Origin of the sequence: Limnohabitans sp. DM1 (genome assembly GCF_001269385.1) — a bacterium.
In the GTDB taxonomy this organism is placed as follows: Bacteria; Pseudomonadota; Gammaproteobacteria; order Burkholderiales; family Burkholderiaceae_C; genus Limnohabitans_A.
In genome coordinates, this window is record NZ_CXOO01000038.1 from 1 (window position 1) to 54,824 (window position 54,824).

Annotated in this window: 55 protein-coding genes and 1 pseudogene (1 of these 56 running past the window's edge); 35 read left to right on the forward strand and 21 right to left on the reverse strand. The window is 59.6% G+C overall.

The genetic code is table 11. The features are described from left to right. Window positions 1-595 (forward strand): transposase (locus AMM33_RS15090; RefSeq protein ID WP_194945485.1); only part of this gene is annotated, 595 nt, incomplete at its 5' end. 6 nt (window positions 596-601) lie between these two features. Here AMM33_RS15090 and AMM33_RS15095 read toward each other — a convergent pair. From AMM33_RS15095 to AMM33_RS15110, 4 genes are all read right to left on the reverse strand, one after another. Further along, window positions 602-1,258, reverse strand: coding sequence for a hypothetical protein (locus tag AMM33_RS15095; RefSeq protein WP_194945486.1), 657 nt, complete (start codon window positions 1,256-1,258; stop codon window positions 602-604). A gap of 2 nt (window positions 1,259-1,260) precedes the next feature. Continuing rightward, window positions 1,261-2,913, reverse strand: a complete 1,653-nt coding sequence (locus AMM33_RS15100) for a DUF2345 domain-containing protein (protein WP_090142136.1) — start codon at window positions 2,911-2,913, stop codon at window positions 1,261-1,263. Between the two features lie 297 nt (window positions 2,914-3,210). Then, window positions 3,211-4,161 carry an IS30 family transposase gene (locus AMM33_RS15105; RefSeq protein WP_090142137.1) on the reverse strand — a complete coding sequence of 317 codons (951 nt, stop codon included), beginning with the start codon at window positions 4,159-4,161 and terminating at the stop codon, window positions 3,211-3,213. Between the two features lie 49 nt (window positions 4,162-4,210). Next, window positions 4,211-5,761: a glycosyltransferase gene (locus AMM33_RS15110; protein ID WP_090142138.1), complete on the reverse strand. Its 1,551-nt coding sequence runs from the start codon at window positions 5,759-5,761 to the stop codon at window positions 4,211-4,213. 137 nt (window positions 5,762-5,898) lie between these two features. On the opposite strand from AMM33_RS15110, the pseudogene AMM33_RS15115 reads away from it, so the two are divergent. From AMM33_RS15115 to AMM33_RS15130, 4 genes and pseudogenes are all read left to right on the forward strand, one after another. Then, window positions 5,899-6,234, forward strand: a pseudogene (locus AMM33_RS15115) (aconitase family protein); the annotation flags it as partial. Between the two features lie 478 nt (window positions 6,235-6,712). Continuing rightward, a complete protein-coding gene (locus AMM33_RS15120; RefSeq protein WP_194945487.1) occupies window positions 6,713-7,492 on the forward strand; it encodes a dienelactone hydrolase family protein in 780 nt (259 codons plus the stop codon). 243 nt (window positions 7,493-7,735) lie between these two features. Next, window positions 7,736-8,647 carry an MBL fold metallo-hydrolase gene (locus AMM33_RS15125; RefSeq protein ID WP_369802451.1) on the forward strand — a complete coding sequence of 304 codons (912 nt, stop codon included), beginning with the start codon at window positions 7,736-7,738 and terminating at the stop codon, window positions 8,645-8,647. Window positions 8,648-8,812: 165 nt separating this feature from the next. After that, complete coding sequence (locus AMM33_RS15130) at window positions 8,813-9,808, forward strand: aldo/keto reductase (RefSeq protein ID WP_090142141.1); 996 nt, start codon at window positions 8,813-8,815, stop codon at window positions 9,806-9,808. Here AMM33_RS15130 and AMM33_RS15135 read toward each other — a convergent pair. Then, window positions 9,787-10,146, reverse strand: a complete 360-nt coding sequence (locus tag AMM33_RS15135) for a DUF2917 domain-containing protein (protein ID WP_090142142.1) — start codon at window positions 10,144-10,146, stop codon at window positions 9,787-9,789. The genes AMM33_RS15130 and AMM33_RS15135 overlap by 22 nt on opposite strands. Before the next feature lie 189 nt (window positions 10,147-10,335). On the opposite strand from AMM33_RS15135, the gene AMM33_RS15140 reads away from it, so the two are divergent. From AMM33_RS15140 to AMM33_RS15175, 8 genes are all read left to right on the forward strand, one after another. Continuing rightward, entirely contained in the window at window positions 10,336-11,802 is a 1,467-nt protein-coding gene (locus tag AMM33_RS15140) for an aminotransferase-like domain-containing protein (protein ID WP_228768169.1), read from the forward strand. 134 nt (window positions 11,803-11,936) lie between these two features. Further along, on the forward strand, window positions 11,937-12,200 hold the full coding sequence (locus tag AMM33_RS15145) for a type II toxin-antitoxin system prevent-host-death family antitoxin (protein WP_090142144.1): 264 nt from the start codon (window positions 11,937-11,939) through the stop codon (window positions 12,198-12,200). A 6-nt stretch (window positions 12,201-12,206) separates the two neighbouring features. Next, window positions 12,207-12,653 carry a type II toxin-antitoxin system VapC family toxin gene (locus tag AMM33_RS15150; protein ID WP_194945488.1) on the forward strand — a complete coding sequence of 149 codons (447 nt, stop codon included), beginning with the start codon at window positions 12,207-12,209 and terminating at the stop codon, window positions 12,651-12,653. Window positions 12,654-12,714: 61 nt separating this feature from the next. Continuing rightward, window positions 12,715-13,899 (forward strand): FAD-dependent monooxygenase, encoded by a 1,185-nt coding sequence (locus AMM33_RS15155; RefSeq protein WP_090142146.1) that lies wholly within the window; start codon window positions 12,715-12,717, stop codon window positions 13,897-13,899. A 136-nt stretch (window positions 13,900-14,035) separates the two neighbouring features. Then, window positions 14,036-15,145, forward strand: coding sequence for a DEAD/DEAH box helicase (locus tag AMM33_RS15160; RefSeq protein WP_090142147.1), 1,110 nt, complete (start codon window positions 14,036-14,038; stop codon window positions 15,143-15,145). Continuing rightward, on the forward strand, window positions 15,142-16,788 hold the full coding sequence (locus tag AMM33_RS15165) for an ATP-binding protein (RefSeq protein ID WP_090142148.1): 1,647 nt from the start codon (window positions 15,142-15,144) through the stop codon (window positions 16,786-16,788). Before AMM33_RS15160 ends, AMM33_RS15165 begins: the two co-directional genes overlap by 4 nt. Before the next feature lie 157 nt (window positions 16,789-16,945). Then, window positions 16,946-17,728, forward strand: coding sequence for an HNH endonuclease (locus AMM33_RS15170; RefSeq protein WP_090142149.1), 783 nt, complete (start codon window positions 16,946-16,948; stop codon window positions 17,726-17,728). Between the two features lie 120 nt (window positions 17,729-17,848). Beyond that, window positions 17,849-19,078 carry a lytic murein transglycosylase gene (locus AMM33_RS15175; protein ID WP_090142150.1) on the forward strand — a complete coding sequence of 410 codons (1,230 nt, stop codon included), beginning with the start codon at window positions 17,849-17,851 and terminating at the stop codon, window positions 19,076-19,078. 18 nt (window positions 19,079-19,096) lie between these two features. Here AMM33_RS15175 and AMM33_RS15180 read toward each other — a convergent pair whose 3' ends face one another. From AMM33_RS15180 to AMM33_RS15220, 9 genes are all read right to left on the reverse strand, one after another. Further along, a complete protein-coding gene (locus AMM33_RS15180; protein ID WP_090142151.1) occupies window positions 19,097-21,370 on the reverse strand; it encodes a xanthine dehydrogenase family protein molybdopterin-binding subunit in 2,274 nt (757 codons plus the stop codon). Beyond that, a complete protein-coding gene (locus tag AMM33_RS15185; protein WP_090142152.1) occupies window positions 21,367-21,834 on the reverse strand; it encodes a (2Fe-2S)-binding protein in 468 nt (155 codons plus the stop codon). Before AMM33_RS15185 ends, AMM33_RS15180 begins: the two co-directional genes overlap by 4 nt. 203 nt (window positions 21,835-22,037) lie before the next feature. Next, a complete protein-coding gene (gene kynA / locus AMM33_RS15190; RefSeq protein WP_090142153.1) occupies window positions 22,038-22,937 on the reverse strand; it encodes a tryptophan 2,3-dioxygenase in 900 nt (299 codons plus the stop codon). 10 nt (window positions 22,938-22,947) lie between these two features. After that, the gene (gene kynU / locus AMM33_RS15195) at window positions 22,948-24,231 is read right to left on the reverse strand and encodes a kynureninase (protein WP_090142202.1); all 1,284 of its coding nucleotides are present in this window, start codon (window positions 24,229-24,231) and stop codon (window positions 22,948-22,950) included. Between the two features lie 26 nt (window positions 24,232-24,257). Then, window positions 24,258-24,884, reverse strand: a complete 627-nt coding sequence (gene kynB / locus AMM33_RS15200) for an arylformamidase (protein ID WP_090142203.1) — start codon at window positions 24,882-24,884, stop codon at window positions 24,258-24,260. 68 nt (window positions 24,885-24,952) lie between these two features. Further along, window positions 24,953-25,261 carry a YkgJ family cysteine cluster protein gene (locus AMM33_RS15205; RefSeq protein WP_090142154.1) on the reverse strand — a complete coding sequence of 103 codons (309 nt, stop codon included), beginning with the start codon at window positions 25,259-25,261 and terminating at the stop codon, window positions 24,953-24,955. Window positions 25,262-25,264: 3 nt separating this feature from the next. Further along, window positions 25,265-25,678, reverse strand: coding sequence for a VOC family protein (locus AMM33_RS15210; protein ID WP_090142155.1), 414 nt, complete (start codon window positions 25,676-25,678; stop codon window positions 25,265-25,267). A gap of 15 nt (window positions 25,679-25,693) precedes the next feature. Continuing rightward, window positions 25,694-26,662, reverse strand: coding sequence for an ornithine carbamoyltransferase (gene argF / locus AMM33_RS15215; protein ID WP_090142156.1), 969 nt, complete (start codon window positions 26,660-26,662; stop codon window positions 25,694-25,696). Further along, window positions 26,659-27,861 (reverse strand): aspartate aminotransferase family protein, encoded by a 1,203-nt coding sequence (locus tag AMM33_RS15220; protein ID WP_090142157.1) that lies wholly within the window; start codon window positions 27,859-27,861, stop codon window positions 26,659-26,661. Before AMM33_RS15220 ends, argF begins: the two co-directional genes overlap by 4 nt. A gap of 210 nt (window positions 27,862-28,071) precedes the next feature. Here AMM33_RS15220 and AMM33_RS15225 point away from each other — a divergent pair, with 210 nt between their 5' ends. Then, a complete protein-coding gene (locus AMM33_RS15225; RefSeq protein WP_090142158.1) occupies window positions 28,072-28,392 on the forward strand; it encodes a DUF3579 domain-containing protein in 321 nt (106 codons plus the stop codon). Between the two features lie 106 nt (window positions 28,393-28,498). Here the strand turns inward: AMM33_RS15225 and rpsT are convergent, their stop codons facing one another. Then, entirely contained in the window at window positions 28,499-28,801 is a 303-nt protein-coding gene (rpsT, locus tag AMM33_RS15230; RefSeq protein WP_090142159.1) for a 30S ribosomal protein S20, read from the reverse strand. 182 nt (window positions 28,802-28,983) lie between these two features. Here rpsT and murJ point away from each other — a divergent pair, with 182 nt between their 5' ends. Both murJ and AMM33_RS15240 read left to right on the forward strand, forming a co-directional pair. Continuing rightward, window positions 28,984-30,549 carry a murein biosynthesis integral membrane protein MurJ gene (gene murJ, locus AMM33_RS15235; RefSeq protein ID WP_090142160.1) on the forward strand — a complete coding sequence of 522 codons (1,566 nt, stop codon included), beginning with the start codon at window positions 28,984-28,986 and terminating at the stop codon, window positions 30,547-30,549. Window positions 30,550-30,567: 18 nt separating this feature from the next. After that, the gene (locus AMM33_RS15240; RefSeq protein WP_090142161.1) at window positions 30,568-31,428 is read left to right on the forward strand and encodes a SirB1 family protein; all 861 of its coding nucleotides are present in this window, start codon (window positions 30,568-30,570) and stop codon (window positions 31,426-31,428) included. A 36-nt stretch (window positions 31,429-31,464) separates the two neighbouring features. On the opposite strand, the gene purM is transcribed toward AMM33_RS15240, so the two are convergent. Further along, the gene (gene purM, locus AMM33_RS15245; RefSeq protein WP_090142162.1) at window positions 31,465-32,496 is read right to left on the reverse strand and encodes a phosphoribosylformylglycinamidine cyclo-ligase; all 1,032 of its coding nucleotides are present in this window, start codon (window positions 32,494-32,496) and stop codon (window positions 31,465-31,467) included. A 158-nt stretch (window positions 32,497-32,654) separates the two neighbouring features. On the opposite strand from purM, the gene AMM33_RS15250 reads away from it, so the two are divergent. The 7 genes from AMM33_RS15250 to AMM33_RS15280 all read left to right on the forward strand — a co-directional run bounded on the left by AMM33_RS15250 (window position 32,655) and on the right by AMM33_RS15280 (window position 39,094). Beyond that, entirely contained in the window at window positions 32,655-33,746 is a 1,092-nt protein-coding gene (locus AMM33_RS15250) for an AI-2E family transporter (RefSeq protein WP_090142163.1), read from the forward strand. Then, the gene (hda, locus tag AMM33_RS15255) at window positions 33,743-34,429 is read left to right on the forward strand and encodes a DnaA regulatory inactivator Hda (protein ID WP_090142164.1); all 687 of its coding nucleotides are present in this window, start codon (window positions 33,743-33,745) and stop codon (window positions 34,427-34,429) included. Before AMM33_RS15250 ends, hda begins: the two co-directional genes overlap by 4 nt. Next, window positions 34,426-35,094, forward strand: a complete 669-nt coding sequence (locus tag AMM33_RS15260) for a histidinol-phosphatase (RefSeq protein WP_090142165.1) — start codon at window positions 34,426-34,428, stop codon at window positions 35,092-35,094. The genes hda and AMM33_RS15260 overlap by 4 nt, the downstream gene beginning before the upstream one ends. Next, entirely contained in the window at window positions 35,091-36,647 is a 1,557-nt protein-coding gene (pcnB, locus tag AMM33_RS15265) for a polynucleotide adenylyltransferase PcnB (RefSeq protein WP_090142166.1), read from the forward strand. The genes AMM33_RS15260 and pcnB overlap by 4 nt, the downstream gene beginning before the upstream one ends. A gap of 5 nt (window positions 36,648-36,652) precedes the next feature. Continuing rightward, the gene (folK, locus tag AMM33_RS15270; protein WP_090142167.1) at window positions 36,653-37,144 is read left to right on the forward strand and encodes a 2-amino-4-hydroxy-6-hydroxymethyldihydropteridine diphosphokinase; all 492 of its coding nucleotides are present in this window, start codon (window positions 36,653-36,655) and stop codon (window positions 37,142-37,144) included. A 267-nt stretch (window positions 37,145-37,411) separates the two neighbouring features. After that, window positions 37,412-38,059: a DUF47 domain-containing protein gene (locus AMM33_RS15275; RefSeq protein ID WP_090142204.1), complete on the forward strand. Its 648-nt coding sequence runs from the start codon at window positions 37,412-37,414 to the stop codon at window positions 38,057-38,059. A 21-nt stretch (window positions 38,060-38,080) separates the two neighbouring features. Beyond that, a complete protein-coding gene (locus AMM33_RS15280; protein WP_090142168.1) occupies window positions 38,081-39,094 on the forward strand; it encodes an inorganic phosphate transporter in 1,014 nt (337 codons plus the stop codon). Window positions 39,095-39,175: 81 nt separating this feature from the next. On the opposite strand, the gene AMM33_RS15285 is transcribed toward AMM33_RS15280, so the two are convergent. Both AMM33_RS15285 and AMM33_RS15290 read right to left on the reverse strand, forming a co-directional pair. Further along, the gene (locus AMM33_RS15285) at window positions 39,176-39,622 is read right to left on the reverse strand and encodes a TM2 domain-containing protein (RefSeq protein WP_090142169.1); all 447 of its coding nucleotides are present in this window, start codon (window positions 39,620-39,622) and stop codon (window positions 39,176-39,178) included. A 7-nt stretch (window positions 39,623-39,629) separates the two neighbouring features. Further along, window positions 39,630-40,151: a GNAT family N-acetyltransferase gene (locus AMM33_RS15290; RefSeq protein ID WP_090142170.1), complete on the reverse strand. Its 522-nt coding sequence runs from the start codon at window positions 40,149-40,151 to the stop codon at window positions 39,630-39,632. A 137-nt stretch (window positions 40,152-40,288) separates the two neighbouring features. Between AMM33_RS15290 and rpsP the strand changes: the two genes are divergently transcribed. From rpsP to rplS, 4 genes are all read left to right on the forward strand, one after another. Continuing rightward, a complete protein-coding gene (gene rpsP, locus AMM33_RS15295; RefSeq protein WP_090045429.1) occupies window positions 40,289-40,540 on the forward strand; it encodes a 30S ribosomal protein S16 in 252 nt (83 codons plus the stop codon). A gap of 16 nt (window positions 40,541-40,556) precedes the next feature. Further along, entirely contained in the window at window positions 40,557-41,168 is a 612-nt protein-coding gene (gene rimM / locus AMM33_RS15300; RefSeq protein WP_090142171.1) for a ribosome maturation factor RimM, read from the forward strand. 28 nt (window positions 41,169-41,196) lie between these two features. Further along, window positions 41,197-41,994, forward strand: a complete 798-nt coding sequence (gene trmD, locus AMM33_RS15305) for a tRNA (guanosine(37)-N1)-methyltransferase TrmD (protein WP_090142172.1) — start codon at window positions 41,197-41,199, stop codon at window positions 41,992-41,994. A gap of 117 nt (window positions 41,995-42,111) precedes the next feature. Further along, window positions 42,112-42,495: a 50S ribosomal protein L19 gene (gene rplS, locus AMM33_RS15310; protein ID WP_053174072.1), complete on the forward strand. Its 384-nt coding sequence runs from the start codon at window positions 42,112-42,114 to the stop codon at window positions 42,493-42,495. Between the two features lie 70 nt (window positions 42,496-42,565). Here rplS and AMM33_RS15315 read toward each other — a convergent pair whose 3' ends face one another. Genes AMM33_RS15315 through AMM33_RS15325 form a run of 3 tightly spaced genes read right to left on the reverse strand, consistent with a single transcriptional unit; the run spans window position 42,566 to window position 45,467 of the window. After that, window positions 42,566-43,423 (reverse strand): sulfurtransferase, encoded by an 858-nt coding sequence (locus tag AMM33_RS15315; protein ID WP_090142173.1) that lies wholly within the window; start codon window positions 43,421-43,423, stop codon window positions 42,566-42,568. Between the two features lie 15 nt (window positions 43,424-43,438). Beyond that, complete coding sequence (locus AMM33_RS15320; RefSeq protein WP_090142174.1) at window positions 43,439-44,326, reverse strand: DMT family transporter; 888 nt, start codon at window positions 44,324-44,326, stop codon at window positions 43,439-43,441. A gap of 13 nt (window positions 44,327-44,339) precedes the next feature. Continuing rightward, the gene (locus tag AMM33_RS15325; protein WP_090142175.1) at window positions 44,340-45,467 is read right to left on the reverse strand and encodes an aromatic ring-hydroxylating oxygenase subunit alpha; all 1,128 of its coding nucleotides are present in this window, start codon (window positions 45,465-45,467) and stop codon (window positions 44,340-44,342) included. Between the two features lie 273 nt (window positions 45,468-45,740). Here AMM33_RS15325 and xseB point away from each other — a divergent pair, with 273 nt between their 5' ends. The 8 genes from xseB to AMM33_RS15365 form a co-directional block, all read left to right on the forward strand. Continuing rightward, window positions 45,741-45,992 carry an exodeoxyribonuclease VII small subunit gene (xseB, locus tag AMM33_RS15330; RefSeq protein WP_090142176.1) on the forward strand — a complete coding sequence of 84 codons (252 nt, stop codon included), beginning with the start codon at window positions 45,741-45,743 and terminating at the stop codon, window positions 45,990-45,992. Continuing rightward, window positions 45,989-46,897 (forward strand): polyprenyl synthetase family protein, encoded by a 909-nt coding sequence (locus AMM33_RS15335; RefSeq protein WP_090142177.1) that lies wholly within the window; start codon window positions 45,989-45,991, stop codon window positions 46,895-46,897. The genes xseB and AMM33_RS15335 overlap by 4 nt, the downstream gene beginning before the upstream one ends. A 3-nt stretch (window positions 46,898-46,900) precedes the next feature. Next, on the forward strand, window positions 46,901-48,745 hold the full coding sequence (gene dxs, locus AMM33_RS15340) for a 1-deoxy-D-xylulose-5-phosphate synthase (protein WP_090142178.1): 1,845 nt from the start codon (window positions 46,901-46,903) through the stop codon (window positions 48,743-48,745). A gap of 182 nt (window positions 48,746-48,927) precedes the next feature. Beyond that, the gene (locus AMM33_RS15345; RefSeq protein ID WP_090142179.1) at window positions 48,928-50,007 is read left to right on the forward strand and encodes a TRAP transporter substrate-binding protein; all 1,080 of its coding nucleotides are present in this window, start codon (window positions 48,928-48,930) and stop codon (window positions 50,005-50,007) included. Between the two features lie 111 nt (window positions 50,008-50,118). Next, complete coding sequence (locus AMM33_RS15350) at window positions 50,119-51,426, forward strand: IS4 family transposase (RefSeq protein WP_090142180.1); 1,308 nt, start codon at window positions 50,119-50,121, stop codon at window positions 51,424-51,426. 76 nt (window positions 51,427-51,502) lie between these two features. After that, window positions 51,503-52,627 (forward strand): substrate-binding domain-containing protein, encoded by a 1,125-nt coding sequence (locus AMM33_RS15355; protein WP_090142181.1) that lies wholly within the window; start codon window positions 51,503-51,505, stop codon window positions 52,625-52,627. Between the two features lie 130 nt (window positions 52,628-52,757). Further along, on the forward strand, window positions 52,758-53,357 hold the full coding sequence (locus tag AMM33_RS15360; protein WP_090142182.1) for a TRAP transporter small permease subunit: 600 nt from the start codon (window positions 52,758-52,760) through the stop codon (window positions 53,355-53,357). Beyond that, window positions 53,357-54,824, forward strand: the 5' portion of a protein-coding gene (locus AMM33_RS15365; protein ID WP_090142183.1) for a TRAP transporter large permease. Its footprint extends 332 nt past the window's final position; 1,468 of the gene's 1,800 nt are visible here — the first part of the coding sequence; its start codon is at window positions 53,357-53,359; the stop codon falls past the right edge of the window. Before AMM33_RS15360 ends, AMM33_RS15365 begins: the two co-directional genes overlap by 1 nt.

Here is a 54,824-nt window from a genome sequence, read left to right on the forward strand (position 1 = left end):
CGACATGTCGCCCGCCTTCATCTCGGGGGTTACCCAGCATTTGCCCAACGCCCGGATCACGTTTGACAAGTTTCACATCATCGGTCACGCAAGCACTGCAGTGGACAAGATGCGCCGGATCGAGCAGAAGACCGACAAGTCTCTCAAGGGCATGCGCTGGACTTTGCTCAAAGACACAGCCAAGCTCAAACCGGAGGCGGCAGCTGAACTGGATGCGTTGATGGCMAAGATGACCGTCAAACGCACGGCCAGGGCGTGGTCCTACAAAGAGCAGTTGCGTGAGATCCTTGATCGAAAGCAGATCAACGTTGTGCGAACCATGCTGGATCACTGGTGCACATGCGTGATGCGCTCCAAGGTCGAACCGATGAAGGACGTTGCCAAGATGATCCGCGCTCATATGGAAGGCATCGTGGCCTGGGCGCAGACACGCCAGACCAACGGATTCCTCGAAGCCATCAACGGTTTGTTCCAGGCATCCAAGCGTCGTGCGCGTGGGTTTACGCGAATCACAACGATCAAGACTGTCATCTTCTTGATCGCCGGGAGACTCGACTTCCACGCTATCAATCCTCATGCTGGGCAACCCACTTGAAATTCATCAGAGCCCCATGAATTGAACACGCAAGCTCGCAGCCACGTTCGTGCCTGAAGCGGGGACATGGATTTGCAATGCAGAATTCGTCAGCGGGGTATAGATGCTGCGCACAGCAGCTGCAACTTCTGGCCTTGTGCCCGCCGGTAACAGCGCGGCAACTTCTGACGCCATGTAGGCGTGAGAGATGCGCATCCAGATATTGCCTGTCAACACCGCCTTGTACACATCCAGCGTACTCGGTCCACCTAGGAGCGACTGCAGCACCGGTGTGTCGGTGTCGTCAGGGTACGGACCTGTTTTTTCTTGAACGCGAACCTCGATGTTTTTGCTGCCAACGGTGACCGCATACACCGGGGTTTTTCGGTAATCGGGGTGGGCGTCGCTGTTGAGGTACAGCGCCACTTTGGCTCCTGCCGGGGCTTTGGCCTTGATCTCTGCAACACCATTGCAGACCACCCGGCCAGGCTTGCTTTTGTAGCTGCTGTGCACCACGCCGTTGATTTCAACAGCATAGGGCATAGCCACATCTCTGGATGTCGTGATGCTGAACTTGTAGGTTACCGTGTACAGCAAAGGGACCGGTACATTAGTGACCTTGCCCAGGTTGTTGGGCAATGTTTGGCTCGAAACGGCCGCGTGGGTAGAAGTATGGGTTGCCATAGTTAACAGCCTTGATCCTTGATGTCTTCGTTCGCTTCAGGGTCGGTTTGAGGTCCGCCCCAGAACAGCTGGATGGCGTTCGGTTCGTTGGTGGCAATCACCGCTGTTTTTCCATCAGAATCCGTTTTTCCTGCAAATTTTTTTCCATCTTCCAGAACCACCTGATACGAGAGTCCAGCAACGGCTTGCCCTGTCCCGGGGTCAACTGCCCGGAACTGTTGATGGAAACGGTTTTGACTGACGCGCGGCATAGCCGGCATCACCACCGGCAAACTCTTGCCCTTGGGCGTCGCATGATTGGCTGCATGATTCGTCCACCCCCCGCTGGTGCCGTCCTCGATGCCCGAGGCTTTGAAGGTGGTGAAGCTACCCCCGCCATTGATCACGATCTCTTCTTTGGCGGTGAAGGTGATCCGGTTGGCCGTTTGTGTGATCTTCACTTTGGCCAGGAAGCGGATGGATTTGTCCAGCGCTTGCATGTCCACGTTGGCCATGGCGCTGACGATCTTGATGCCGGCTTTGTAAGAGAAAAGGCGCAGGGCTTGTTCTGCACTGACCAGCAAGCTCTTGCCCGCGCTCACACTGGTGTGCCCGCCACTGGTGATGGCGTGGTGCTGGCCGCTGTGCTGGTGTGTGCTTTGCGGTGTGGTGCTCTCGATGCCCGCAGGGCTGGCCAGGACCAGGTGCGGTTCGCTCAGTTCAGGGAATTTGCCTTCTGTTTTTCCGTCCCCAGCAATGGCCTTGTTTTGCGCTTCAATGGCTTTGGCTACGTCGCCTTGGTCGCTGGCTTCCTGCGCCTGGTGTTGCAGCGCCAAGTCGCCCAAACTGTCGTGCTGGCTGTGGGCGTTTTGTAGTCGGGCTGCGGTCTCGCTCAGGTGGGTGATGTGGCCATTGGCGTTGGGTCGGCCCTCGGTGCTGATGAGCAGGCCGTCTTTGGCTCTGACTGCGCCGTGTCCGTCGGTGCGCAGCTCAAAACCTTCGCCACGGTGGTCTTTTCTTCCCGCGTTGTCTTCGATGCGCGTGATGTGCCCCAGGCTCAGCTGGCTGTGCTGGTGGTCGCTCTTGATTTGCGCCTGGATCTTTTGGTCGGTGTCGTCCAGCACCAAGTGGTTGCTTCGGCCCGCTGCGCTGTTGCCTCCGCCGGGTTTGAGCTCTCGGCTTCTGAAGCCGCTTAAGGCTTGCTGTGCAGGCAAGGCCCAGGGCGGCGTGTTCATCTGGTTGTAGACCCGGCCGGTGCAGATGGGCTGGTCTGGGTCTCCACCCAGAAAGTCCACGATCACTTCTTGCCCGATGCGCGGCACGTGCATGGCACCCAGTTGGTTACCCGCCCACGCGGCAGACACCCGCACCCAGCAGCTGCTGTTGTGGTTCTTGGCGCCATAGCGGTCCCAGGGGAACTGCACTTTGATGCGCCCTAAAGGATCGGTGTAGATGTCGCTTTGTGCGGTGTCAGCGTCTGGCCCGCAGACCAGGGCGGTCTCAGGGCCGTGGGTGTGGGGTTTGGGCTGAATGCCTTCGGGGTGCAGTAGTTCGGTGGTGGGCTGCACTTCAAAGCGCACCTCGATGCGCCATTGGCCGGACAGGCGTTGGGCGTCGGACAGGGCTTTGATCTTTTTAGCTTTTCGACATCCAACAAAAATGAAATCTCCATTCACTTCACATCCCGCGTGCTAGGTTTTACATCAGGTAAAAACTCAATGCTTTGAATGATCTTGAGCGCGATAGGTGTCAAGTCGCCGCGTTTACCATCGTTCAGATAGGCGACATCACCACGTCCACAAAGAACCTTGGATGACTCGAATAAACAAAAACCAAACTTCGCTTGCGAAACCTCTCGTCACCCGTCAGATCTTCAAATGTTTCGACCCAGCCGTGCGAATTAACAGCGCGAATGTCATAGATATTTGTAGTGGCAATTATTCGATCAGCCAGATTTCTTTCATATGGCGGATTCAAGTACGAGGTGCAACACGGTTTAACGAGGCGTGAAACACCTCGTGGGGTGTCTTGAATCCCAGCCGCTTTCTGGGGCGGTGATTCAATCTGTTTTCAATCATAGTCAACTCCTCATCGGTGACAGTTTCCATGCGCCGCTTCTTGGGAATGTATTGGCGCAGCAAACCATTGAAGTTCTCGTTGCTGCCGCGCTGCCAACTGCAATACGGATCGGCAAAGTAGGTCTGGATGCCAAGGGTCTGATCGATGGCCTGGTGATCCGCAAACTCCTTGCCGTTGTCCACCGTCAAAGTCTTCACCCGTGAGATCAGGGGCTTGAGTTTGGCTTCAATGGCCCGACCCACCAAATCAGCAGACTTGTTGGGCACTTTGGCCAGCACAGCAAAGCCACTCTTGCGTTCTACCAGTGTCACGATGGCTTGTTTGTGAGCCGCGCCAATGACGGTATCTCCCTCCCAGTGGCCAACTTGCTTGCGATCTTCAATGTGGCTTGGCCTCTCGCTGATAGGGCGGCGATTGGGGATCTGGCCACGTCTGTCACGCCCGCACAGGTGGCGTTTGCGCCGGGGCTTTTGGCTGCGCAGGTTTTTGTGTAAATCACCGCCAGCGGCTTTGTTGGCATACACATGCAAATAGACGCTCTCATGGCTGACAGCCACCTTGCCTGCAATCTGCTCGGGGCTCCATTGAATGCCCAGGTAGAAATCCACATCGGACCAGACTTTGGAATCTACACGGCGGGCATTACGGCTTTGCTGTGCCCGCTCAGTCGCCTTGGCGCAGGCTTGTTCGGCGCGATAGCCACGCTGGCCACGACCACGGCTGAGTTCGCGGCTGATGGTGCTGCGGCTCCTGCCCAATGATCGGGCGATCTCGGTGATGGTCTGTTTGGCTTTCAAGAGGCTGTGAATTTGATATCGTTCTTCTCGGCTGAGGTGCTTGTACATCTGGCAACTTGGACTTGGCGGTTTGAGTGGCCATGATGCCTTGACATCCTCAGCCACCCATCACCGGGTTCATCTTTGTTGCACCTCGTACTTGAATCCGCCTTTGCAAAAACGGTTCGCCCTCGGGCGCAAAGGGGATCAGTGCCTCCTCGGCTCGCAGCAATTGGCTGGGGTGATGCCCGTGCTGCGGCTGCCATTGGGGCGTGGGTTGTTCCAACCATGCTTCGATAGGGGCGTGGTGTGCCGCAGCCGTGTTGGTGGTGATGGTGATGTCGGTGGGGCTGCTGGTGTGTTCTGGGCTGGTTGTGGCGGCGGTGCTAGGCGATAGGTCTGGGCGCTGCCAGCCCAGTGCTTGAATCAAACTGTCGGCGCAGGCTGGCCAGGTGTAGTCACGCAACAGCGTTTCTCTAAGCTGGTGGGCTTTGCGCTGGTATTCGGCGGGGTCTCTTGCGATTTGAATCAGCGCATCAGCCAGTGATTTTTTGTCTCTCTCGGAAAAAAATGGATGCTGGAGCTCGCCTTGGACATCCAGAGCGTGAACCAAGTGCAACAAGTCCTTGCCTTTGAGTAGGTGGTAAACCCCGCTTTTCTGACTCAGGACCAAGGGCACACCCGCGGCGATGGCCTCCCAGGCCACCAGGCCGAAACCCTCGTGCCAAGAAGGCACCATGCACACGCTGGATTGGCGCAATTCCGCAAACAAGGCTGGGCGGTCTTGCGTGAAGGGCAGGGCTTTTATGTTGATCACGCGACCTGCTTGGGTGTGCGCAAAGGCTTGGAGTTCTTGCTCGGCATTGGCGTAGTTCGGGCCGGGTTGGTCCTCTAAGGCTATGCCACGCAGGGTTATTTTGGGTTCGGATGCACCTTGTAAAAGCGCAGGCAGCCCGGGGTCGTTGTCGCAGCGGTGAACAGCATGCGCAAACCCGGCAACGCCCAGGTGGGCTTGCTTGATTTTTTGTGCTCCAGCGTCCAGCCGCCCGCTGATAAAGGCGGTAAATTGGTGGCGGTGCTGCTGGGGCTTAATCTCTGCCAAGCCGGGAATGAGCATAGGCACATCCGCTATGGCTGCATCCAACAAATTCGCCAATGCTCTGCGCAGCAAAGGCCCCACGGCCAGTCTCACATTGGCGGATTGGAACAGTGCTGTTTGCGCCTGCGTCTTGCCTTCGGCAGTGGCGCTGTTTTCGGCAAACGCTTCATAGTGGTCGTAGCTCATGTGGTGTATTAGTGCTGAGCGACCACCGTAATTGGGCACCATGGCATTGGCAATAGCACCCGTGATGCGGTCATGCCCCAGCCACACCGTTTGCAGTGGGTCTATGTCGGGCAGCTTTGCAAAGAGCTTTTCCCTAACCAGCGCTGTATGCTCTGCACCCAGTTGGCCAGACGGGAGCACAAGGTTGACCAGCTCCACCTGGAATTGGTTTTTAGCGCTTGCTATATCCGACTCGTCGCAATCGGGCACCACGCAGACCACGCGCAGCCATTGCCAATGCGCTGCCGCTACTGCCTGAAGCAGGTCTGTATTCAAGGCGTTAATACCACCGAATTTTGAGCCCCAGGCGGTGGCAAATGCGATGAGGGAATGGGTTTTTTTCATGAAATGATTTATCCGCAAGAGTTCAAATAGTAATCCATTGGTTTCCTGTAGGCCCCCTGAAATGGATGAAAAATGGGGCGGAAGTGTCGAACTCGGGGGAACCGATCGAGGAATACCTGAAGTCCAACGTCGTGTAGGAAGGCCATTCCGCCAACTTCGGCGCTGCCGGTGCTCGCACCGAGATGCCTGGCTGCTCGCTGTGCATGGGCAACCAAGCCCAGGTGCGCGAAGGCGCGACCGTGGTGTCCACCTCTACGCGCAACTTCCCCAACCGCTTGGGCAAGAACACCAACGTGTTCTTGGCCTCGGCCGAATTGGCGGCGATCGCGTCCAAGCTGGGCCATATCCCGACAGTCGCCGAGTACCACGAAGCCATGGGCATCGTGAACAAGGACGGCGCGGCGATCTACAAGTACCTGAACTTCAACCAGATTGAAGAGTACGTGGAGAACGCCAAGGGTGTGACCGCTTAAGCGATCGTCCCTCCCTGAAAGCACAAACGGCCCTTTGGGGCCGTTTGTGTTGGTGATCACAGAGGATGTGATCGCTGCATCAGTCCCTTATCCACTTGATTTCTCTACCCTCTTGCTGAACCCTTGCAGGGTTTCGACAATCACTGACATCTGTTTGGCCCACTTAGGCTCGCTGTATTCTCTGACCGATTGCCTCACCCTTGAGGGGGCATAAGCACCTCTTGGAGACTTTTCAATGGCTTTTGCTTTTCGCGGCCTCAGGGTTTGCACTTTACTCACCGCCATGGTCTTGATGACCGCGGCGCAAGCTCAATCCGATTGTCGGCCAGCGCCTGCGGGCGTGGCCCAGTTGCTTGAAAGTCGACCCGGCTTTCATCGGGTCCGAGGGCCATTGGCCGAATTCGATCCCTGCCACCGTTCTGTTCAATTGTCGATGCCAGGTCTTTTTGCGGACAAGCTGGCCGACAAGCCACCTTTGATGATCATTGCCCACGGGGGTAATGGACCTGGCTCAGCCGAGCTGGAAATGGTTCGCCGGATGAATGCGCGAGGCGTGGCCACCTTGTTATTTGATGCCTATGAGATGAACGGTTTTCAGTACCGTGGCACCTCGTTGTTTTTGACCGGCACCACCAATGAATCGCGCCAGCGCATGATCTTCAAAGCCACCTTGGGTGCTTATGACTGGATTCGACAAAACGCCCGCATTGACACCACACGCCTTTACATTCACGGTTTGTCCAACGGTGGCAGTGTGGCGTTGAACATGGCTGCTGTGGTGGATCCCGCGCATGTCCGCATGGTGTTTTCTGAGGGGGCGCCTTCGGCAGGCATCGGCATGCCTGATCAGATCCGTGTGCCCCTGAAAATGGTGTTCGGCAAGATCGACAACTATGGCGGCAGAACGGCAGACGACTGGATGCACCTGCGCACCGACCCCTGTGTGGTGAACCTGCCCGCCGAGGGCGCGGCGCCAGGCACGGCCCAGCGCTGCAGCCTTCAGGTCAATCCAACGGCGCAGGGACTTTCGCCTTACCAATGGGGAGAACAACTCAAGGCCGAGGGGCAGCCGGTGGAATTTTGGTTTTACGATGAAGCAGCGCACGGGTTGTTGGCGGGACCGATCGATCGAGGGATGCGCACTTACGGTTCCGGACCCACGGCTTCCCAACGCTTTGGCTGGATTGGTGCGAGTTCCAACGCAGCCAACCGTTTTGTCGCTGACCTGACAAAGGCCATCAAAGCAAGCTACCCGTAAATCAGACGCTGATGGCTGCCGAAAATGCCGTGGTTTGGGGTCGTCTCGACAGTGCTTTCGAAGGGCAGGGCAGACGCAGGAGCTTTTCGTTGATTCATCGGACATGTCCCAGCAGCAACCATGGTCAATGGTCGTCGCTCTGAAGAATGCTCGCACAGAGCGTAAGGTGAAGGTCATTTTTTTGGAGAACCTATGCTCAATCGTCGCCATTTCTTAGGCACAGGCCTTGCCGGTGCAAGCGCCTTGACCTTTTCCTCCGTTTGGTCGCAAAACACCCCCCAGTTCGGCGCGCCCGAATTGCCCTCGGTGGGTTTCAAGCGCATGAAGCTTGGCACGATGGAGGTGATTGCCTTGAACGACGGTGCTGTGCGGCGTCCGCTGGGCCAGGAGTTTGTGCCTGCCGTGCCGCTGGACCAGGTCAAGGCCTTGCTGGCATCACAAAACCTGCCCACCGATTACATCGACGTGCCCTACACCCCGTTTTTGTTGATCAACGGTAACCAGCGCTATTTGTTTGACACCGGTTTTGCCGACAACGGCCCGCCCACCACGGGCAAGCTGCTGGGCAACTTGGCCGCAGCGGGCTTCAAGCCCGAAGACATCAACAATGTGGTGCTGAGCCATTTTCATGGCGACCACATCAACGGCTTGCGCTTCAAAAACGGCAGCCTGGTCTACCCCAACGCCCGCGTGCATGTGCCGGCCCCCGAGCACGCCTTTTGGACAGACGAAGCCCGCATCGCGGCAGCGCCAGCAGGCATGCAAGGCGCTTTTGGGGCTGTCAAACGTGCCTTGACGGGTTTGACGGCAGACCAACTGGTCAAGTTCGAACCTGGCAGCAACGTGGCCCCTGGCATCCAGTCGGTCGCCGCCTTTGGTCATACCCCGGGCCACACCTTGTTCACGGTGCGCTCCGAGGGGCAGTCCTTTGCCTACGTGGCCGACATCACCAACGTGCCGTCCCTGTTCGCCCGCAACCCCGACTGGGCGGTGCTCTTTGACATGAACCCCGAAATGGCCCGCCAAAGCCGCCGCAAGATCTTTGACCTGCTGGTCAAGGAAAAAATGATGGCCGGTGGTTTCCACTTCCCCTTCCCGGCCTTTGGGACCATCACGCCCTCGGGCAACGGTTACCAGTTTGTGCCCGTGGCCTGATTCACCACATCAGCCGCACGCAACCAAAGCCCGGGTCTGACAGCCCGGTTTTTTTTGTGTCCGTTTTGGACAGTGGCACCCCGGGTGCTTGGCTACGATGTGCGCTGTGCTCAGCGACAGGACCCCAAGGGGGCTTCGCATTCCCAGTTTTTCGGAGACCTCACCATGAAAACCACCACCTTGGGCAAAAGCCCCCTGAAAGTGTCTCGCCTGTGCCTGGGCACCATGATGTTTGGGGACCAAACACCGTTGGAAGATGCGCGCGCCATCGTGGCCGATGCGCAAGAAAAAGGCTGCAATTTCATTGACACTGCCGACGTGTACACGCTCGGAAAATCCGAAGAAATCGTCGGTCAGGTGCTCAAGGGGCAGCGGCATCGCTGGGTGTTGGCCAGCAAGGTCGGCAATGCCATGGCGTCCCAGCCCAACTGCCAGGGCTATTCGCGCAGCTGGATGCTGCGCGCCTGCGAAGAAAGCTTGCGCCGTCTGGACACCGACCACCTGGACATTTACTACCTGCACCGCGACTACAACGGCATGAACCTCGAAGAGCCCCTGCGGGGCATCGAAGCCTTGCTGCGCGACGGCAAGATCCGGTACTGGGGCATGTCCAATTTCCGGGGCTGGCGCATCGCCGAGATGGTCAACATGGCCCGCCAGATGAACATGCCCGGCCCCGTGGTGTGCCAGCCTTATTACAACCTCCTCAACCGCTTGCCCGAGGTGGAAATTCTGGAGGCCTGCGGGCACTACGGCTTGGGCGTGGTGCCCTACAGCCCGATTGCACGCGGCGTGCTTACGGGCAAATATGCGCCCGGCCAAACGCCCGCAGAGGGCAGCCGCGCCGCCCGGGGCGACAAGCGCATTCTGGAGACCGAGCTTCGCGAAGAGTCGCTGCACATTGCGCAAACGCTGCGCCAGCATTGCGAGTCCAAAGGCGTGTCGCTGGCGCACTTTGCCACCGCCTGGGTGCTGGCCAATCGCCATGTGAGCGCGGTCATTGCTGGCCCCCGCACGCTGGCGCAGTGGCAAGACTACGCAGGCGCTTTGGAGGTGAGCATCACGGCCGAAGACGAAGCCCTGGTCAACAGCCTGGTGGCCCCGGGGCACCCGTCCACGCCGGGGTACAACGACCCGTCTTATCCTTTGAATGGGCGCTGAAACAGCCCGGCGAGTGGCTCTGGGACACGCTTCCACCAGGGTGCAGCCATGCCAGTCACCTGTGTTTGCTCCGGCACTTGGGTGTTGTGCCCATTTGTCGTTGATCGTGGCGCTTGCGCAGCGGGCGTCAAAGCAATCAGGCTGTCTTGCTGTGCCTCAATCACGGCGCGATCACTGTGCAAACAGAAGCTGTCTCCGGCTTGCCAAAAGTGGTCAATGGGGTCATGGCTTTCTGTCAGCCACACGCAGCCTGAGATCACGCGCAACTGCACGGTCAAGGGCTTGTGCACTGTCAGGATGCCTTGTGCAGGCAATGTTTGGCAAGGTGTGGTGTGCATGAAGTTCTTTCGTCAAGAGTTGGAAGCCTTGACTGTTGTTCACAAGCGCCGATGGCGGTAGACACAACGGCCCCCCATGACGTACATGACAAGCCCTCATGAAGCGCATCTGTTGGGTGCAAATGGGGGGGGATCTGTACTGCCTTTTGGCCCGGAAGTGCACAAGCGCTGCTGCACAATGGACACGCCATGAATGCAATGCTTTTTTCTACTCCCGCCTTGTCTCAACCACGCTACGTGCAGATGGCCACGCGCATGGCTGAGCTGATCGACTCGGGGGCTTTTCAGCCCGGGCAGCGCCTGCCTTCGGTGCGCGACACCGCCGCCCAGGAAGGCGTGTCCATTTCAACGGCCATGCAGGCGTTTCGCTGGCTCGAAGACAGGGGGCTGGCGCACGCCAAGCCCAAGGCGGGTTACTTTGTACTCAAGCATCGACAACGCATTGCACTGCCGTTAGTTGGGCGGCCACCCACGCACAGCGTGCCCGTGGAGCAGCGCAGCCGTACCGATGTGATTCGCCGTGAGGGCCATCAGGCCATCCAGGTGAACTTGGGCGGCTATTGCCCGCGTGACTCCCAATTGTTTGACGAAGACCGTGTGCGCGTGGCGGTGGCGCGTGCTGACCGGGTGCATCGGCGCACCTTGGTCGAGTATTCCAACGAGGCAGGCACACAGGCCCTGCAAAACGCCGTGGCCCAGCGAGCCTTGCATCTGGGGTGCTCGCTCAGGGGCGAAGACGTGGTGATCACCTCCAGCTGCATGCAGGCCATCAGCCTGTGCCTGATGGCGGTGACCCGGCCGGGCGATGTGGTGGCCTTGGAGTCGCCCACGTTTTTTGGTTTTTTGGATCTGTTGGAGTCGCTCAATTTACGCGTGGTCGAAATTCCTTCGCACCCGCGCACGGGCTTGTCTTTGCCCGCCTTGCAGCTGGCGCTGGACACCCAACCGATCAAGGCTGTGCTGGCGGTGCCCACCTTGTCCAACCCTTTGGGGGCGATCATGCCTTTGGCTGAAAAAAAGGCCTTGGTGCGTTTGTTGGCCCAGTACCGTGTGCCGCTCATTGAAGACGTGGTCTTCAACGATTTGCTGGCGTCTGACGAACGGCGTCGGGCCGTCAAGGCCTTTGATCAGGATGGTTCGGTCATGGTTTGCGGCTCGTTTTCCAAAACCATTTCGCCTGGAGTCCGTTTGGGCTGGGTAGAAGCCGGCCGCTGGAAAGAGCAGGTGGTCACCCTCAAACGCGTGCAGGGTGCCGCCACCAACGAAGTGATGGAACATGCCCTGGCTGACTTGCTGACCCAAAGTGCTTATGAATCCCAGATGAGACGTTTGAGTGCCACCATGAAAGCACGCTTGCAAGAGGCCCGGCGTTTGGTGAGCGCGCATTTTCCCAAGGGTACGCGAGTGAGCGACCCTCCGGCGGGCTACACCTTGTGGGTGGAGTTGCCCGCAGCGTTGGACAGCATGCGCTTGTTCGAAATGGCGGCCGCTGAGGGCATCACTTTTGGGCCTGGGCCTTTGTTTTCGGCCACGGACCGCTATGCCCATTGTTTGCGTCTGAGTTTTTCAGGGGCTTGGGGCGATGCTGAGAAAAAGGCGCTCAGTCGCTTGGGGCAGATGGCAAATGCCCTGCTTGAGGGGCGTCCAGCGCCATAAAGCTGCCGTCCATGTGAGATCGACTGATGGATCCCATGCGGGTGTCAGTCTCTTCCAGAGCCATCTCCTCATCCATGACTTGACATGAATCCAGTTATTTCTGTACAGTCTGTACAGAAATCAAGGATTTGGCCATGTCAGACACCCCGCAATACGGGCTCGAACAAGCACGGGCGCAGCTGCCGCTCATCGCCTCTGAGGCGCTGGCGGGCTCCAGCAGTGTGATCACGCGCCACGGTAAACCGGTGGCGGTGGTGGTGCCGGTGGCGCACTGGCGTGAGGAACAAGCCCGCTCTTTGAAGCAAGGCGGTGTGCTGGCCTTGCGGGGTTCGGGCCGTGGCCTGTGGCCGGAGGGTGCGGCCCCAGCGGTCGCGCAGCTGCGCGATGAGTGGGCCTGAGCGGTGGTGACCCGTGTGCGTGCCTCGGCGTCGCTGTGGGGCGGCCTGAGTGAGGGGGCCACGGTGCTCGTGGACACCGCACCCTGGATTTACCTGCTCGAAGACCATGCCGAATTCGCGCCCCGTTTTGTGGGTCTGTTCGAAGCCGCAGAGCGCGGCCAGATTCAGCTGGCCTTGAGCACCGTGACCTTGGCCGAAGTGTTGACCGGCCCTTTCAAGGCGGGCCAAACGGCGTTGGCCAAACGCTACGAGACGGCGCTGGGCGCTTACCAAGTGGTGCCCTTGGCCGCGGCGGTGGCCAGTCTGGCGGCCCAGTTGCGGGTGCAATACCGCCTCAAATTGCCTGATGCGGTGCAGCTGGCCTCGGCGCTGCAGATTGGCGCGGCGGCCTTGGTCACGCATGACCGGGACTTTTCTGCGGTGCAGGGTTTGCCGGTGCTGATGGGCACTTGAACCCCCTTCATGCCTCGCAGTGGCCGAGATTTGAAATGAGGGCTTCGCGCACAATCGCAGCATGACAAACATGGCGCACAAACAGGTGGTGATTGCAGGCGGCGGTATTGGCGGCTTGGCCGCTGCTCTGGCGTCTGCGCAGCGCGGCGTGCCGGTGCAGTTGCTCGAGCGCGCAGCGCAGCTCAGCGAGGTGGGGGCGGGCATCCAGATCGGGCCGAATGTGACGCGCATCTTGCAGGCCTGGGGTCTGGGTGCGGCGCTGGCGCAGGTGGCGGCTTTCCCCAAGCAGTTGCAAGCGCGCGATGCGCAAACCGGGCAGGTGCTGGGCACCTTGCCTTTGGGCGAGCGGGCGCAGACACGTTACGGCGCGCCTTACGCCACCATCCACCGCGCCGATTTGCAGGGCTTGCTGCACACCGCGGTGCAGGCGGCGAGCGTCAATGTGCGCCTGGGCCAAACCGTGCAAGGCTGGCGCGTGACCGCTGATGGTTTGGAGGTCAACACGGTCAATGGCCCCAGCGTCCAAGCCGATGCATTGATTGGAGCCGATGGCGTGTGGAGCGCGGTCCGCCAGCAACTGCTGGGCGATGTCCCGGCGCGCTTTACCGGGCACTTGGCTTACAGGGCGCTCGTGGCGCAGGCCGATTTGCCCGCACACTTGCGCAGCGACCAAGTCACCGTGTGGATGGGACCGCGACTGCATGTGGTGCATTACCCTGTGCGCAGCGGGCAGTGGCTCAATCTGGTGGCCATCGTGCACGGTGCCAAACCCGAGCAATCTCAAGACTGGGACCAGGCCGGGCACACCCAGGCGCTGATGCAGGCCATGGGCGCGGTGGGCCGCGATTTGCACGAGCGTTTGGCATCGGTGCCCGCCTGGCGGCAATGGGCGCTGCATGACCGAGTGCCTGTGAGCAGGGCCAGCGACATGGCGCAAGGCCGCGTGGCTTTGCTGGGTGATGCGGCGCACCCCATGCGGCCGTATTTGGCGCAGGGCGCGGGCATGGCCATCGAAGACGCACAAGCCTTGGCGCAGTGCCTGAGTGTGGGCAACGCGACGGTGCCGGAGCAGCTAAAGGCCTATGCCCAAGCACGCTGGGCGCGCAACGCCCGCGTGCAAGCGCGCGCCATCCGCAACGGCCGTATCTTCCATGCCCAAGGCGCGGTGGCGCTGGGGCGCAACCTGTCGATGCGGCTCATGGGCGGGCGGTTGATGGACCAGCCGTGGTTGTACGGGGGCAGCTGACCACTTTTGTCGTAGTTGTCAATTTTTTTAAAAGGTTTGGGTGGGGCAACAATCGGCGGATCGGTTGACCCGAAACCTCGTTTTTCCGGGCTAGACTTATCACATTCTTTGCCGCCAAAAACCTAGCAAAAACCCTATGGAAAATGTCTTCAATTTTCGAGACAAGCTGGTCAGTGAATACAGCACCTTTTCCAGAAGTTTTTCCAAAATTCATGCTCCAGACATCTTGGACAAGGTCGAGCGAGAATACAGCGAGGGCCGTTATTGGCCCGAGCCGCTGATTCAAATCAACCCCAACTACCGCAGAAGCGCCACCGTTCAGCAGTTGGCCGCAAAGGGCGATTTACATGCCGCCTGTGCCGAGTTGTTCAAGGCCAAAAAGCCCGAGGGCACGCCTGTCGATTTGTTTTTGTACGCACACCAGATGGAAGCCTTGGCCAAAGCCGGGCAGGACAAAAGCTATGTGGTGACGACCGGCACAGGTTCGGGCAAGTCGCTTTCGTTTTTTATCCCCATCATCGACCGCATCCTCAAAGCCAAACAGGTCGACCCAAAGCCACGTACGCGCGCCATCGTCATCTACCCAATGAACGCATTGGCCAACAGCCAACTGGAGGAGCTCGACAAGTTTTTACATGGCTATGCACCGGGACAGCAGCCCTTTACGGTCGCTCGCTATACCGGTCAAGAAAGCGCGACTGAGCGCGAACGCATCAAAAATAACCCACCCGACATCTTGTTGACCAACTTCATGATGCTGGAGCTGATCCTCACGCGACACGAAGAAATAGACCGTGGCGTGGTTGACCACTGCCAAGGGCTTGAGTTTTTAGTGTTGGATGAATTGCACACCTACAGGGGACGACAAGGTGCTGACGTGGCCATGCTGGTGCGACGCTTACGTGAGCGCTTGCAAGCCAACAAACTGGTTTGCATTGGCACATCCGCCACCATGTCATCCACGGGCACCCAGTTTGACCGTAACAAGACCGTTGCCGAAGTGGCCTCCAAACTCTTTGGCACCACTATCACTGAGTACGATGTCATTGGCGAAACGCTTGATCGCGTCACCAATCAAGCGAAAAGCGTAGAAACCATCAAGCCTTTCCTCAAGTCGGCTTTGTTGCAAACCAGCTTTTCATGGCCCAGCTACGCCGCTTTCCAAGACGACCCTTTGGCCATCTGGGTCGAATTGAACCTGGGCATTGAGTTACCCGAACTCGAATTTTTAATAATGCTGAAATGATTCCCCAATCTGAATCCCTCACCGTCGAATTCAAAAGCGACCGCAAACGCCTGTCGGATACCGAGCTGGTGGAGGCCTTGGTGTGCCTGGCCAACACCGAAGGCGGCGAGCTGTGGCTGGGTGTGGAGGACGATGGGCAGGCCACGGGCCTGCATGCCGAGCACATGGTGCTGACGGGTTTGGCGGGAATGGTGGCAGCGCGCTCGTCACCTGCATTGCAAGTGACGGTAGAAGCGCTTAAAGTGGGTGGTGTGCCCGTGGCAAAAATTAACGTACCCAAAGCGCAGGGCGAGGTGGCCACCCAGGCGGGCGTGTATGTGCGCCGCCGCATCAAGCACGACGGCACCCCCGAGTGTGTGCCCATGCTGCCGCACGAGCGCATCAGCCGCGCCAGCAGTTTTGGCCTGGTGGATGTGTCAGCCCAGCCGGTGGCGGGCAGCACCCTTGCCGACTTTGACCCGCTGGAGCGCGAGCGCCTGCGCCAGGCGGTGCAGCAATACGGCGGTGACCGTGTGTTGCTGGAGCTGGACGACGAGGCCATGGACGGCGCACTGGGCTTTACGCAGCGATTGGCCGATGGCACCCGTGTGCCCACGCTGACGGGCTTGTTGCTGATTGGGCGCGAGTCGGTGCTGCAGCAGCGCGTGGCCACCCACGAGCTGGCGTTTCAGGTGCTGGCGCAGCAGGCGGTGCGGTTCAACGAGTTTCGGCGTTTTCCATTGCTCAAGGCGCTGGATTGGCTGGAGACCAACTTTCGCCCCTACAACCCCGAGCAGGAGTTGCAAGTGGGCTTGTTCCGTGTGCCGGTCCCCTTGGTGGACATGGCCGCGTTTCGCGAGGCGGTGGCCAATGCCTTGATTCACCGCGACTACCACCGCATGGGCGCGGTGCATGTGCGGCTGGAGGACGACGCCTTGGTGATCAGCAACCCCGGCGGCTTGGTGGACGGCGTGACGCTGGCCAACCTGCTGGTGACCGAGCCACGCCCCCGCAACCGCGCCCTGGCCGATGCCATGAAGCGCATTGGCGTGGTGGAGCGTTCTGGGCGCGGCGTGGACACCATTTACCGGGGTATGCTTAAGTTTGGTCGCCCCGCGCCAGACTATGGCCGCACCGACCTGCACAACGTGGTGCTGAGCTTGCCCACTGTGCCCGCCGATGTGGCGTTCAGGCGCATGGTGGTGGACGCCGAGCGCAACCGCAACGCTGAGCTGCCCATTGATTCACTGATCGCTCTGGCCGCGTTGCGCGAGTTCAAGCGCCTGTCGGCCGACGCCCTGGCCAAGCACATTCAGCGCGACGCGGCCAGCGCCAAGCGCACGCTGGAGGCGCTGACCGAGGCCGGTTTGGTAGAGGCCCACGGCAATACCCGTGGCCGCAGCTACACCTTGACGGCGGCCGTGTATTCGGTGGTGAGCGACAAGGCGGCCTATACACGGCAGGTGGGTTTTGGCTCGATTCAACACGAGCAGATGTTGCTGAGCTACATCCGTCAGCATGGGCAGATAAAGCGGGCGGAGGTGATGGAGCTGTGTCGGCTGACGGAAGGGCAGGCCAAGCATTTGCTGAAAAGAATGTCTGATGCAAAGCAGATCGTGATGCGCAGGCATGGCAATTTGACGGCTTATGTCGAATCGCAGTGACTCATATGTCGCCCGCTTCGGATGATCTTCGGATGATTTGCGGATCATTTGCGGATCATTAAATTTCGATAAGTCATTGATTTTTATAGTTATTTTCAAAATACCACGTTGTCCAGGTCCTTGCGGATCAAAATAAACGGGGGTTTTTTCCGGACATATGACACCTCTCAAGCGCGCTCTCATCGAAAAAGCAGGTCACGACCACGGTTTTGAACACACCGTGTCTGCATCGGGTACTGCCGTGATTTTGGGCTCGGCCCGACACCCTGCCAAAGTCGAGGTGTCTTGGGCTCAGCAGGGCTATGCCATGGCCCTTGTGCAAGGCCCGGCCACTTTGCCGTCCGAGCTGGCCCGCAGCTTTGCCGACTGGCCCCGTGCGGGCGATGCCTACGTGGCCGCCACCGATGCGCAATTGGCCCAGTGGCTGCACCGGGCAGCTTTGCTGGCCCAGTCCCTGCCCAATCAGGCGGCGGTAGATTTTGATGCGCAGGTGCAGCAGGCATTGGCCGAGCTGCCTGCAGCCGAAAGCCTGAGCACCGAGGTGCAGCGCATGGTGCGCCAGCGTGTGGGCCAAGACCGTTACCGCCAGGCCATGCTCGACTATTGGGGTGGCGCTTGCGCCGTTACGGGTCTGACCTTGGCTCCGGCCTTGCGTGCCAGCCACGCCAAGCCGTGGGCCGACTGCAGCACAGACGCCGAGCGCTTGGATGTGTTCAACGGCTTTTTGCTCAGCGCCAACTTGGATGCGCTGTTTGACAAGTTCTTGATCTCGTTCAGTGATGCGGGTGAGTTGCTGATAGGCAGTTCTGTGTCCCTGGCCGATAGACATTTGCTAAGCCTGTCAAATGGGCTCAAGCTGCGTTGGCTTGCGCCTGGGCATGCCCAATATTTGCTTTATCACCGCGACCAGTTCCAAACCGTGAATGCTTGGATGGCCTGAAACTCCTACCCTTTCCCCCCAATGCCCAGGCCTTTGGCCTTGTAGCTGCTGCACGCTGTACATTCGCTGGCGCGCGTTGAGATGTACTCAGGCACATTCAAATTTTCAGGGACTTTTTTTATGACACCACGTCCATCCACCCCATGCATCTCAGCTTGGGTGCGCACCGCCTGCATGAGTGCGGTGTTCGCCTCTTTGGGGCTTGCCCAAGCAGCTTGGGCGCAAAGCACCGATTTGTCGGCCTGCATGGCCGAGTTGCGCCCGGCAGCGCGCAGCGGCAAAGTGAGCGACGCCACCTGGACGCGCCACACCGAGGGGCTGCAGGCCGACTTCAGCGTCATTGAAAAGCTGAATTTCCAGCCCGAATTTCGCACGGCCATTTGGGACTACATGTCGGCCCTGGTGGACGAGGAGCGCGTGGCCGATGGCAAGGCCCGTCTGACTGAACACCGACAGGCGCTCGAGAGAGCCGAGCAACGGTTTGGCGTGGATGCGGCCACAGTGGTCGCGGTCTGGGGCGTGGAGAGCAATTTTGGTCAGACCTTTGGCAAATACCCGCTGGTGCAGGCGCTGGGCACGCTGTCGTGTCACGGGCGGCGGCAAAGTTATTTTCGGGGTGAGTTTTTCTCGGCGCTGCGTATTTTGCAGGCCGGGCACATTGCGCCTGAGCGTTTTGTGGGCTCGTGGGCGGGGGCCTTTGGCCACACCCAGTTCATGCCCAGCACTTTCGAGCGCCTGGCGGTGGACTTTGATGGCGACGGCCGCGCCGACCTGATGGACAGCAGCGTGGACGCGCTGGGTTCGACCGCCAACTTTTTGGCCCGCGCGGGTTGGCAAAGTGGCTTGCCTTGGGGCATTGAAGTCAAGCTGCCCGCTGGCATCTCTTTGGCAGGCGAGGGCCGCCGCAGCAAACGCCCGGTGGCCGATTGGGCAGCACGCGGCGTGCGTCGGGTGGACGGCTCGGCCTTGCCCGCCAATTTGGGCTCGGTCGGTTTGCTGACGCTGGCCGGAGCCGATGGCCCTGCCTTTTTGGTCACGCGCAACTTTGACGCGCTCTACAGTTACAACGCGGCCGAAAGCTACGGCCTGGCCATTGCCCACCTGAGCGATCGCCTGCGCGGCGCTGGCCCCTTCGCTACGCCCTGGCCCACCGATGACGCGGGCCTGTCCCGCGCCGAGCGGCGCGAGTTGCAAGGCCTGCTGGTGATGCGCGGCCACGACATCGGCCCTGTGGATGGCATGTTGGGCGACAAATCGCGAGAGGCGATCCGCGCCGAACAAAAGCGCTTGGGGCTAGAGGCCAATGGCCGAGGCGGCCAGAAAATCCTCAAGGCTTTGCGCGGCGGGTGATTCGCCCGAGGGCTGAGTTCACACCTTCAGCGGCAAAGCCCGCTGCCGTTTGCCCGTCAAAGCAAACAGCGCATTGCCCACCGCCGGTGCCAGCGGCGGCACGGCGGGTTCGCCCACGCCCGCCGGGTGGCGGGTGCTGGGCACGATGTGGGTTTCCACTACCGGTGCCTGGCTGAGTGTGACCATGGGGTAGCTCGGAAAATTGCTTTGCTGCACCACGCCACCCACGATGTCGATTTGGCCGAACAGCGCGGCACTCAAGGCATAGACCACGCTGCTTTGCATTTGCTGGGCCACAGTGTCCGGGTTGACCACGGTGCCGCAGTCGATGGCACACACGACGCGGTGTACGCGGATCTGGCCTTCGGTGACTGAGACCTCGGCCACTTGCGCCACGATGGAGCCGAAGGATTTGTGCAGCGCAATGCCTCGCGCACGGCCAGTGGGCAGGGGCGTTCCCCAGCCTGCTTGTTTTGCAGCCAGCTGCAGCACGGCCGCATAACGCGGCGCGTCTTTCAACAGCTTCAGGCGAAAGGCCAGTGGTTCTTGTTTTGTGGCCACGGCCAGTTCGTCAATGAAGCATTCCGAGAAAAATGCGTTGTGCGAATGGCCCACCGAGCGCCAAAAGCCCACAGGCACGCCAGATTGGGTGGCCACATGGCTCATGTGCTGGTTTAAAAAGCCGTAGGGCAGATCGAACAGGCCCTCGGATGTGGTTTTGTCGGGCATGTCGATGGGCCCCGACAGGTGGGGCGCGGCCCGAGCCATCCAGCGCGGGGTGATGGCGTCGCCCGCGGACTTGATGCGCAGGCTGCTGACTTCACCTTGCGCGTCGATGGACGCCTGGAATTTGGCCAGGTGCATCGGGCGGTAAAAGTCGTGCGTCATGTCTTCTTCGCGCGACCAGACCAGCTGCACGGGCGCGCCCTTGCAGGCCATGGCCACTTGCACGGCTTGCCCGACAAAGTCGACCTCCAGCCTGCGGCCAAAGCCGCCGCCCAGCAGGGTCACATGCACAGTGACTTGGTCCTCTTTGACGCCCGCCACCTTGGCGGCCATGGCGCGCGCCATTTGCGGCACCTGCGTGGGCACCCAAACTTCGACTTTGCCGTCTTTGACTTGTGCCGTGCAGTTCATCGGCTCCATGGTGGCGTGGGCCAAGTAGGGCGCTTGGTACAGCGCGTCGATGCGGCTGGCCGCCGTTTGTTCGGCTTTGAGTGGCAGGCCTTGCTCGTGGAAGGTGAAGCCGCTTTCGGTGTTCAGGGCCTTGAGCAGCTCGGCCTGGATGCGGGTGGTGTCTGCTGCACCTGATGCACCTGCTGCAGCTGTGGGCCACTGCACCTTCACGGCTTGTGCGCCTTGGCGGGCCTGCCAGGTGTTGCTGGCCACGACGGCCAAACCGCCTGTGCCGCCGCCCCAAGCGTCCAGCGCCACCACCTGGCTCACGCCCGGCAAGGCCAGTGCGGCCTGGGTGTCCATGGTGGCGGATGCGCCACCCAGCACCGGGTTCATGCGCACGGCCGCAAACAGCAGGCCGGGCAAGCGCACGTCCATACCGAATTGCGCTTGGCCCGTGACTTTGGCTGGGATGTCGCTGCGCGCGGCGTTTTGGCCGATCAGCTTCCAGTCCTGACGGGCTTTGGGGGTGATGTTGGCCGGGGTGCTGCCTGCAGCGGCTGCGCCCATTTGGCCGTAATGCGCCTTTTGGCCCGAGGCGTGTTGCATCACGCCATCGCGCACGGTGATCTCGCTGGCGGGCACTTTCCAGGCGGCGGCAGCGGCTTGCACCAGGCTGGCGCGTGCGGTGGCGGCGGCCATGCGCAGCGGCTCCCACAGGTCGGCCACCGAAGACGATCCGCCTGTGGCGTTGATGCCCAGCTCCCGGGCGATCTTGCCGACCATCCACTCGGCCAGTTTGATCTTGGTGGGTTTTTCGCCTTCGCTGTCCAGCGGGTGAAAGGGGAGGCTGGCGACCAGCATGGCCACGTTGCCGTAAATGCTGTCGGCACCGGCTTGTTCCAGGCGCACGCGGGCGAGGGGCACGTCCAGCTCTTCGGCCACCAGCATGGCCAGCGCGGTGTGCACGCCTTGGCCCATTTCGCTGCGCGGCATCGCCAGCACCACCGCGCCATCGGCGGCGATTTTGATCCAGCCGTTCAATGCCACATCGCCTTGTGTGGGTAGCATCAATTCGGGTGAACCGAGGCGCGAGCGGGCGGGCATCGCGCCCCAGCCAACGACCAGTGCGCCGGTTGCGCCCAAGGCGCTCAAAATCCAGGTCCGGCGCTTCATGCGGCACCGCCTTTCTTCAGTTCAGCCGCAGCCCGGTGGATGGCCGCCCGCACACGCTGGTAAGTGCCGCAGCGGCACAGGTTGGTCATGGCCGCGTCAATGTCGGCATCGCTGGGCTGGGGGTTTTTGTCCAGCAAGGCGGCCGCAGCCATCAGCATGCCGCTTTGGCAGTAACCGCATTGCGGCACCTGCTCGGCGATCCACGCGCTTTGCAGGGGGTGGGGCTTTTCTGCCGTGCCCAAGGATTCGATGGTTTTGATTGGTTGGTTCGCCACCGCAGACGCGGGCGTCACGCAAGAGCGCACGGGCTGGCCGTCCACATGCACGGTGCAGGCCCCACAAGCGGCGATGCCGCAGCCGAATTTGGTGCCCGTGAGATTCAGTTCATCGCGCAGCACCCACAGCAGGGGCGTGCTGGGGTCAGCGGTGGCGGTGCGGCTTTGGCCGTTGATGTTCAGTTGCACGGTGTTCTTTGGGGATGTTGACGAGGCATGATGTTAACGGTCTTGGGCATGCGCGCGCGATGCAGATGGGCTTTGACTTTGTGAGCGAAATCGCTGAGCGCGAGCCATCCAACCGCCCCTTCGCGGTCACAGACCGCTCCTACAGAGGGTTGGTTGTGTAGGAGCGCTCTCAGAGCGCGATCAACTAGATGGCACTTTCGCCGTCACAGCTGCGTTCGCAGCGTCCAGATTTCCGGGAAGAGCACGGTGTCCAGCATCTTGCGCAAGTAGCTCACACCGCCGGTACCGCCCGTGCCGCGCTTGAAGCCAATCACGCGCTCCACCGTGGTCACATGCCGAAAGCGCCACAAACGAAAAGCGTCTTCCAGATCGGTCAGCTCTTCGCCCAGTTGGTACAGATCCCAGTGCTGCTGCGGGTTGCGGTAGACCACCAGCCAGGCGTTTTCGACCGCCTCGCTGGCTGGGTAGGGCTGACGCCAGTCGCGCTCGGTGTGGGTGCCCGGCACATCCAGGCCACGGCGCTTCAAAAGGCGCAAGCATTCGTCGTACAGCGAGGGCGCTTCGTAGGCGGCCTGCACGGTGGCCGACAGGTCAGGGCGGTGCGCGTGGGGCTGCAGCATGGCCGCATTTTTGTTGCCCATCGCAAACTCGATGCAGCGGTATTGCCAGCTCTGAAAGCCGCTCGACTGCGCCAAATAAGGGCGAATGGCGCTGTACTCGGGCGGCGTCATGGTGGCCAGCACGTCCCAGGCGTGCACCAGTTGCTCCATGATGCGGCTGACGCGAGCAAGTTTTTTGAAGGCGTCGGGCAACTGGTCTTGCGCGATGCCCGCCATGGCGGCCTGCAGCTCGTGCAGCATCAGCTTCATCCAAAGCTCGCTGGTCTGGTGTTGCACGATGAACAGCATCTCGTTGTGGTCGGGCGAGAGCGGTTTTTGCGCGTTGAGGATGGCGTCGAGTTGCAGGTAGTCGCCGTAGCTCATGCGGCCGTCAAAGTCGAGCTGCGCTTTTTCATCGTGCACGATGCGCTCGCCTGTGGCATCGCCTGCTGCGGCGCTGGCGCTGGCTGTGGTGGAGGCTGAGGAGAAAGGGCAGGAACTCATGACAGGCCTTTCATGTCACGGCGTTCTTTTGTGCAAAGCGGGCGTCTTGCCATTCGCCAGTTTGCATGACCTGGCACAGGTGTTCTGCGGCCTGCCACACGTCGGCATAGCCCACATACAGCGGCGTGAAACCAAAGCGCAAGATGTCGGCATTTACGCCGCCATCGCCCGCCCTGAAGTCACCGATCACGCCGCGCGCGATCAGGGCTTGCACGATGGCGTAGGCGCCTTCGGCCCGGGTCAGGCTCACTTGCGAGCCGCGCAGGGCTTCTTCGGCCGGGGTGGCGATGCCAAAACCGTGGCCGTGCAATCGCGTGCGCACCAGTTGCATGAACAGGCCCGTGAGGGCCAACGACTTTTGGCGCAACGCGGTCATGCCGCCCAGCGCCTCGGCGGCCAAAAAGGCGTCCAGGCCGCAGTCGAGTGCTGTGAGGCTCAAGATGGGTTGGGTGCCGCATTGGTAGCGGGTGATGCCTGCGGCAGGTTGGTAATCCGGCGTGAAGGCAAAGGGCGCTGCATGGCCCCACCAGCCTGCCAGGGGTTGCCAAAACCGGTCGGTGTGCTCTGGGCGCACCCACACAAAAGCGGGCGCGCCGGGGCCGCCATTGAGGTATTTGTAGCCGCAGCCCACGGCAAAGTCGGCCCCTGAGCCGTTCAGGTCGACCGGCACGGCACCTGCGCTGTGCGCCAGGTCCCACACGGTGAGGATGCCTTGGGCGTGGGCCTGCGCGGTGACGGCCTGCATGTCGTGCATGGCCCCGGTGCGGTAGTTCACATGGGTGAGCATGAGCACCGCCACATCGGCTTGCAGCGCAGCCGCGATCTCGTCGGCTTCGACCAGTTGCAGGGTGTAGCCGCGTTCTTTGCACAAGGCTTCTGCGATGTACAGGTCAGTCGGAAAGTTGCTGCGCTCGCTGACGATTTTGGTTTTGTGCGTGTGGTCGGCTTTGGCGATGTGCAGCGCTGCGGCCAGCACTTTGAACAGGTTGATTGAGGTGCTGTCCGCCGCGATCACTTCGCCAGGCTGGGCACCGATGACACGGGCAATCTTGTCGCCCACGCGTTGGGGCAGGGTGAACCAGCCTGCGCTGTTCCAGCTTTTGATCAGGTCGGTGCCCCATTCGTGCGTGACGGCATGGGCCACGCGGGCAGGGACGGTTTTGGGCAACACGCCCAGCGAGTTGCCATCCAGGTAAATCACGCCGGGGGGCAAATCGAACTGGTTGCGCAGGGCGCGCAGCGGGTCTTGCGCGTCCAGCAGTTCGCAGTCTTGCAAGGTGGGGGTGAGGTTCATCATTGGGGTGTCTTTCAGCTAGTGGTTCAAAGTTCGCGCAAGACCGCCCGCACGGGGCTGGCGTCGGCGCTGATGAGTTTCAGGGGCAGGGCGATCAGTTCGTAATCGCCTTCGGGCACCTCATCGAGCAGCAGGTTTTCCAGCACGCGCAGGCCGCGCTGGCGGATCACCTGGTGGCTGGGCAGCGCTTTGTTGTCGGCTGGGTCGATGCTGGCGCTGTCGGTGCCGATCAGCAGCACGCCCAGGTCGGCCAAGTGCTGCACGGTGGCTGGGTCAAAACCGGTGAGCTGGGTGTCGAACTGCGCCAGTGGAAACTGACGGTAGGTGCGCACCAGCAGCCGCTCGGGCACATCGCTCAGGGCGTGTTGCAAGTGGGCGATGGTGATCAAAGGGCCAGCATCGATGGCGTGGATGACGCGGCAGCGGCCCAGAAAGGGCTGCAGGTCCAAAGCGCCCACCGCCGCGCCTTGCGGGTCGTAATGCAGTGGGGCATCGGCATGCGCGCCCACATGCGGCGACAAAGTGATGGCGCTCACGTTCACAGGGCAGTCGTCAGACAGCGTGGCGGCCCATTGCTGGGTGTAAGGTGTGTCGCCCGGAAAGACCGGGCTTTGCGCATCGACGGGTGGGGAAATGTCCCAAAGTTTTTTCATGGTGTGCGAAGGTAGCACTGCCCAAAAAACCGTGGTGTCGGTTATTTCCAACACCCGTGAAAAAGACTTCAGACGTTCAGCGCAGGCAGGCCATGGCGGCGACGCGCTTGCTCGCAAGCGGGGCTGCCTTCTTCAAACTCCCGGCAGGGCGAAGGTCGCCATTCGTAAATGCCGCAAATGGCTTTTTCGCCCGTTTTGCCATAAAGCGCGGCGCAGCGCGGCGGGCTGTGGTCGGTGCCGCGCATGCGGCAGGTGTGCTCGGTGATCGGCGAGGCCAAACCCGCAGGCACATCACCGCCGCCTTCTTCGTATTCGTACACGGAAAAGTCCACCCGGAAGCTCACGCAGCAGGCGCCGCAGGTTGTGCAGTTGGACATGACTTACTCAGACGTATGGCAAACCGCTTCTATGTTGTTGCCTTCAAGGTCAATCACAAAAGCACCGTAATAGTTCGGGTGGTAATGTGGCCGCAACCCCGGGCCGCCATTGTCAGTTGCACCGGACTGTATGGCAGCGGAATAGAAAGCATCCACTGCAGCCCGATTCGGCGCTTGCCAGCACAAATGGCAGCCAGCTGTTGCATCAACGCCTCCGTAAGGCGATGGGCCGTCGACAAACCAAGTGTCTATTTTTTCACCGCTGGGCTGATGTATGTCAGGGTAGCCAAAACCCAAAATGTTGCTGCCATGGAATCCCTCGAATGCAAGTCGATAGCCCAGTTGTTTGAGCACAGGTTCGTAAAACGCTTTGCAGCGCTGAATGTCACGCACTCGAAACGTCATGTGATCAAGCATATTTCTCCTTGATGCTTAGTGGTTCACTCGGCCCAAGAGCAAAAACTCCATCAGTGCCTTTTGCACATGCATACGGTTTTCGGCTTCGTCCCAGACCACCGATTGTGGGCCGTCGATGACTTCGGCGCTGACTTCTTCGCCCCGGTGTGCAGGCAGGCAGTGCATGAACAGGGCGTCGGGCTTGGCCACTCGCATCATGGCTTCGTCCACGCACCAGTCGGCAAAGGCTTTCTTGCGGGCTTCGTTTTCTGCCTCAAAGCCCATGCTGGTCCACACGTCGGTGGTGACCAGGTCAGCGCCTCGGCAGGCGTCTTCGGGGTCTTTGAAGATTTTGTAGCTGTCGGCGCTGCGCAAACCGGCCACGGCCTGGTCCACCTCGTAGCCGCTGGGCGTGCTCAGGTGCACCTTGAAACCCAGCAATTCGGCCGCTTGCAGCCAGGTGTTGGCCATGTTGTTGCCGTCGCCCACCCAAGCCACCACTTTGCCCTTCAGGTAAGACGGGTCCGGTTGGCCTTGGGCGTCTAGGCCCCGGTGCTCCAGCAGGGTGAAGAGGTCGGCCAGAATTTGGCAGGGGTGGAACTCGTTGGTCAGGCCGTTGATGACGGGCACGCGCGAGTGCGAGGCAAAGCGCTCGATCTTGTCTTGGCCATAGGTGCGGATCATGACGATGTCGGTCATGCGGCTGATCACGCGGGCGCTGTCTTCGATGGGCTCGGAGCGCCCCAGTTGGCTGTCGCCCGTGGTCAGGTGCACCACCGAGCCGCCCAGTTGGTACATGCCCGCCTCAAAGCTCACGCGGGTGCGGGTGCTGGCTTTTTCAAAGATCATGGCCAGCGTGCGGTCGGCCAGCGGATGGTATTTTTCGTAGGCCTTGAACTTGCGCTTGATCTCTGCGGCGCGTGCAAACACATGCGCGTACTCGTCCGCCGTGAGGTCGGTGAACTGCAGGTAGTGCCGCACGGGCACGTGTGGGGACTGGCTCATGGCGTTTCTGCCAAAAAGGTGGTGATCAGGGGCACCAAAATGGCGACCACTTCGTCGGCTTCGGCCTCGGTCATGATCAGCGGCGGGACCAGGCGGATCACGCTGTCGGCGGTCACGCTCAGCAGCAGACCGGCTTCGGCAGCCCGTGTCCAAATGGCGCCGCAAGGGCGGTCCAGCTCGATGCCCAGCATCAGGCCCTGGCCGCGCACTTCTTTCACGCCTTGCACACCCGCCAGAGCCTTGTCCAGCGCACCGCGCAGATGTGCACCGACTTTGGCGGCGTTGGCCATCAGGCCGTCTTTTTCCATGATGCGGATGGTCTCCACCCCGGCCCGCATGGCCAGTGGGTTGCCGCCAAAAGTGGTGCCGTGGTTGCCAGGCTGGAAGATGTGGGCGGCCTTGGGGCCGGCCACCACCGCGCCAATCGGCACGCCCGAGCCCAGGCCCTTGGCCAGCGGCATCACGTCGGGCACGATGCCCGCCCACTGGTGGGCAAACCATTTGCCGGTGCGGCCCATGCCGCACTGCACCTCGTCGATCATCATCAGCCAGTCTTTTTGGTCGCACAGGGCGCGCACTTGCTGCAGGTATTCGATGCGCATCGGGTTGATGCCGCCTTCGCCCTGGATGGTTTCCATGAACACCGCCACCACATTGGGGTTGCCTTCGGTGGCTTTTTTCAGGGCTTCGATGTCGTTGACCGGCACACGCACAAAGCCTTCGAGCATGGGCCCAAAGCCTTTTTTCAGCTTCTCGTTGGCGGTGGCGCTCAGGGTGGCGATGCTGCGGCCATGGAAGGCTTTTTCGTACACCACGATCTCGGGTTTGTCGATGCCCTTGTCGTGGCCGTATTTGCGTGCCAGCTTGATGGCCGCTTCGTTGGCTTCCAGGCCCGTGCAGCAGAAAAACACATTGGTCATGCCCGACAGCTCGACCAGCTTGGCCGCCAGCACTTCCGCATTGGGCACATGGAAGTAATTGCAGCTGTGGATCATCTTGGCCAGCTGGTCTTGCAGCGCGGGCACCAGATCAGGGTGGTTGTGGCCCAAGGTGTTCACCGCAATACCGGCCAGCGCATCCAGGTACGGCTTGCCATTGACGTCCCAAACTCGGCAACCCTGACCATGGCTGAGTGCGATCGGCAGTCGGCCATAGGTGTTCATGGTGTGCGGTGAGGCGGCTTCAATGAAAGCGGACATGCGAGAACTCCTGAAATAAAAATCGGCCCAACGATGAGGGCCGCTGAAAGCAGATTTTAGAGGCAGAAATACCCGCTTCATTGTCGCAATGATCGCTTGTCTTGCCAGGGTGACAAAAGGGTTTCAAGTCTTATATAAGATAGAATATTCGGGTAAACCAGAGGACGGTGATCCCGGACTCTGGATCCCACTGATTCACACCTCTATCCGATGGTTTCCAACTCTGCCAAAGAAGTCTTTATCCAAGGTCTCACCGAGGACGGCAAGGCCTTTCGTCCCAGCGATTGGGCCGAGCGTTTGGCAGGCGTCATGAGCCCCTTTCGCCCCGGCGGCGCAACACCAGGCAGTCACTTGAGTTATTCGCCTTGGTGCATTCCCACCACCTTGGGAGGCATCAAGTGTGTGGTCGTGCACCGCGATTTGCGCGATTATGACGTCATGGCTTGGGACTTTGTGATGAACTTTGCCCGGGACAACGGCTTGCAGTTGGCCGAGGCCTGTCTGTTGCCGGACCCACCCCCATTCAAATAAACCATAAAAAAAACCGCCCGAAGGCGGTTTTTGTTTCGCTGACAGCGCACCCGTTTCAAACGGCGGCCAGAAGATTCTGGCCGGGCTGTTGATCTTTAAAAGCGGATCAGGCTGCAGCCAGGGCCAGGCCCTTGACTTTGGCGCTCAGGCGGCTCTTATCGCGAGCTGCCTTGTTTTTGTGGAAGATGCCCTTGTCGGCAATCGTGTCCACCACAGCTTGCATCTTGGCAAATAATTCAGTGGCTTTGGTCTTGTCGCCAGCCAGAACAGCTTTTTCAACGTTCTTGACAGCGGTACGGTATTTGGAACGCAGCGAGGAATTCGCGGCGTTGATCTTGATGTCTTGGCGGACGCGTTTACGGCCGGATGCAAGACGGGGGTTCTTTTTCTTGGGCTTGGCTGATGCCATGATATTTTTCCTTTGGAGGTCTGAGGATGTTGTCGGCGAACCCGGCATTCTAGCAGAGCCCGGGGCCATTGCGTGCCCCGTACAGAGCGCACTGATGTGTGACGCTTGCAGGAAAGTTGGCTGCACAAAAGCTTGCCTGTTTGCATGAAGTGCTCAGTAGGGGTCGCTACACTCTCGCCACCATGAGTTTGCTCCGTTCTGCTTCCGTCGTTTCCCTCTTTACCCTGGCCTCGCGGGTCACAGGTCTGGTGCGTGAGTTGTTGATTGCTTCGGCGTTTGGCGCCAGCGCCTTGACCGATGCGTTCAATGTGGCTTTTCGCATTCCCAATTTGTTTCGCCGCTTGTTTGCAGAAGGGGCCTTCAGTCAGGCTTTTGTGCCGGTCTTGGCTGCCAGCCGCGCTCAGCACGGTGATGACGCCACAAAAGAGGTGATTGACAACGTGGCCACAGCTTTGGCCTGGTCGGTGTTGGCCTTGTCTGTGCTGGGGGTTTTGGCCTCACCCTGGCTGGTGTGGGCCTTGGCCAGCGGTTTGCAGCAAGACGCGCGGGGTTACCAGTCGGCGGTGCAAATGACCCGGTGGATGTTTCCTTACATCGCATTCATGTCCATGGTGGCCTTGTCTGCGGGCATTTTGAACACCTGGAAGCGTTTTGCCGTGCCTGCGGCCACGCCCGTGCTGCTGAATGTGAGCGTGATTGCGGCGGCGTGGTGGTTGTCCCCGTGGCTGGAAAAACAAGGTGTGGAGGCCATCTACGCCTTGCCCGTAGGCGTGATGTTGGGCGGCTTTTTGCAATTGGCGGTGCAGATTCCAGCCTTGGCCCGACTGGGTTTGTGGCCTCGTTTGGGCGTGCGGCCCAGTGCCGTCAAAAAGGCCTGGACCAACCCCGCCACTCGCAATATCTTGCGCTTGATGGCGCCCGCGCTGCTGGGCGTGGGTGTGGCGCAAATTTCCTTGCTCATCAACACCCAGATTGCCTCTCATTTAGCGCCGGGCAGCGTCAGCTGGCTGACCTATGCCGACCGTTTGATGGAGTTTCCGACGGCCATTTTGGGCGTGGCCTTGGGGGTGGTGTTGATGCCGCAGCTGGCGGCGGCCAAAGCCACGGGCGACAGCGAGCGCTATGCCGCCATGCTGGACTGGGGGTTGCGTCTGGTCTTGTTGCTGGCGCTGCCTTGTGCGGCGGCCTTGCTGGTGTTTTCGCAGCCGCTGGTGTCGGTGCTCTACCACTACGGCGCTTTCACCGACCGGGATGTGCAGCAGACCACCTTGTCGCTCACCGGCTACGGCGTGGGGCTTTTGGGCCTGGTGGCCATCAAGGTTTTGGCTCCGGGGTATTACGCCAGCCAGGACATCCGCACGCCGGTCAAGATCGCGGTGGTGGTGCTGGTGATCACTCAGCTGTTCAATGTGCTGCTGGTGCCCTATTTGGCGCATGCCGGACTGGCCCTGTCCATCGGTCTGGGGGCCTTGGTCAACGCCCTGTGGTTGCTGGTCGGTTTGCTGCGCCGAGGCAGTTACAAACCGCAGCCAGGCTGGGCGCGTTTTGCGCTTCAGGTGGTGGTGGCCACCGCTTTGCTGGCGGGGCTGCTGTGGGCCGCAGCGCACCATCTGGATTGGGTGGGGATGCGTGCTGCGCCATGGCAGCGCATTGGCTGGATGGTGCTTGTGCTCGCCATGTCCGCGATTTTGTACTTTGGTGTTTTATGGGCTTCAGGTGTGCGCTTGAAGTCGTTTCTTAAGCGTTGAGTGAGTATCCGGCAAAGTATGGACATGATCTTTGAACCCGTTTCGCCGCTGGATTACTTTGCCAGCTTGGTGCAAAGCGATGCGCATTTTCCGCTCCTGGAGGCGGCAGCCAGTCTGGGGCAAGACGAGGAGCCAGAGCTGGATGTGCAGCATGTGCTGGACGATGTGGCACGCCTGCTCAAAAGGGTCAAGGCCCGACTGCCCGAAGATGCCGATGACCTGACTCGGCTGGCCATTTTGTCGCAGGTTTTTTACAAAGACCTGAGCTTTGGCCCCAATGCCAATGATTACTACGCCCCCGAAAACAGCTATTTGCACGAGGTGCTGCGCACACGCCGGGGCATCCCGATTTCGCTGGCGGTGATCTGGCTGGAGCTGGCGCTAGGCTTGAATTTGAACGCCCAGGGCATATCGTTTCCGGGTCACTTCCTGGTCAAGATCACGCTCATGGGGGGGCTGGTGGTGCTGGACCCGCTCACCGGCGAATCTTTGGGCATTGACAACCTGGCCGAGCGCCTGGGACCTTATCGCGACGACATGGATTGGGCTGCGGGGGCAGACTTGGATGATGGTGAAACTCCTTTAGGCCTTTATTTGCAGGCCTGCCCGGCGCGTGATTTGCTGGCCCGCATGTTGCGCAACCTGAAAGAGATTTTTCGGGCGCAGGAAGACTGGCCGCGCATGTTGCAGGTGCTCAACCGGCTGGTGATTTTGTTGCCTGAATCCTGGACGGAGCGGCGCGACCGGGGCCTGGTGCATGCCGAATTGGGCGACGCTCAGGCTGCCAGACTGGATTTACAGACCTATCTGGACGCCGAACCTTTGGCGCCCGACCAGGCTGCGCTGAGACACCGCATCAGCGAACTCTCAGGCGGTTGATCGTTTTTTTGGGGGGGTTACGGGGCAGAGTGGCCCTCAGGCCACCACCACCTGGGCGCCGTTGTCTTGCGCCGTAATCAGGCCAATCGTGTAAACCTGCTCACCGGCAGCTCGCAAGGTCTCCGCGCAGCTTTCCGCCTCGGCCGCGTCCACCACCACCACCATGCCGATGCCGTTGTTGAAGGTGCGGTTCATCTCGATGTCGTCGATGCCTGCGGTGGCTTGCAACCAGGCAAACAGCTCGGTCTGCGGCCAGCTGTCTTTTTGCAGGTGAGCGGCAAGACCGTCGGGCAGTACGCGGGGAATGTTTTCCAGCAAGCCGCCGCCTGTGATGTGGGCCAGGGCCTTGATGGGGTGTTTGGCCAGCGCCGCCAGGACATTCAGCACATAAAGGCGGGTGGGCTCCATCAGGGCTTGCTTGAAGGGCTTGCCGTCCAGGGTTGCAGGGGCGTTGCTGCCCGCGCGCTCGATGCATTTGCGCACCAGACTGAAACCGTTGGAGTGCACGCCGCTCGAAGCCAGGCCCAGCACCACATCACCGGCTTTGACGTTCTGACCCGTGAGGATTTTTGACTTTTCAACCGCACCGACCGCAAAACCGGCCAGGTCGTATTCGCCAGCGGGGTACATGCCGGGCATCTCGGCGGTTTCACCGCCGATCAAGGCGCAGCCCGACAGCTCGCAGCCTTTGGCAATGCCGCCGACCACGGCCGCTGCCGTGTCCACATCCAGCTTGCCGCAGGCAAAGTAATCGAGAAAGAACAAGGGCTCGGCACCTTGCACCAGCACGTCATTCACGCTCATGGCCACCAGGTCGATGCCCACGGTGTCGTGCATGTTCCATTCAAAAGCGAGTTTGAGTTTGGTGCCCACGCCATCGGTGCCGCTGACCAGCACGGGTTCCTTGTATCGCTTGGGCACTTCAAACAGCGCGCCAAAACCGCCGATGCCGGCCAGCACGCCTTCGCGCATGGTTTTCTTGGCCAGGGGCTTGATGCGCTCGACCAGCGCGTCACCGGCAATGATGTCCACGCCGGCGTCTTTGTAGGAAAGGGGTGTTTGGCTCATGGTTTTGGCCCGGATGGGGCATGTAATTGGATAACGGGGGGGCCAATAAACGGGCTGGCAGACTAAAATCAGGGCTTATTTTAAGGGTTGACCCTAGACTTTCGAACAAAACTTCCACAAAAACCGAGACCACCTTGCAAGCTCCCCCTCCATTTTTGATGACCCGTTTGGCAGCCTGGCTGGGTGTTGCCCTGCTGGCGGTCCTTGTTTTCTGGTGGTTGGCCCCGGTGCTGGCGCCGTTTGTGGTGGCCGCTGTGATGGCGTACGTGCTCAACCCCTTGGTGCACAAATTGGTTCGGGTGACGGGCGGTCGCTTGCCACACCTGTTGGCGGTGGTGATGGTGGAATGCGTGGCGTTGTTTGCCTTGATGGGCTTGGTGCTGCTTTTGGTGCCGATTTTCATGCGCGAGGTCCCCATGCTGCAGCAACAAATTCCTTTGTTGTTGGACAAGTTGGACGCCTCCTTTCAGCCCTTGATGGCACAAATGGGCATCTCGGTTTCACTGGATTTGACCGAGCTGAAAACTCAGCTCATGGATTATTTGAGCGCCAACCGGGAGGACTGGTGGGCGCCGCTGATGTCCTCGCTCAAGATGGGGGGCAGCGCCGCCTTGGCTTTGGCGGGCTTTGTGGTGCTGGTGCCGGTGGCCTTGTTTTACCTGCTCAAGGACTGGACGCGTCTGATGGATTCTGTGACCCGTTTGGTCCCCCCCGCATGGCGCCCTGTGTTTGACCGTTTCATGGATGACTGCGATACGGTTCTGGGGGAATATCTGCGCGGCCAATTGCTGGTCATGTTGTGCTTGGCGGTTTATTACGCGGTAGGTTTGCGCTTGTTTGGCCTGGAGTTGGCCATACCGATTGGCATTTTCACGGGGCTTGCCGTGTTCGTGCCTTATTTGGGTTTTGGTTTGGGTCTGGTGCTGGCCATGATGGCGGGTTTGCTCCAGATGGCGCCTTCACAGGCCTTGATCATGGTGGCTGTGGTGTTTGGTCTGGGGCAATTGATTGAGAGTTTTGTGCTCACGCCGCGTTTGGTGGGTGAGCGCATTGGTTTGCACCCGCTGGCGGTTATTTTGGCTTTGATGGCGTTTGGCCAGCTGATGGGCTTTGTCGGGGTGCTGATTGCCTTGCCCGCCAGTGCCGTGCTCTTGGTGGCCCTGCGCCGTTTGCGTCAGCAATACTTGAAAAGTGCCCTGTATCAAAAAAGCGGCACGGGCCAAAACGAGGAAGGTGTTGGTCAAGCATGAAGCAGCTGGCTTTGGACATTGGTCTGGCGTCCGTACCCACCCTGGACAGTTTTTTTGCGGGCCCCAACGCAGCTGCGCTGGATCATTTGCGCTTGTGGACTTCGGGGGGAACGCGGGCACCTGTGCCCAGCTACCTGTGGGGCGAGAGCGGTTCGGGCAAAACCCATTTGCTGCAGGCGGTGCACCATGCGCTCAAAGAGCAGGGCGCACAAGTGGGCTGGCTGGATGCCAATGCCATGAACTCGCCTGAGTTCAATGAGGCCTGGACGGCGGTGCTCATGGACGATGTGCATTTGTACAACTTGGACCAGCAGCACACGGCCTTCAACTGGTTTGTGAACGCGCTGACCCCCCGCAGTGGCACCCCACGCTGGGTGCTGGCCGCCGGCAGTTTGCCGCCAGCCGATCTGCAGCTGCGGGACGATTTGCGCACCCGTCTGGGCTGGGGGCATGTGTATGCCCTGCATGTTCTGGATGAGCCCGAGCGCCGTGCCGTGCTGCGCCAAGAGGCGGACGCACGGGGCCTGTTTTTGAGCGATGAGCTCATGTCTTACATGCTCAAGCGTTTTTCGCGCGATCTGGGCAGCTTGATGCAGCTGCTCGATCATCTGGATCAATATGCTTTGCAAGCGCAGCGCGCCCTGACCATTCCCTTGGTGCGCGCCATGCTGGAGAACGAATGAAACTCGCCTTGTTTGACCTCGATCACACTTTGCTGCCGATCGATTCGGATCACACCTGGGGTGTCTTCACCACCGAGCTGGGCTGGAACGACCCGGACCTCTTCAGCCAACGCAATGACGAGTTTTATGCCCACTACCAGGCGGGCACGCTCGATATCCATGACTACGTGCGCTTTGCCACCCAGGCTGCGCGAGAGCGCGGGGCGGTGGAAGCGGCCCGTGCGCACGACCGTTACATGGACGAAGTGATCCGCCCTCGCATCACCCCCGAAGCACTGGCGCTGGTACAGTCGCACCAGCGAGTGGGCGACACGGTGATGATCGTGACGGCCACCAACGAATTCGTGACTCGCCCGATTGCCCAGGCTTTTGGCGTGAGCGAGTTGATTGCGGTGGAGCTGGCGCGTGACAGCACGGGCTGGATCACAGGCGAGATCCAGGGCACGCCCTCATTTCGGGAGGGCAAAGTCACCCGCGTCGCGCAATGGCTGGCCCAGCAAGGGTTGAACTGGGGCGATGTGGAGATGAGCTTTTATTCGGACTCCATGAACGACTTGCCGCTTCTGGAAAAAGCCCACCATCCGGTGGCAACGAACCCTGACGCTCGGTTGCGTCAACTGGCCACAGAGCGTGGCTGGCGCATCCTCGAACTGTTTCAAGAATGATCAAAAAATTCATCACCAAGCTGCTGGGCAAACCGGCTGGCGGCAGCAAACCCCATTTTGGTCGCCGCACCGAAGTGCCCGCATCGGTCCACGGCATCGACCCCCAACTGGTGGATGAACGCGCTGTAAACGTGGTCAGCACCTTGCAGCAAGCCGGGTTTGAGGCCTACATCGTGGGCGGTGCTGTGCGTGATCTGCTGCTGGGCCTGCGCCCCAAGGATTTTGACGTGGCCACTGACGCCACCCCCGAAGAGGTCAAAGGCTTGTTTCGCCGTGCGTTCATCATTGGGCGGCGCTTTCGCATCGTGCACGTCGTGTATGGCCGTGGCCGTGAACACGAGGTGATCGAGGTCTCGACTTTCCGAGCCCATATGGACAATGCGGCTGCCGAGCAGGTCAAAGGCAATGAGCGCACCAGCAAGCGTCAGCTCGAGGGCATGAAGCACGCGGTGGATTCGAGTGGCCGTGTGCTGCGTGACAACGTTTGGGGGCCGCAAGACGAAGACGCCACGCGCCGTGACTTCACGGTGAACGCCATGTATTACGACCCGCAGTCACAAATTGTGGTGGACTACCACGGCGGTATCCAGGATGCGAAAAAGCACATACTGCGCATGATCGGGGACCCGGCAGCGCGCTATCGCGAAGACCCGGTGCGCATCATCCGCGCCGTGCGTTTTGCGGCCAAGCTCAGCCCCCTGGGCTTCAAGCTGGAGAGCAAGACGGCCAAGCCGCTGGTTGAGGCCAAAGCCTTGCTGGCCGATGTGCCGCAAAGTCGCTTGTTTGACGAAATGCTCAAGTTGCTGCAAACCGGCCACGCTCTGGCCTCGATTGCGCAGCTCCAGCATTTGGGGCTTGCCAAAGGCATTTACCCGCTGCTGGATGTGGTGGTCGAGCGCGCTGAAAGTGCGTTTGTCAAAGGCGCCCTGGCCGACACCGATCGGCGTGTGGGCGAGGGCAAACCGGTGGCGCCGAGCTTTTTGCTTGCTTGCGTGCTGTGGGCCGATGTGCGCGATGGCTGGGCGCAACGGCTGGCGCGCAAGGAGCACCTCTATCCTGCGCTGCAAGAAGCGATTGACGAGGTGTTTGACGCCCGCATTGGCGATGTGTCGGGTCGCGGCAAGCTGGCCGCCGACATGCGCGAAATCTGGATGATGCAGCCGCGCTTTGAAAAGCGTGTCGGGGCCACCCCGTTCAGCCTGGTGGAACAGCCGCGCTTTCGGGCAGGCTTTGACTTTTTGCGCCTGCGTGCCGATGTGCAGGAGGTGGAGATCATGTTGGCCGACTGGTGGCAAGAGTTCAGCATGGCCAGTGATGCGGAACGTGAAGATCTGGTCAATGCCGCCAAAGCCGAGCAATTGGCCAAGCCCAAAGCGCGCCGTGCGCCCCGACCCGAGGGTGTGGCCACCTGCGCCCCCGCGCCCAAAGCCGCATCGGTTTCCTTGCCAGAACAGGCTGAGACAGCGGATGGCGAAGGTGCTGCCAAGAAGCGCCGTCGCCGCCGTCGTAAGCCAGACGCAGAGGCAGGCGGTCACAGCGGCGGCGCAGCATAAGTGCCATGCCCGACTTGAAGCCAGACCCCGTGACCGCGTATGTGGCGCTGGGCGCCAACCTGGGGGATGCCCGGCAAACCGTGAAAGACAGCCTGTTGGCGCTTGGGCGGTTGCCAGGCACCGAGTGCACAGGTCAGTCCCGCCTGTACCGCACGGCACCCCATGAGGCGCAAGGGCCTGATTTCATCAATGCTGTGGCCAGGCTGAGCACCCGATTGAGCGCACCTGATTTGCTGGATGCGTTGCAAGCCCTTGAAAAGGATGCCGGGCGTCTTCGTCCTTATCCCAACGCGCCGCGCACCCTGGATCTGGATGTGTTGCTCTACGGCGATGCCCGGATCGACAGCCCGCGTTTGACGGTGCCACACCCACGCTTGTGGGGCAGGGCCTTTGTGTTGTATCCCTTGGCGGATGTTGCCCCTGATCGGGTGAAGCCCGAGCACTGGGCCGTTGTGGAGGGGCAGGCCATTGAAGCCTTGAATGAGGTCTCCCCGTGATGTTCTGGACCACATGGCCTGTGTCTCTGCAAACCGTGATGCTGCTGGCCAACAAGGTGCACATGACGTTTGCCTGGTCTAGCCATTTACGCAATATGTCGGCAGCGCCTTGTTAAGTTGCAGCCGCTTTGTGCATGGTGGGTGCGGTGTATTTCATTTACATAAGCGGCTGAGCTCTTGTTGAGTCGCCTGGCCCTACCCAGCGGTTAAACTCTTCTTTGTCATGCGAATGTCATATTTGCTTTTTCAAGTCACTTGGAGTTTTTCATGCTGTTTGGTAAGTTGCTGCCCAAAGAAGGCAATTTTTTTGAACTCTTCAACCAACATGCAGAACGCATTGTTGAAGCGGCTCGGGCCTTCTCCAATTTGGTGGCCAATTACAACGATGTTCACTTGCGCGAAAAGTACAACCGTGATGTCGACAATGCAGAGCACGCCGCTGACCGCGTGACTCAGGAAGTCAACCGACTGATCCACACCACCTTCATCACCCCGATTGATCGTGAGCAAATCCACGCGCTGATCAACCTCATGGATGATGTGGCCGATCTGATTCAAGACTCGGCAGAGACCATGGCACTGTATGACGTGCGCCACATGACCGAAGAAATCAGCCGCCTGACAGATTTGTCGGTTCGCTGCTGCGAGCGTGTGCAAGATGCGGTCAAGCTGCTGGCCAAAATTGGTGACCCCTCAGTGGCTGAGGCCGCCTTGAAAACCTGCGAAGAAATTGACCGCCTGGAGTCGGACGCCGACCGCGTGATGCGCAGCGCCATGAGCAAACTCTTTCGTGAAGAAGCCGATGTGCGCGAAATCATCAAGCTCAAGGCCATTTACGAACTGCTGGAAACCATCACCGACAAGTGTGAAGACGTGGCCAACCAGATCGAGGGCATCGTCCTCGAAAATTCCTGATCTGAAGCGGGAATCCTGACTATGGAAACCGTACAAGCGGCATTGTGGGTGGTGATCTTGCTGGTTGCCCTGGCCCTGATTTTTGACTTCATGAACGGGTTTCATGATGCGGCCAATTCGATTGCAACCGTGGTCTCCACGGGCGTGCTCAAGCCGGGTCAGGCGGTGGTGTTTGCCGCCTTCTTCAACTTCATCGCCATTTTTGTTTTTCACCTGAGCGTGGCCGCCACTGTGGGCAAAGGCATCGTGCAGCCCGGTGTGGTCGACACGCATGTGGTGTTCGGTGCGCTGGTGGGGGCCATCACCTGGAACGTCATCACCTGGTACTACGGCATCCCCAGCAGTTCCTCGCATGCCTTGATCGGCGGCATTGTGGGCGCGGTCATCGCCAAAGCCGGTGCAGGTGCCTTGATCTCGACGGGCATCATGAAAACCGTGGCCTTCATTTTTGTATCACCTTTGCTCGGTTTTTTGCTGGGCTCCTTGATGATGGTGGCCGTGGCGCATATTTTCAGACGGTCCAGGCCCTCGAAAGTGGATAAGTGGTTCCGTCGCTTGCAGTTGGTCTCGGCGGGGGCTTACAGCTTGGGGCACGGCGGCAACGATGCGCAAAAAACCATCGGCATCATCTGGTTGTTGTTGATTGCCACGGGCTATGCCACCACGGCCGACGCCTCGCCTCCCGGCTGGGTCATCGTGAGCTGCTACTTGGCAATTGGCTTGGGCACCATGTTTGGCGGCTGGCGCATCGTCAAGACCATGGGCCAGAAAATCACCAAGCTCAAACCTGTCGGCGGCTTTTGCGCCGAAACGGGCGGTGCCATGACCTTGTTTTTGGCCACCACTCTGGGTATTCCGGTGTCGACCACGCACACCATCACAGGGGCCATTGTGGGTGTCGGCTCTACCCAGCGTGCCAGCGCCGTGCGTTGGGGTGTGGCGGGCAACATTGTGTGGGCATGGGTGTTGACCATTCCGGCCAGTGCTTTTGTGGCCGCCTTGGCCTATTGGGTCAGTTTCCAGATATTTGACTGATCGCACGACCGAGCGGCCGTGGCTTCGCCAATGGGCTCTTTTTGAGAACACCGCCTGAATGAACTCATCGGGCGGATTTTTTCATTGGCTGATCAGACGTGCCGCTTCGATCTGGTATTCAAAATACCGCTGAAAGCTGAACACCAGGCTGGACATCAACACGGTGGTGCCCAACAGCAATGCCACCGCGATGCCAATGACCGTGCCCCAGTGGGTGCGGCCTGCTGGATGGAGTCCTTCGCTTTTGGGGTTGAATTTGGCATTCCATTTTTCAACAGAAGTCAGGCCATAAACAATGGCGTTCAAAGCGCAGCCCGCCATGGTGAACCCCAGCAAAGGAATCAGCATCCAGCTCAGCGTGTCGTCCTGCCCAAATCGCTGAACACGCTCCAAACCGTAAAAACCGAGCGCTGTTGGAATCGGTAGCAGCCAGCCCAGAGTGTCAGTGAACCCATGCAGATAAAAGCGGTGCAGGCCCAAGGGTCCCGTCCAGAAAGCCAGCCAGGTCGCAAGAGTTTTGTTTTTCATGGGGCGATTATTGCGGAGGGCTGCTGTCACCTGCACCCAAAGGCTTTTCCATCATCACGACATCGAGCCAACGGTCGAACTTCCAACCGCAGGACTTGAGCACGCCGACATGGCTGAAGCCCAAGGCGGTGTGTACGCCGATGGACCCCGCATTGGCCGAGTCACCGATGACGGCCAGAAATTTGCGTACGCCTGCGCGTTCGGCTTGGGCGCACAACTCGGCCAAGAGCGCTCGGCCCATGCCCTTGCGGTGGGCGTCTGGTGACATGTAAATCGAATCTTCGGCAGAAAAGCGGTAAGCCGGGCGGGGCTTGAACCAGTTGCAATAGGCAAAGCCCATCACGCGGCCTTCGTCTTCGACCACAAGATAAGGCAAGCCCTTGGACAGTACATCGGCCCGGCGGCTGACCATGTCGGCCTCGGTCGGTGGGTCGATCTCGAAGGTGCCAGTGCCTGTCAGCACGTGGTGGCGGTAAATGGCGGTGATGGCAGCGACATCTTCGTCGCGGCTGGGTCTGATCAGAGGCAAGGCGGGGCTCCCGTTGTATAATGGTCGGCTTTTCAGTGTGTCACTGGCCGGGTGGCCAGTTGCGTGTCTCAAACGCTGAAGGATACCGGGCATCTGGGCAATTGTTCCCAAGAAGCCCAACCACCCAAGGATAAATCATGGTTGTTATACGTTTGAACCGCGGCGGCTCTAAAGCACGTCCTTTCTTCAACATCGTCGTCGCCGACAAGCGCGTGCGTCGCGATGGTCGCTTCCTCGAGCGCATCGGTTTCTACAACCCCACAGCCAAAGGCGGCGAAGAAGGTCTGCGCATTGCTCAAGACCGTCTGACCTATTGGAAGGGCGTTGGCGCCCAGGCTTCCCCCACCGTGGAACGTCTGATCCGTCAAGCCGGCAAAGCCGCCGCCTGATCGGTTCGCACAGGTTATGCGCCCGCCTTTGGAAACAGCCGCACTGCCGGCTGACGCCATCGAAATCGGGCGCATCACCGATGCCTGGGGCATCAAAGGCTGGTTCAAGGTCTTGCCCCACAGCGCCTCGCCCGAGGCGCTTTTTTCTGCCAAAAGCTGGTTTTTGTTGCCGCCCGATCGGCCCATGAAACCCCAGCGTGGCCAAGAGGCAGCAGCCTCTGCACAACAGGCCTGGCGAGAGCCCTTGCTGCTCAACATCCTCGAAGTCAAAGACCATTCCGACACCGTGGTGGCGCGTGCTCAAGGCATTGACGACCGCAACGCGTCCGAATCCTTGCGCGGTGGCCGAATTTTTGTGCCTCGCTCGAGCTTTCCTGCTGCGGCCGACGGCGAGTACTACTGGGTTGACCTGATCGGCCTGCAAGTGTTCAACCGCGAAGGTGTGGATCTGGGTCAGGTGCGCGACCTCATGTCCACCGGACCGCAAACGGTGCTGGTCATCGAAGCTCAGTCTGAAGTTGAAGGCGTTAAACCTGTTGAGCGCATGATCCCTTTTGTGGCTGCTTTCGTCGACGGGGTTGATTTGCCAGGCAAGCGCATCACGGTCGACTGGCAACCCGACTACTGAGCCGCCTCGGCCGTGGAGGGCCATCCCCATGCGCTTTGACATCATTACCCTGTTTCCCGAGCTGTTTGCGCCGCTGTTGACCAGTGGCATCACGCGCCGTGCCTACGAAAGCGGTTTGGTCGACGTTCATTTCTGGAATCCACGCGACCATGCCGAAGGCAATTACCGCCGGGTGGATGACCGCTCTTTTGGCGGTGGCCCCGGCATGGTCATGCTGGCCGAGCCCTTGTTCAAGTGCCTGACGGCCATTCGCGCCGATCGGCAAGAAGAAACGCCCGCACCCTTGGTGTTGTTTTCCCCGATAGGCCGGGCCCTGAACCACAGCGCGGTGGCCCAATGGTCTGCCAGCGCGGGCGCTGTGCTGCTGTGTGGCCGCTATGAAGGCGTGGACCAGCGTTTCATTGACCAGTATGTTGACCAGCAAATCAGTTTGGGCGACTTTGTGCTATCGGGTGGCGAAATCGCGGCCATGGCCTTGCTCGATGCGGTTGCTCGGTTGCAGCCAGGTGTGCTGAACGATGAAGGCAGCCACCAGCTCGACAGCTTCAACCCGGCGCTTGATGGTTTGCTGGACAGCCCGCACTACACCCGCCCTGAAGTCTGGCAGGGTCAGGCGGTGCCGCCTGAATTGATGTCGGGCCACCATGCGCACATCGCGCGTTGGCGGCGCGAGCAAAGCCTGCGCTTGACGGCATTGCACCGCCCCGAGTTGCTGGAACAAGCCCGCGAGGCCAAGGGGCTCAGCCGCCAGGACGAGGCCTTTCTCAAGCAGGCCTGTAGTAGCGGGCCAACTGCGGACCAGCCCCAGTCCGCGAAAAAGCTATAATCAATGGCTTTTCGATCCTCTACCCGCCGCGATCTGGTTCAGTCATGTAAATGCATGGCCCTTACAGCACAGAACGCCCCTTGTGTAGCGAGGCATGATCGGACGGAGTTCAAAAAAATGAATTTGATTCAAACTCTTGAGCAGGAAGAAATTGCCCGTTTGGGTAAAGTGATTCCTGAATTTGCCCCAGGCGACACCGTGATCGTGAGCGTGAATGTGGTCGAAGGTACCCGCAAGCGCGTTCAGGCTTACGAAGGTGTTGTGATTGCCAAGCGCAATCGCGGTCTGAACAGCGGCTTCACAGTGCGCAAGATCTCCAGCGGTGAAGGCGTGGAACGTACGTTCCAAACCTACAGCCCCTTGATCGCCAGCATCGAAGTCAAGCGTCGTGGTGATGTTCGCCGCGCCAAGCTGTACTACCTGCGTGACCGCAGCGGCAAGTCGGCACGTATCAAGGAAAAGTTGCCACAGCGCAAAGCAGCTCCAGTGGCTGCTGCGTAAAGCCTTTTCCAAGGTAAAAAAAACCGCCCGGGTGCAAGCCCAGGGCGGTTTTTTTATGGGCTTTTGCTTTTCAGCCCTGCGCGCAGGGCAAGCCTGCTGTGCGTGACCATTCGCTCCAGCTGCCTGCATACAGGGCGGTGGGGCTGTAACCAGCCAGTTCCATGGCCAGCAGGTTGGGGACTGCGGTCACGCCGCTGCCGCAGTGGTGCACCACCGTGCTGGCGTCACGTCCGGCCAGCACGTGTTCCCACTCAGCCTTGAGCACATCGGCAGGTTTAAAGTGCCCGTCAGGTGTGAAATTATCCGCAAATGGCCGGTTCAATGCGCCCGGGATGTGCCCGGCAATGGGGTCCAGGGGTTCCACCTCGCCACGGTAGCGTGCGGCTGCCCGGGCATCTACGATGGTTTGAGTAGGGCGGCCCAATTGTTCGAGCACGGTTTCAGTGCTGACCAGTTGGCGCAAGGGCGGTTTGAGTGCAAATGATCTGGCTTGTCCGTGTGTGGCGGGGCCTGAAGCCAAAGGGCCGCCCAACGCCTTCCAGGCTTGCAAACCCCCGTCAAGGACGGCCACGGCGTCGTGGCCGAGCCATTTGATCATCCACCAGGCCCGTCCACAGTATTGGCTGGCATTGCGGTCATAGACCACGATTTGCGTAGAGTTGTCTATGCCCAGTTGACCCAGCCATTGGGCAACCTGTTCGCGCTGAGGCAAGGGATGGCGTCCTCCATTGACTGCCTGACTCGCCTCGTGCGTGCTCAGGTGCTGATCCAGATGCGCCTGAAAGGCTCCTTCAATGTGCTCCGCCTGAAAGCAGTGTTCAGCCGCTTGCGGGTTCATCAGGTCGAAACTGCCATCGAGCACGGCAATCTTGGCATCTTGTTGCAGTAAGGCCTGAAGCTGTTGGGCTGTGATCAACAAGTTGTACATGAAGTTTCTCCTGGTTCAGTGTTCTTCTGCGGGCGCCTGTGGCAGGGCACGGTTTCTCAAGGCGGTGGCTGCAATCCCGCTGGCGATGATCAGCCCCATGCCTGCCCAGCCCATGAGGGGAATCTGGTCACCAAACAAAAACAAGCCATACAAGGCCGCGAAGACGATGCCTGAATACTGCAAGTTGGCCACCACCAAGGTGGCGCCGCTGGTGTAGGCCTTGGTCATGCTCAACTGGCCCAAGGCTGCCAGTATGCCAATGGGCAGCAACCACAAGGCTTCAGGCCAGGTCCATGCACTCGCACCTGTAAACACGATGGCGATGGCCCCCACAAGGGTGCTGCCCATTGAGAAATAAAAAACGGTCCGAGATTCGGGTTCTCCTAAGCGACCCAGAGCGGCCACTTGCATGTAGGCCAGGGCAGCTCCAAGCCCCGAGAGCAGCCCAATGACACCTGCAAATAACTGATTTTGTTCAATGGTCGGGCGCAAGATCATGACGACACCGCTGAAGCCAGCGATCACGGTCAGCACGACAGGTCCTTGTTTGCTCGCGTCCTGCAAACGCCCCAAGACCAAGGTGCCACCGATCAAAAAGGCCGCAACCCATACACCACTCATGTAGTTGAGCGTCATGGCCGTGGCCAGCGGCAAATGGGCAATGGCATAAAACCAGGCTGACAAGGAGGCGACGCCAATGATGGAGCGCCAGACGTGCATCATGGGGATGGCTGTGCGCAGCGACACCTTTTGCATTTTGCACAGAGTGGCCATGAAGGCCATGCCAATCAAGCCCCTGTAGAAAACCAGCTCAAAGGTGTGAAAGTGTGTGGCCGCGAATTTGATGCACACACTCATCGATGCAAAAAACAGCGACGCAAGAATCATCCAGGAGGCTTGCATCGGCGCTTTCTGCTCAGAGGGTGTTTATCTGACGGCGGTACCACTCATGAAAGTGCTGCATGCCGTCTTCCATGGGGCTTTGGTAAGGGCCCGCTTCGTTGTCGCCTCGGGCCAGCAGGGCTTTGCGCCCAGCGTCCATGCGCTCGGCAATCTCGTCGTCCTCGACGCAAGTCTCCATGTAGGCCGCCTGCTGGGCTTCGACAAATTCGCGCTCAAAGGCGACGATTTCTTCGGGGTAGTAAAACTCCACCATGTTGAGTGTCTTGTTCGGGCTGATCGGGTGCAGGGTGGACACCGTCAGCACATGCGGATACCACTCGACCATGATGTGCGGGTAATAGGTCAGCCAGATGGCGCCGCGCTCGGGCAGTTGGCCGTTGCGGTATTTCAGCAGCACCTCATGCCATTTTTTGTAAGTGTCAGAACCCGGCTTGCCAAAGCCGCCCGACACGCCCACAGTCTGCACCGAATAGTGCTCTTTGAACTCCCAGCTCAGGTCGTCGCAGGTGACGAACTGGCCCAGCCCCGGGTGGAAGGGGCCGACGTGGTAGTCCTCCAGGTAAACCTCGATGAAGGTTTTCCAGTTGTAGTTGCACTCGTGCAGCTCGACCCGGTCCAGCGCGTAGCCTGAAAAATCGAGTTGTGAGCGGGGCCCCATGCCCGACAAATCGGCGTCAATGTTGCGGCCGTTGTCCTCGAACAACAGGCCGTTCCATTCCTGCAGCTTGTAGTTGTTCAGGTTCAGGCAGGGGTCGTGCGCAAAGTGGGGTGCGCCCAACAACTGGCCGCTGGGCGAATAGGTCCAGCGGTGCAGCGGGCACACAATGTTGCCGCCTGCGCTGCCCTTTTTCTGGGTTTGCAGGTTGCCCCGGCCGCTGAGCATGATGGCTTGGCGGTGGCGGCAGACGTTGGAGACAAGCTCGACACCGCCTTGGGCGTTGCGCACCAGGGCGCGGCCTTCGGCCTCGTGGGGCAGTGCGTAATAGTCGCCCGGGTGGGGCACGGCCAGCTGGTGACCCACGTAGCGCGGGCCTTGCCGGAAGAGCGTGTTCAATTCGCGCTGAAACAGCGCCTCATCGAAATAAGTTGAAACTGGTAGTTGGCTTTCGGCCTGCTGCAGTTGAAGACTTAAATCAGACATGGGTGACCTGACCTAGAGACTCCCCCTATGAAGGGGCAGGGACAAAGCGCTGAATCCGAAGAGACTGGCGCAAAAAAATGACAGGGAACACCCTGTCGATGAACCGTTGATTGTACCCCGCAGGGGGGGGGGCTGGCTTGAGTGTTGAGTCTATAGAGTGCAAGCACGGGTGTTTTGAGGGCAGATACGCCCTTTTTTCAAAAAATGTGAGGCTTCTGGCATACATCCGTGGCCTTTGTAGCGCCTAAAATCAGATTTTTCACGGAATACCCCATGCCCAAGGCTTCCCCAACAGAGACTTCAGAACTCGCACCCCCCTTGCCAGCCACTTACGAAGGTGCCTTGTCGGAGTTGGAGCAGTTGGTGATCCAATTGGAGTCTGGACAAATGCCCCTGGATCTGCTTTTGTCGGGTTACCAGCGGGGCGCTGCCTTGTTGGCCTTTTGCCGTGACAAACTCCAGGCCGTGGAAGACCAGATCAAAGTGTTGGACGGCGTGCAACTCAAACCCTGGAATGGCACATGAACGAGGCATTGGATTTCAAGGCTTGGATGCAAGCCCACTTGGACCGCGTTGAAGATGCCTTGTCTCAATGGGTGGACGCTCAGGCCCCGGGGGAGTTGGGCCAGGCTATGCGCTATGCCGTTCTGGATGGTGGCAAACGTCTTCGCCCCCTGCTGGTGCTTGCTGCGGCCGAGGCGGTGGGTGCACCCACTGACAGTCAAGCAGCCCTGCGTGCGGCCTGCGCGCTGGAGCTGATCCATGCCTATTCGCTGGTGCACGACGACATGCCTTGCATGGACAACGACGTGCTCAGGCGCGGCAAACCCACAGTGCATGTGCAGTTTGGCCAGGCGCAGGCTTTACTGGCTGGGGATGCGCTGCAAGCCTTGGCGTTTGAATTTTTGACGCCCCCCATCACCGATGTGCCCGCCGCAGTGCAAGCGGCGTGTGTGGGTTTGCTGGCGCGTGCCAGCGGTTACTTTGGCATGGCCGGCGGACAGGCGATTGACTTGGCCAGCGTGGGCCATCGCCTGGATGAAGCGCAGTTGCGCCAGATGCACCGCCTCAAAACCGGCGCGCTCTTGTTGTGCGGTGTGCAGATGGGGGCAGCCTGTGGTCCGGCGCTATCACATGAGACATCGGCCGCCTTGAGCCGATTCGGAGAAGTTTTGGGCCTGGCGTTTCAGGTGGTGGATGACATTTTGGATGTCACCACCGACTCTGCCACCCTTGGCAAAACAGCGGGCAAAGACGCCGCTGCCGACAAACCCACATACGTGGCGCTGATGGGCCTGGCGCCTGCACAGCGCCTGGCCGATCAATTGGCCGAGGAGGCCGCGCAAGCCTTGCTGGACAGTGGCTTGCCCTCTGACCGCCTGATGCCCTTGCGCGCCTTGGCCGCCATGGTGGTACAACGCACCCATTAAGTCATGACATCAATCCTCCACTCCATCCAATCCCCCGCTGACTTGCGCCATTTGGCACGCTCGGACTTGCCGCGCCTGGCCGACGAGCTGCGGCACTGTGTGCTCGACAATGTCTCCAAAACCGGCGGTCACCTGAGTTCCAACCTGGGCACGGTGGAGTTGACGGTGGCTTTGCACTACGTCTTCAACACCCCCGAAGACCGCATCGTCTGGGACGTGGGGCACCAGACCTACCCGCACAAAATCCTCACGGGCCGCCGAGAACGCATGCCCACGCTGCGCCAGTTTGGCGGTTTGTCGGGATTTCCGCGCCGCGATGAGAGCGAATACGACACCTTTGGCACGGCGCACTCGTCCACCAGCATCTCGGCCGCTTTAGGCATGGCCGTGGCGGCCCGCCAAAAAGGCGAGTCACGCCATTCGATTGCCGTGATCGGCGACGGGGCCATGACCGCTGGCATGGCCTTTGAGGCCCTGAACAATGCAGGGGTGGAAGACTGCAAACTGCTGGTCATCCTGAACGACAACGACATGTCGATCAGCCCACCCGTGGGGGCGCTCAACCGCTACTTGGCACAGCTCATGAGCGGGCGTTTTTATTCGGCGGCCAAGGCAGGTGCCAAAAATGTGCTCAAAAACGCGCCCCCCCTGTTTGAGCTGGCCAAGCGCCTGGAAGAACACGCCAAAGGCATGGTCGTACCCGCCACGCTGTTTGAGAAATTCGGCTTCAACTACATCGGCCCGATTGACGGTCACGACCTGGATTCGCTGATCCCGACGCTGGAGAACATCAAACACCTGGAAGGCCCGCAGTTCTTGCATGTGGTCACCAAAAAGGGCCAAGGTTACGAGAAGGCCGAGGCCGATCCGGTGGCCTATCACGGCCCCGGCAAGTTCGACCCAAGTGTTGGCCTGGTGCCTGCGGCCACGCCCGCCAAAACCACCTTCACCCAGGTGTTTGGGCAGTGGCTGTGCGACATGGCCGAGAAAGACATGCGCCTGGTCGGCATCACGCCCGCCATGCGCGAGGGCTCGGGCATGGTGGCATTCCACCAGCGTTTTCCCAAGCGCTATTACGACGTGGGCATCGCCGAGCAGCACGCCGTGACCTTTGCCGCGGGCATGGCCTGCGAAGGCCTGAAACCCGTGGTGGCCATCTACTCGACCTTTTTGCAGCGGGGTTACGACCAGCTGATCCACGACGTGGCGCTGCAAAACCTGCCCGTGGTGTTCGCCTTGGACCGTGCCGGTTTGGTGGGGGCCGATGGTGCCACCCACGCGGGGGCTTATGACATTGCCTACATCCGCTGCATCCCCAACATGAGTCTGGCCTGCCCGGCCGACGAGCGCGAATGCCGCCAGCTGCTGAGCACCGCTTACGCGCAGAACCACCCGGTGGCCGTGCGGTACCCACGCGGTGCGGGCGTGGGGGCCGAGCCCGGACGAGATCTGGACACCTTGCCTTTTGGCAAAGGCGAAGTGCGCCGCCAAGGCGAAAAACTGGCCATCTTGGCCTTTGGCACTTTGTTGGCGCCCGCATTGCAGGCCGCTGAAAAGCTCAACGCCACGGTGGTCAACATGCGCTGGGTCAAACCGCTGGATGTGGATTTGCTGGCCCAAATCGCCCAAACCCATGAGCGCCTGGTGACGGTGGAAGAGGGCTGCATCATGGGCGGTGCGGGCAGCGCGGTAGGTGAAGCCCTGCAGACCTTGCAGATCAACCGACCCGTTTTGCACCTGGGCTTGCCCGACGAATTTATTGAGCATGGCGACCCGGCCAAGCTGTTGGCTTTGCAGGGGTTGGATGCGGCCGGCATCGAGGCGTCGATTCGGCAGCGCTGGCTTTGAGCCCATCACAGGTCAGTCTCGTTTTTATGAGATTGGCGGTATTGCTAAAGCCCTTTCAATTTAATGATTTAAAAAAGGGTAAACCCCCACGGTTTTGAGCCTTGGGGCTTTCTACAATACGCCCTGCTTTGTCAAGCGACCCCTTACAAGCGGGTTTGAGTATTCATCACAAGGAGTTCCTCATGGATCGTCGTTCCGTCATTAAAAACGCCGGCATTGTTGGCGTTTTGGCTGCTGGTGCTGCACCTGCTGTCCAAGCGCAGACCGCCATTCGCTGGCGTCTTGCCTCCAGCTTCCCCAAGGCCTTGGACACCATTTTTGGTGCTGCCGAAGTTTTTGCTGAAAAAGTCAATGCCATGTCTGGCGGCAAGTTTGTCGTCACCGTGCACGCTGCTGGCGAATTGATGCCCGCTTTCGGTGTGGTGGACGGTGTTCAGCAAGGCACAGTCGAGGCTGCTCACACAGCCCCTTACTACTTCTTTGGCAAGGACGACACCTTCGCCTTGGGCACAGCCATTCCTTTTGGTTTGAACAGCCGACAGCTCACCTCTTGGTACTACGACGGCAATGGCATGAAACTGTTCCGCGAGTTCTACGACAAGTACAACATCGTGAATTTCCCCGGTGGTAACACAGGTGCCCAAATGGGTGGCTGGTACCGCAAGGAAATCAAGACCCTGGCGGACATCAAGGGTTTGAAATTCCGCGTGGGCGGTTTCGCAGGCAAGGTCTTGACCCGAATGGGCGCTGTGCCCCAAAACATCCCCGGTGGCGAGATTTACCAAGCTTTGGAAAAGGGCACGATCGACGCCGTGGAGTGGGTGGGTCCTTACGACGACGAGAAGCTCGGTTTCCAAAAAGTGGTCAAGAATTACTACTATCCAGGTTTTTGGGAAGGTGGCGCTCAGCTGGATTTCTACATCAACAAGGCCGCTTTCAACGCCCTGTCCAAAGAGAACCAGGCCATTGTGGAAGCTGCTGCGTCTTACGCTCACACCGAAATGCAAGCGCGTTACGACAATCGTAACCCTGCGGCCCTCAAGCGCTTGGTGGCCGGTGGTGTCAAGCTCAAGCCTTTCCCCAAGGTGGTGATGGACGAGGCTTTCAAGCAGTCCATGGCCCTGTACGAAGAGCTGCGCCAGTCCAACCCGAACTGGAAGAAGATTTACGACGACTACTCGGCTTTCCGCAAGGACCAGAACCAGTGGTTCCGTTTCACGGAAGCCACGTTCGATCGCTACATGCAATCGGCCAAGCTGTAATCTGCGGGCGCGATCGAATAAAAGAGGCCCTTCGGGGTAATGCCAGTCAGTTAAGAGCTGACCGGTTTTAATTTAAAAAGGGAACCCTGTTCAAACACGGTTCCCTTTTTCATGAGCTGGCTGCAAAACGATCTTTCCCAAACACTTCAACGCACCCCCCAGCGGCTGGATCAACTCAGCAGCCTTATCGACCCTCAGTGGATTACCCAAGTCCTGAGCACCACAGGCAAAGCCTCCATACGACGACGCAAGCTGCCTGCCGAACACGTTATTTGGCTGGTCATCGGATTGGCTCTTTTTCGCAATCAGCCCATCTGGGACGTGGCCAGGCAGCTGCAATTGACGTTGCACAATCAACCCTTAAGCGTGCCCAGCGCTGCCGTTGACGGACGTCAGCGTTTGGGCGAAGAGCCTTTGGCACATTTGTTTCGCCTGCTTTGTCAGGGGTGGACAGCCTGCGAGTGCGTCTGTCAGCGCGTGCTGGGCCTGCGCCTTCTGGCCGTTGATGGCGTTGTCTGGGCGACACCCGATACCCCAGACAACCGTTTGGCCTTGGGCAGCAGCAGCAATCAACATGGCTCGGGTGGGTGGCCTCAAATTCGAGCAGTCTGCCTGATGGATACGTACAGTCATGAGTTGCTCGATGCACGCATGGGCGCCATGAGTCAGGGCGAGCTGACGCTGGCAGCAGATTTACAAAACATCGATCAGTCCCTGACCGTGTTTGATCGGGCCTACTTCTCGGCAGCCTTTTTGCTCAACTGGCAGTCGCAGGGACAAGACAGGCACTGGCTGATGCGAGCCAAAGACAACTTGCGCCACGAAGTTATCGTCCAATACGATGAGCATGACTGTTTGGTCAGCATGCCAGTGTCGCCGACTGCCAGAAAGATCGATCCGCAATTGCCAAGCCATTGGCAAGCCCGTTTGATTGAGGTGCAGCTGGGTGGGCGCAAGCGCCGGTTCATCACATCGCTGACGGATGCGAGTCGCTATCCGGCCAAAGAACTGGCCAAGCTGTACATGCAGCGCTGGGAGATTGAGTTGGGATTTCGGGAGATCAAGCACTCATTGCAAAGTTCGCAATGGACACTGCGCAGCAAACAGCCGCAGCTGGTGCGACAGGAGCTGTGGGGCGTACTGATTGCATATACGTTGTTGCGCAGACTGATGCGCCAGATGGCTGCACACGTGAAGGTGGAGCCATTGCGTATGGGCTTTCACGTTGCGAGTATGGCCATCATTGATCTGTTGCGTTTTGCGCCACTGGAGTCGGCTGGGACGGTGCCCAAACGGTTGCAGCTGTTGTTTGACCAGGCACATTTATTTGTTTTGCCGCCAAGGCGTAAACGTTCATACCCTCGGGTTGTAAAAACAAAGGCAGCCAAATACCCAGCAAAAATGCCAGTCAGCTCTTAACTGACTGGCATTACCCTTCGGGGCCTTTTTCCATGAGTTTCTCAAATGGGTCGTGTCGTGGTGCAAACTCGCCACCATGCAACACATCGAGCTTTCTTACAAATGGGCATCCCTGGGCGCTGAACTGGTGCGCAACCGCCAAAGTCCGCTGCGCAACCCGCTCATGGACTTGTTGCAGGCGGTGCGCGATGCCGGCTCGATTGGCGGGGCCGCCAAGGCCATGGGCTTGTCTTACCGCCACGTCTGGGGTGAACTCAAGCGCTGGGAGCAAAGTTTGGGTCAGGCCCTGATTTTTTGGGAAAAGGGCCAGGCGGCCAGACTCACCGGTTTTGCCGACAAGTTGCTCTGGGCAGAGCGCCAGGCGCAGGCTCGGCTATTGCCGCAAATCAGTGCCTTGCATGCCGACCTGGAAAGAACATTTGCGGTGGCATTTGACCCCGCCCACTTGGCCCTGCCGGTGTTTGCCAGCCATGACGCGGCAATGGACCTGCTGCGCGAAGAGGCCGCATCCCAAGCGTTGCATTTGGACCTGCGGTTTTGTGGCAGCGTGGATGCGATTCGCGCTTTGAACGAGGGGCGATGCCATGTGGCCGGTTTTCATGCCCCTTGGCAACCCGACGCCGAGTCCTTGGTCGCCCGCACCTACAAGCCCTTGCTCAAAACGGGTCAGCACAAATTGATCGGTTTTGCCCAGCGCTCGCAAGGGCTGATGGTCGCCAAGGGGAACCCCCTGGGCTTGCGGGATTGGGCCGATCTGTACCAAGCGGGTGTGCGCTTTGTCAACCGCAGCAGCGGAACCGGTACCCGTTTGTTGCTGGACCAGTGTTTGGAAGAAAGAGGCTTATTGCCCACGGCGCTCAGTGGCTATGCGCAGGAGGAAAACTCACACGCTGCCGTGGCCGCGCGCATCGCGTCGGGTCAGGCCGATGTGGGGCTGGGCATCGCCCACGCCGCCCATGTCCATGGCCTCGATTTTGTGCCTCTGCACCAGGAGCATTATTGGCTGGTGTGCTTGGCCTCGGCGCTCGATACCCCGCCCGTCTTGCAATTGCGGCGTTTGCTGAGCAGTTCAGCCTGGCAAGCCAAGCTGCAGGGCCTGGGCGGCTACAGCCCGACACTCCAAACCGGCCAGGTGCAATCCTTGCGCAGCATGCTTCCTTGGTGGCAATTCAGGTCTTCAAGGCCCCACTCAGGCGCTTGAATCGTATCTGCCCAAAGGTTTGAAAGGCTTTCAAGCCGAGCGCCGAAAATATCAACTCGGGTTTTCGGGGGCTTGATTCGGGAACGCGCCAACACAGAATTACAATCGCGCCAGTTTTGCAGGAGGCTAAATGTCTTTTTTATTGAAAATATCATCCGGCATTGACCGTTTGAACGAGTCCGTGGGCAAATGCACCACTTGGATGATTTTGATCGTGACCCTCATCAGTGCAGGCAATGCCATCGTTCGCAAGGCTTTCAATGTGAGTTCGAACGGGCTGCTGGAGATCCAGTGGTACTTGTTTGCTGGCGTTTTCTTGTTAGGCGCAGGTTACGGTTTGCTGAGAAATTCCCATGTGCGGATTGACTTTATTTCGGCCATGTTGACGGCGCGTGCCCGCAACTGGATCGATGTGGGGGGCATCTTGCTGGCCCTGTTTCCGTTTTGTTTCATGTGCATTTACCTCTCATGGCCTTTGTTCATTCAGGCATACAACACGGGAGAGATGTCTTCTAACGCGGGCGGCCTGATTCGGTGGCCTGTTTATGCTTTGGTGCCGCTCGGTTTTGGATTGCTCTTGCTTCAAGGTGTGTCGGAGTTGATCAAGCGCTTGTCGTTTTTAACCGGGGCCGGAGAAGACCCTTTGTCTTCCGAAAGCACCATGTCAGACGAAGAAAAAGAAATGCTGGAACTTGAAAAAATCGCGCAACAAGCGCAGGGAGCACGTTGATGGAAGCGACTTTCTTGGCACAGAACTTTGTGCCCATCATGTTCGCCGGTTTGTTTGTACTGCTGCTGACCGGTTTTCCTGTGGCTTTCGCCTTGGCAGCTTGCGGCTTGGGCTTTGGCTTCATTGGCATGGAAGCCGGGCTGTTCCCGCCCTCCTTGTTCCAAGCTTTGCCGCTGCGCATTTTCGGCATCATGCAAAACGATACCTTGCTGGCCATTCCGTTTTTCACCTTCATGGGCATCATCTTGCAAAAATCCGGTATGGCCGAAGATTTGCTGGAGACGGTGGGCCAGGTGTTTGGTCCGGTGCGCGGTGGCGTGGCCATTGCCGTGATTTTGGTGGGTGCCTTGTTGGCTGCGACCACGGGTGTGGTGGCAGCTGCCGTCATCTCCATGGGCCTGATCTCATTGCCCATCATGCTGCGTTACGGTTACAGCCGTGTGATCGCTACCGGGGCCATCACGGCTTCGGGCACCTTGGCGCAAGCCATCCCACCTTCTTTGGTGTTGATTGTCTTGGCCGACCAATTGGGCCGTTCGGTGGGTGATATGTACGCCGGTGCTTTGTTGCCCGGCCTGTTGTTGGTGGGTTTGTACGTCCTGTTCATTGTCGTGGTGGCGATTTTCAAGCCGGCCATGGTGCCCGCGCTGCCGGTAGAAGCCCGCATTTACCGCGAAGCCAATGGCAAATCTGGCCATGTGTCTTTGTTCTTGCTCTTGATTTTGTGCACTGTGGTGGGCTACGTCTGGGCGACTGTCCACGATGGGATCATGACCGCTTGGCTCGAACGTACCCTGCCCTCTCCCGATGACGAAATCGTGATCATGTCGATGACGGTGGCTTCTCTGGTGGCCTTGGCTTTGGCCATCGTGAACCGGCTCATGGGCCTAGGCTTGTTGTCGCGCTTGGCCGAGCAAGTGACCTTTGTGCTAATGCCACCCCTGATCCTGATCTTTTTGGTTCTGGGTACGATTTTCTTGGGTGTCGCGACACCCACAGAAGGCGGCGCGATGGGCGCTTTGGGCGCTCTGATCCTGGCCGTGAGCAGAAAACGCCTGGACAAAAAATTAATGAATCAGGCGCTCGAAAATACGGCCAAACTGGCGTCGTTTGTGCTGTTCATCCTGATCGGCTCCACTGTCTTCAGTTTCACCTTCAATGCCGCCGATGGCCACATCTGGGTGGAGCACTTGTTCATTGACATGCCCGGCGGTGCGATCGGTTTCCTGATCGTGGTGAACATCCTGATTTTTATTCTGGGTTGTTTCATTGATTTCTTCGAGATCGCCTTCATCGTGATCCCGATCCTGGCCCCCGTGGCTGAAAAGATTTTGCCTGGGCTGGTGCCCGGCATGACCGCCGACCAAGCCATGATCTGGTTTGGCGTGATCGTGGCGATGAACCTGCAGACCTCGTTTTTGACGCCGCCTTTTGGATTTGCGCTGTTCTATTTGCGCAGCGTGGCGC

What these genes read in the sequence shown, in the direction of transcription:
- AMM33_RS15095 (WP_194945486.1), bottom strand. Translation starts at nt 1,258, where the DNA reads ATGGCAACCCATACTTCTACCCACGCGGCCGTTTCGAGCCAAACATTG.
- AMM33_RS15105 (WP_090142137.1), bottom strand. Translation starts at nt 4,161, where the DNA reads ATGTACAAGCACCTCAGCCGAGAAGAACGATATCAAATTCACAGCCTC.
- AMM33_RS15110 (WP_090142138.1), bottom strand. Translation starts at nt 5,761, where the DNA reads ATGAAAAAAACCCATTCCCTCATCGCATTTGCCACCGCCTGGGGCTCA.
- AMM33_RS15120 (WP_194945487.1), top strand. Translation starts at nt 6,713, where the DNA reads ATGATCATTGCCCACGGGGGTAATGGACCTGGCTCAGCCGAGCTGGAA.
- AMM33_RS15130 (WP_090142141.1), top strand. Translation starts at nt 8,813, where the DNA reads ATGAAAACCACCACCTTGGGCAAAAGCCCCCTGAAAGTGTCTCGCCTG.
- AMM33_RS15135 (WP_090142142.1), bottom strand. Translation starts at nt 10,146, where the DNA reads ATGCACACCACACCTTGCCAAACATTGCCTGCACAAGGCATCCTGACA.
- AMM33_RS15140 (WP_228768169.1), top strand. Translation starts at nt 10,336, where the DNA reads ATGAATGCAATGCTTTTTTCTACTCCCGCCTTGTCTCAACCACGCTAC.
- AMM33_RS15145 (WP_090142144.1), top strand. Translation starts at nt 11,937, where the DNA reads ATGTCAGACACCCCGCAATACGGGCTCGAACAAGCACGGGCGCAGCTG.
- AMM33_RS15155 (WP_090142146.1), top strand. Translation starts at nt 12,715, where the DNA reads ATGACAAACATGGCGCACAAACAGGTGGTGATTGCAGGCGGCGGTATT.
- AMM33_RS15160 (WP_090142147.1), top strand. Translation starts at nt 14,036, where the DNA reads ATGGAAAATGTCTTCAATTTTCGAGACAAGCTGGTCAGTGAATACAGC.
- AMM33_RS15165 (WP_090142148.1), top strand. Translation starts at nt 15,142, where the DNA reads ATGATTCCCCAATCTGAATCCCTCACCGTCGAATTCAAAAGCGACCGC.
- AMM33_RS15170 (WP_090142149.1), top strand. Translation starts at nt 16,946, where the DNA reads ATGACACCTCTCAAGCGCGCTCTCATCGAAAAAGCAGGTCACGACCAC.
- AMM33_RS15175 (WP_090142150.1), top strand. Translation starts at nt 17,849, where the DNA reads ATGACACCACGTCCATCCACCCCATGCATCTCAGCTTGGGTGCGCACC.
- AMM33_RS15180 (WP_090142151.1), bottom strand. Translation starts at nt 21,370, where the DNA reads ATGAAGCGCCGGACCTGGATTTTGAGCGCCTTGGGCGCAACCGGCGCA.
- kynA (WP_090142153.1), bottom strand. Translation starts at nt 22,937, where the DNA reads ATGAGTTCCTGCCCTTTCTCCTCAGCCTCCACCACAGCCAGCGCCAGC.
- kynU (WP_090142202.1), bottom strand. Translation starts at nt 24,231, where the DNA reads ATGAACCTCACCCCCACCTTGCAAGACTGCGAACTGCTGGACGCGCAA.
- kynB (WP_090142203.1), bottom strand. Translation starts at nt 24,884, where the DNA reads ATGAAAAAACTTTGGGACATTTCCCCACCCGTCGATGCGCAAAGCCCG.
- AMM33_RS15205 (WP_090142154.1), bottom strand. Translation starts at nt 25,261, where the DNA reads ATGTCCAACTGCACAACCTGCGGCGCCTGCTGCGTGAGCTTCCGGGTG.
- AMM33_RS15210 (WP_090142155.1), bottom strand. Translation starts at nt 25,678, where the DNA reads ATGCTTGATCACATGACGTTTCGAGTGCGTGACATTCAGCGCTGCAAA.
- argF (WP_090142156.1), bottom strand. Translation starts at nt 26,662, where the DNA reads ATGAGCCAGTCCCCACACGTGCCCGTGCGGCACTACCTGCAGTTCACC.
- AMM33_RS15220 (WP_090142157.1), bottom strand. Translation starts at nt 27,861, where the DNA reads ATGTCCGCTTTCATTGAAGCCGCCTCACCGCACACCATGAACACCTAT.
- AMM33_RS15225 (WP_090142158.1), top strand. Translation starts at nt 28,072, where the DNA reads ATGGTTTCCAACTCTGCCAAAGAAGTCTTTATCCAAGGTCTCACCGAG.
- rpsT (WP_090142159.1), bottom strand. Translation starts at nt 28,801, where the DNA reads ATGGCATCAGCCAAGCCCAAGAAAAAGAACCCCCGTCTTGCATCCGGC.
- murJ (WP_090142160.1), top strand. Translation starts at nt 28,984, where the DNA reads ATGAGTTTGCTCCGTTCTGCTTCCGTCGTTTCCCTCTTTACCCTGGCC.
- AMM33_RS15240 (WP_090142161.1), top strand. Translation starts at nt 30,568, where the DNA reads ATGGACATGATCTTTGAACCCGTTTCGCCGCTGGATTACTTTGCCAGC.
- purM (WP_090142162.1), bottom strand. Translation starts at nt 32,496, where the DNA reads ATGAGCCAAACACCCCTTTCCTACAAAGACGCCGGCGTGGACATCATT.
- AMM33_RS15250 (WP_090142163.1), top strand. Translation starts at nt 32,655, where the DNA reads ATGACCCGTTTGGCAGCCTGGCTGGGTGTTGCCCTGCTGGCGGTCCTT.
- hda (WP_090142164.1), top strand. Translation starts at nt 33,743, where the DNA reads ATGAAGCAGCTGGCTTTGGACATTGGTCTGGCGTCCGTACCCACCCTG.
- AMM33_RS15260 (WP_090142165.1), top strand. Translation starts at nt 34,426, where the DNA reads ATGAAACTCGCCTTGTTTGACCTCGATCACACTTTGCTGCCGATCGAT.
- pcnB (WP_090142166.1), top strand. Translation starts at nt 35,091, where the DNA reads ATGATCAAAAAATTCATCACCAAGCTGCTGGGCAAACCGGCTGGCGGC.
- folK (WP_090142167.1), top strand. Translation starts at nt 36,653, where the DNA reads ATGCCCGACTTGAAGCCAGACCCCGTGACCGCGTATGTGGCGCTGGGC.
- AMM33_RS15275 (WP_090142204.1), top strand. Translation starts at nt 37,412, where the DNA reads ATGCTGTTTGGTAAGTTGCTGCCCAAAGAAGGCAATTTTTTTGAACTC.
- AMM33_RS15280 (WP_090142168.1), top strand. Translation starts at nt 38,081, where the DNA reads ATGGAAACCGTACAAGCGGCATTGTGGGTGGTGATCTTGCTGGTTGCC.
- AMM33_RS15285 (WP_090142169.1), bottom strand. Translation starts at nt 39,622, where the DNA reads ATGAAAAACAAAACTCTTGCGACCTGGCTGGCTTTCTGGACGGGACCC.
- rpsP (WP_090045429.1), top strand. Translation starts at nt 40,289, where the DNA reads ATGGTTGTTATACGTTTGAACCGCGGCGGCTCTAAAGCACGTCCTTTC.
- rimM (WP_090142171.1), top strand. Translation starts at nt 40,557, where the DNA reads ATGCGCCCGCCTTTGGAAACAGCCGCACTGCCGGCTGACGCCATCGAA.
- trmD (WP_090142172.1), top strand. Translation starts at nt 41,197, where the DNA reads ATGCGCTTTGACATCATTACCCTGTTTCCCGAGCTGTTTGCGCCGCTG.
- rplS (WP_053174072.1), top strand. Translation starts at nt 42,112, where the DNA reads ATGAATTTGATTCAAACTCTTGAGCAGGAAGAAATTGCCCGTTTGGGT.
- AMM33_RS15315 (WP_090142173.1), bottom strand. Translation starts at nt 43,423, where the DNA reads ATGTACAACTTGTTGATCACAGCCCAACAGCTTCAGGCCTTACTGCAA.
- AMM33_RS15320 (WP_090142174.1), bottom strand. Translation starts at nt 44,326, where the DNA reads ATGCAAGCCTCCTGGATGATTCTTGCGTCGCTGTTTTTTGCATCGATG.
- AMM33_RS15325 (WP_090142175.1), bottom strand. Translation starts at nt 45,467, where the DNA reads ATGTCTGATTTAAGTCTTCAACTGCAGCAGGCCGAAAGCCAACTACCA.
- xseB (WP_090142176.1), top strand. Translation starts at nt 45,741, where the DNA reads ATGCCCAAGGCTTCCCCAACAGAGACTTCAGAACTCGCACCCCCCTTG.
- AMM33_RS15335 (WP_090142177.1), top strand. Translation starts at nt 45,989, where the DNA reads ATGAACGAGGCATTGGATTTCAAGGCTTGGATGCAAGCCCACTTGGAC.
- dxs (WP_090142178.1), top strand. Translation starts at nt 46,901, where the DNA reads ATGACATCAATCCTCCACTCCATCCAATCCCCCGCTGACTTGCGCCAT.
- AMM33_RS15345 (WP_090142179.1), top strand. Translation starts at nt 48,928, where the DNA reads ATGGATCGTCGTTCCGTCATTAAAAACGCCGGCATTGTTGGCGTTTTG.
- AMM33_RS15350 (WP_090142180.1), top strand. Translation starts at nt 50,119, where the DNA reads ATGAGCTGGCTGCAAAACGATCTTTCCCAAACACTTCAACGCACCCCC.
- AMM33_RS15355 (WP_090142181.1), top strand. Translation starts at nt 51,503, where the DNA reads ATGCAACACATCGAGCTTTCTTACAAATGGGCATCCCTGGGCGCTGAA.
- AMM33_RS15360 (WP_090142182.1), top strand. Translation starts at nt 52,758, where the DNA reads ATGTCTTTTTTATTGAAAATATCATCCGGCATTGACCGTTTGAACGAG.